Raw genomic sequence first — 45,192 nt, forward strand, 5'->3', positions numbered from 1 at the left:
AGGATACCCTCCCTCGAAGTGGAGGTAAGGTATCCTGTTTATAAGATTTGGACTTTTTCAGTGGCCTCCCAATTAAGGGTAGCCGTTTTCTCGTTTTGGTGACACTGAGAACATGTTCACCAAATAAAGCGATTATACGGCATCTTCCTCTCATTTCACTATCCACATATTTTCTCAAATTTTGCACAAAATAGTTAAAATGAACAGGTTGAATAAAGGGAAACTGGGGGGAGGGACTGACAATTGCTTGAGAAAGGAAAAATCTCCGCGTTTCAAATGGCCTTCTTGATGTTCCCGACCACTGTCTCGACAGGGGTTCTGCTCGTTCCGAGCATCTCGGAACGATTGGCGGGCCGCGATATGTGGATGACTCCGCTGATCGGTTCGATCGCCGGTTATCTCATTGTTTACGTAGCCATTACATTACATAAACTTTACCCTCAAAAAACATTGGTGGAATACAGCGTGCAAATCGTCGGCCTTATACCGGGTAAAATTATCGGGGCGGCCGTCTTGCTGTTTTTTCTGCATATGAATGCCGTCATAGTAAGGCAATACGGCGAATTTCTCGTCGGAAACTTTTTGCCTCAAACGCCCCTGTTGGTGGTGATGGCCAGTATGCTGCTGGTCTGCTCCTATACGATACGCGGGGGTATCGAAGCAATGGCCAGATCCTCCCAGCTCATCGCGCCGTTGGTGCTGGTGCTGATTACAATGCTGTCTCTGCTGCTTTTGCCCGATATGGATTTCCACAAGATGCTGCCTGTCCTGGAAAATGGAATCGTTCCCGTTCTTAAAGGCTCGATTGTTCTGCAAAGCTGGAATAGCGCATTTTTCCTGATCACGTTTGTGCTCCCTTCGTTGAAGGATCCGGAAAAAGCGATGAAATGGGGAATGATCTCGGTATTCTCTGTCATGCTGACTTTACTTCTAGCCTCGTTCGTATGCCTGTTCATGTTTGGAGATAGGACTTCCGAAATGCTTTATCCGTTGATGTCGGCAGCCCGTTATATCAGCTTCGCGGACTTTTTCGAGCATTTGGAAGCCATTGTCATGGCCATATGGGTAATGGGGAACTTTATTCAAATGATCGTGTTTTATTACGGGGTCGTACTCGGTACCGCCCAGCTGCTCAATCTCAAGGATTTTCGGCCTCTCGTTATCCCGGTCAATTTTTTGATTTTGCTCTTGGGTCTCTGGATTTCACCCAATTTGGCTGTATTATCCAAATATCTAGGAACTCTGATTCCTTTCGAAACTTTTTTCATGCGGTTCCTTATTCCAGTGCTCCTGCTCTTCATCGCTTGGATACGACGGAGTAACCGGCGTCAAGGCGGCGCCGAAAGCAGAATGTCAGGAGGGGCAAAAGATGATCCTCACGAATAAATCCGTCTCTCGTCCGCTTTCCGGGAGCTTAAACGAAAACATGAAATACCTTCAGTCTCTTTATGAGGACTGCCCGGATATCATCTTCCGGGAATGGTTCATTTTCGGAACGACGGCCGGTGTACTCATTTACAATGACGGTCTTGCCAACATCGAAGAAATCCATGAAAACGTTCTTGCTCCGCTTATGGAAGAGCTGGATTCCCATCAAACGGACAATCCGGTTGAGACGATGAAGCAAAAAACCCGTGTCGCCCAAATGCAGGAGATACAAGATTTTTGGGATATCATCGAGAGTGTTTCAACCGGGCAGCCCGTCGTTCTGATCGATGGACAAAACAAGGGTCTCTCCCTCGGCTTGGGAAAATGGGAAAAGCGCGGCATGGAAGAGCCGCAGGCTGAAAGCGTAATCCGAGGGTCACGGGAAGGCTTTCTGGAAAGCTTGTCGGATAATACCGCCATGCTTCGCAGAAGAATCAAGAGTCCGTCATTAAAATTCAAGCCTTTCACAATCGGCCGCTTAACCCGGACCCAGGTATGGGTGGCTTATGTAGAAGGCATTGCGAATCCGGATTTGGTCAGGGAAGCTGCCGACCGACTGCGCAGAATCGAAACGGACGATATGCTGGAAAGCGGGAATATCGAAGAGCTGATCAAGGATGACCCTTATTCCCCGTTCCCCCTGCTTCAATCGACGGAACGTCCCGATGTCGTTTCTTCCGCTATACTGGAAGGACGCATCGCGATTTTGACAGAGGGAACTCCCTTTGTGCTGATCGCTCCCACCACCCTTCCTTCCTTGCTGCAGTCGCCTGAAGATTATTATCAAACCTTTATGTTCGGCACGGCCATCCGCTGGCTTCGTTATTTATTCATGAGCATTGCCCTGCTGGGACCATCCGCTTATATTGCCGTCGCTTCCTTTCATCAAGAAATGATACCTTCGGCACTCTTCGTGACCATTGCCAGATCGCGTGAGGATATCCCGTTTCCCGTCGTTGTCGAAGGCCTTATTATGGAGCTCATTTTCGAAGCGATAAGAGAGGCCGGTACAAGGCTGCCCAAACAGACCGGCGCGGCGGTCAGCATCGTGGGCGCTCTCGTCATTGGCGAGGCCGCAACCTCCGCAGGCATCGTATCGTTCCCGATGGTCATGATCGTGGCGCTCTCCGGGATCGCTTCTTTTATGGTGCCGACCTACACCACGGGAATTGCGATTCGAATGCTCCGGTTCCCGATGATGATTCTTTCGGGATTTTTGGGATTGCTCGGTCTAATCCTTGGCATCCTTATGACCTTCGCGCATCTGTGCAAGCTGCGGTCTTTCGGGGTCCCTTATCTGACTCCCGTTGCCCCGATGATTCCGGGCGATCTGAAAGACGTTGCGATCAAGGCTCCTTACTGGATGCACGATGAACATTCTGATACGAAGGAGAATACGTCGAATATGCGTCATGAAGCCGGACACATCGATAAAAGGAGGGAAGATCGATGATTATTCCGTTTCCGTGCCGAAATCTGTTTCTCCTTTCGGTTTGCTGCTGCTTCCTGGTATTGCTTACCGGCTGCTGGGATCGGACCGAGATTAACGATTTGGCGCTCGTTACGGCGGCCGGATTCGACCTGAAGGGTGATAACGATGTTGAATTGTCTATTCAAATATTCATTCCCAAAGGCGGTGGCCAAGGTCAAGTATTGGGAGGCGGCGGCCAAGGGGGCGGCGGCCAGACGATGGTGAAATCGATGACCGGAAAAACCATTTCGGATGCGATGTCGCGGCTCCAGGAGCAGCTTTCCCGCCAAATATTTTGGGGTCACTGCGATGTGTTCATCATCGGGATGAGACAGGCCCGGGACGGAATACCCGACGTCATCGACTTTATCCCGAGAGCTCCGGAGCCCCGGGAACGATCTTATGTTTTTGTCAGCAGCGGAGCCGCGAAAGAGGATTTAAAGGTTATTAACCCGATCGAACGGAGTTCGGCGGAAGCTCTTCGGGAATTGGCCAAGTCGCAGGTGCAAATGAGCATGACCGTGAAGGAGCTTTTGGAATTGTTAGCCAATAAAGATCAGTCCGTTCCCCTCCCCATTATCGAAATACTGAAGTCCGAGGAGGGAGACAAGAAAATGCAGATGAATTCATTAATTAAAGGAACGGCGATTTTTAAAAACGGAAGGTTGGTTGGAAGGGTCAATGACCGGGTGACAAGGGGTGTCTTATGGATACGAAACAAAATAACAAGAGGCGTTTTGACCATTAAACCCAAAGAGTCAAAAGGATTGGCATCCATCAGATTGATTAGGAGCAGAACGAAACTGCAGCCTCTTATCAAGGACGGGAAATGGAGCTTGACGGTCGATGTCGCTATGGAAGGGGAGGTCATTCAAACCACAACAAAGCTGAAAGTCGGGAAAGTACCCGTGATTGCGGAGCTGGAAAAGCAGCTGGCCTCTGATATCAAGTGGTATATCACAACGGCCCTCGAGCAAATCAAAGAGGGAATGAATGCCGACGTATTCGGATTTGACGAAGCTTTTCACCGGAAGTATCCCTCGGAATGGAAAAAAGTGAAAGGACGTTGGGATGAAAAATTGCCGGAGGTGGAAATTAATACGAATATAAAGACGAGCATAGTACGGCCGGGTATGACCAGTTAAAGGTCAACAGAAACGAGGTGAGTCATAATGAAATGGGGAGATTGGGGATTACTAACGTTCCTGATGATCATATTCGCCCTTTATGAGTGGTCCAAAATGGATAAAGGCTTGAAGAAGGAAAGGGCAGCCTATGCTGTGCTGAACGTCACGGTATGGATGCTGTCTCTGCTGCTCGTTCTCTTCCCCAAACTTCCCGGACCCACCCAGCTGGTGGAAGCCGTTCTTAAACCGTTATCCAAGATTCTGGAAACCAAATAAGAGCCACTTTTGGGGGCTTGACCACCTTGAGAACATAAGGCTTTAAGGGGGGGGGTGATAATTACGTATATTTTCAAGAAGAACCGTAGATAATATGGGTTAATTTACAAACTGCAAATTATAATGAAAGGAGACTTAGTAGATGGAGAACGCCTCAGAATCTTGTGAATTGCCTATAAGTGATCAATTAAACAACAATATTAACACTGTTCGAGCTTTATATACAGATTGTTACGATCTTGTTTTACGCTCCGTTAAAGCCATGGGGCATTTAGATGTTTGTTTAATTTATCTGTCAGGCATCTCAAATACAGAAGCCATGAATGAACACGTGCTGACGCCATTAATGACTCGTACGGAAGTCCCTATTGAGTTTTCAATCGTGGATTTATCACAATACCTCCACGTTTCAGAAACAAAGGAGTTATTTACAATGGTCCAGGTTGTTGAGAGTATCTCCAATGGAAATCCGGTACTGTTTCTTGATACACATTCCGTTGCGATTTCTATGAGTTTAGCAGACTTTGAAAAACGACCAATTCAAGAACCCGAGTCGGAACCTATTATCAGGGGACCGCGTGAAGGATTTACGGAAGTATTAGAAACGAATACTTCCATGTTGCGCAGGCGCATCAAAAGTCCCGACTTTAAATTGAAAGCTATGACAATTGGCAAATACTCGGAAACCAAAGTGATTGTTGCGTATGTTAAAGGTCTCGCTAGTGAAGGTTTGATCAAGGAAGTCATCAGCCGTTTGGAGAAAATCGATATTGATGGGATTGTAGCGAGTTATTCTATTATGGAACTGATACAGGACAACAAGTATTCCTTGTTTCCCCAGTTTCTTGAAACGGAGCGGCCGGATAACGTTGCTGCAAACTTGATGGAAGGTCGAGTATGCATTTTAGCCGAGAATACTCCAGTGCAGACTATCGTACCTACCACCTTTTTTGCCCTGCTTTCATCTCCCGAAGACTACTATTTGAATTGGGTTTTCAGTTCACTCATTCGGTTGTTAAGATTATCAGCGATCATTATTTCGTTGTTATTGCCTTCTACCTACATCGCCATTCTTAGCTATCATCAGCAAATGTTACCAACTGCTTTAATGATATCAATTGCTTCTTCCCGTGAACTAGTACCTTTTCCTCCGCTGGTTGAAGTACTGATAATGGAATTCATGTTCGAGCTATTACGTGAGGCTGGGGTAAGGCTACCGAAACAATTTGGTTCCTCCGTTAGCATTGTCGGGGCTTTGGTTATTGGGCAATCAGCAGTATCGGCCGGATTAATATCCGCTCCGATGGTTATGATCGTTGCTCTCACAGGTATCTCGAATTTTGCTGTGCCTCATTACAGCTTTTCAATCTCGTTTCGCGTATTACGCTTTGTTATTATTCTGTGTTCCGGATTTTTGGGGATGCTTGGGATTGTTTATTGTATTATCTTTTTATTAACTCATCTGTGCGCACTTCGCAGTTTTGGAGTCACTTATTTTTCTCCTTTTGATACTCACCAGATGCAACAATGGAAGGATATGCTGCTGCGTGCTCCACTCTGGAAAATGAAAACGCGGCCTCATTTAAACGGGGAGGAGCTTAATCGCAACAAGCAGCCGAACACAAAAGAACAGAAAAATAAATGAACAGATGATGAGGTGTAAATATGCTGGAAAAAGGAAAGATATCAGGCTTACAAATGACATGTATTTTTTACGGTTCCGTAGTGTCCACCTATTGGCTCACAATGCCATCCACAACCGACAAAATTGTAGGACGGGATTCATGGATGACACCGATCTTTTCCTGTTTAATCAGTTATTTAATTGTTTACGTGGTTTATAAGTTAAGCATGCTATATCCCGGTCAAACGCCGATTGAATATATCCCTAGGATAATAGGAAAGTGGCCTGGAAAAATCGTTGGTCTTAGTTTTTTATTGTACTTACTCCATGTCGTATCCGTTACTACCCATGAATTTGTCGATTTAATCAACGCCAAATATTTACCCTTCACTCCTTTCATTATTATTTTGTTGCCTTTAATATTGCTATCCGGTTATATGGTCAGACAAGGAGTCGAAGTTCTCGGCAGATTTTCCTTTATCACTATTTTTTATTGGATTTTTGTATTTATACTTTATGTGTTTCTCACTATTCCTGATATGGATATACATAATCTTTTCCCCGTTATGGAACACGGGTTTACTCCGCAAATAAAAGGGGTTTTACTTAATCACGGTTGGAGTGCGCAAGCCGTTTTTTTATCATTTATGATCCCCTTTTTAAATAAAGGATCCAAAAAATTATTGTGGGGTATAGGAGCCGTCAGCTTTGTAGCTTTTGACTTGGTAGCCGCAATTATTGTCCCAAAGATGATTTACGGTACAATCATGCCTGACATAGCCTACCCGGTTCTTGCGGCTGGGGAGATTATAAAGATTGCTGATTTTTTAGAGCATATTGATTTACTGATTATGGCTGATTGGATCATCTTATATTTTGTGAAAATGTCCTTCTATATTTACATCCTTTCATTAGGAACTGCACAATTGACTAAGCTTCCTGCTTACCGTCCGATTGTATTTCCTATATGCATATTAATTAGCGCTATCAGCCTATTCTCAATAGGGAAATTTAGTGATACCAAGCGTTTTTTAGAATTCGTTTATCCGTATTATGCCATCCTTCCAAATGAAATAATTCCGATATTGCTCTTAATCATTGCATGGGTTCGTACAAAGGGTAAGCGAGGGGAAAACAACTTACCATGAGGAAGCATTGGAAAATAGCAAAACTCTTCGTTGCATTGATTTCGACTTTGTGTTTATGCGGTTGCTGGGATCGTCAGGATATTAACGACAAATCGTTTGTGATTGGGGTCGGCATCGATGGTCACAAGGAAAACATTGAATTGACCGTCGAACTCATTTCTCCGGTGAAACCAGCGGAATCCCTTGGTAGTGCTGGAGGCGGTAAATCGAAGAGTATTGTCTATTCCTCTGTAGGCACGGATCTTTCAGATTGCATGTCAAAATTGCAAGGTAAAATATCGAGGAAACTATTCTGGCAACATAATGGAGTAATTCTTATCGGTAAGAATTTTGCCGAGACAGATATTAAAGCAAGCGTTGATTATTTTGCTCGTAACACAGAATCCCGACTAAGACCAATGGTCGTACTTGCCCAAGGGAAAGCTGGAGATTTCTTTACTAGTCCCACTGAATTGGAAAACACCAGCTCGGAAAAGATTCGTGAACTGCTTACCATTCAGGGTTACAGAAAATATATCTTGAGCTATTTGCTGCAACGAATAAAAGGCGATTCAGATTCATTCGTTTTGCCCATGATCAAACAAACGAAACAAATTACCAAACCGAAAAATTCGATACAACTTAATGGACTAGGTATAATTCAGAATAATCGGTTGATTGGGAGATTGAACCTTGCTGATTCCAGTAATCTTCTTCATTTATTCAATCAGACTCACTTTAACAATCCGTTGATTACACACCTTGAGAAAGAAGGCAGCATTACAATTCAGGTGATGCATTTGAACACAAAAATCCAACCTCGGATCAAGAAAAATCGATGGCAGGCTACAGTGGAGATCGCCTATCAATGTGATATCAAGGAAAATACAACCCGCGAATCTTACGATGAACCCGCGACTGTCTTAATACTAGAGGAAGAAATGAAATTGGAAATGAAACAAAGATTCGAGCGATTGATCAATTCATGGAAGAAAAGGGGGGTCGATATTTTTGGTTTTGCAGAAACGTTTCATAGGGGGTATCCAAAGGAATGGAACCGAATCAAACAGGACTGGAAGGATATTTTCCCAACAGTGGTAGTGGACGTTCAGATAAAATTTGATATCAATCGACCAGGAAATATCTATTGATCAAGGTCGGCGAGGAGGACGAAATGGCGGGTTATGAACTGATAGTGGTTATAATCACACTTTGTTTTTTCACTTTGCTGAGCTGGAAGGAAATAAATAAAAAAAGAAAAGAAAAGGCTGTTATTTTGTTCCTTTTCTTTTTCACTTTAGGTTTATCAATCTTATCATTTATTACAAAAATTCCCGGTCCTACTTATTGGGTTGAATGGATAATAACTGGACATAAACCAAAGTGAAATATAATTGAATCCTAATATATGCTTTACCCGGCATATTTTTGGATTAATACCTGAGTATCCATTTCATTCAATAAATTCTCCGCATAAAGGTGGGTTACCACTTATCGTCCCTTGTGTGATTCGTATAATTATTAAATTTCGCCCTCATCGCGATGGTTGGCAACAATTTGTGCCGCGATATTAAAGACGCCAACACGCTCTTCTTAGGTAACGATCAATCTCGGACAAGGGGGCTTATTCAAGTATAGATTCCCATAGTGATGTTTAATTCTGGTATTATTTAGTATATATTATTGGTAAAAAGATATGAATTGGAATTGTGAATGGTATTTAATAAATAATTTACACAAGGATAATTTCTATTTTACATTAGCTTGATAGAATGAGTTCAACAAGCTTATACCGAGAAGCTAATACCGAGTAAACAAATCTATGGAACTCGGTAAATATATCTTAAATTAATTTAGAATTACTTGGGTACGAGTAAACGAGAAAACCCAAGCATAGTCAGAAGTCCTTTGTATTAAATGTACATACTTATTTTGATTGAGTATGTGCATTTTCGGACTTGGCTATGCTTGGGTTTTATTTTTTGAGAAAGGCGGGGTCCAAATGACAACTATTAACAGTTGGTTAGAAACAAATCCTGTTATTGCAGCTGTAAGAGATGTCAAGCTAATCGAGAAGGCAGTAAGAAGCCCTGTTAAAGTGATTTTTTTAATGACAGGAGATATTTTTACGATCAATCATTGTGTAGAAACAGCACAAGCTCGCGAAAAGATTATATTTCTTCATGTAGATCTAATCAAGGGGATAGCAAGCGATAAGGAAGGAGTCAAATATCTGGCCGAAAAAGTGAAACCAGATGGAATTGTATCGACAAAAAGCCATTTAATTCAGTCAGCAAAAAAAGAAGGACTTTTAGCCGTTAAACACCTGTTCTTACTAGATAGCCATGCTTTTGAAACTGGCATCGGTAATGTTTTAGAACTGAATCCGGACGCTATAGAATTGATGCCCGGATTGATGCCTCGAATAATTAGAGAAACGAGTAAAGCCGTTGCATGTCCCGTCATAGCAGCAGGACTCATCAAGTCTAGTAAGGAAGCGCAAGAAGCACTAAACGCTGGAGCTAAAGCCGTTGCGGTCGGTGCACCAGAACTTTGGACATTAAATTTAACAAGTAACAAAAAAGGATAGTGTGAAATTCCTCATGAAATGGAACATGGAACGTTATACCACTTATATTTTTGATTTGGATGGATGTATTTATTCGGGGAATCGTGTTTATCCCGGTGCCAGAAAAGTTCTTACTACCTTGATAGAGACAGGAAGGCATGTCTTTTTTCTTAGCAATAATTCTACGGAAGCGTCACAAACCATTCGTAATAAATTGATCGATATGGATTTACCAGTTGAAAATATACCCATTCTAGTGGCAACTGAACTCATTGGTCCGTATTTAGCAGAAAAATATGGTGCAGCACGAGTTTATTCCATTGGGTCAATGGAATTGGAAAAATCACTGAGAAGATCAGGGCATCAGGTGCTTCCTCTTGGATGCGGGGAACAATGCGATTTTGTTGTCGTGGGACGCGACACATCCTTTACTTATCAAAAATTATATGACTGTGTACGCTGCCTTACAAATGGGGCGAGGCTGATAGCTGCCAATCTCGATTTTTACCATCCGGGTGAGGACGGGGTCAGGGTACCGGAAACCGGTTCACTCATCGCTGCCATTCAAGCGGTTACTGGCATCAATCATGTGGAGTCAGTTGGAAAACCTTTCTCTTACCCTTTTATCGAAATCATTCAACAAAAAGATCTCAATCCGGAAAATTGTTTGATGGTTGGTGATAACCCATATACGGATGTGAAGGGAGGATATTCTGCTGGTATGCATACAGCTTGGATTTCCCATGGAAATTCGTTCCCAATTGAACTTGGTTTTCAACCGAATCTTACGTTGAGCTGCATTGGAGAATTTTTGGAGGTATTTGACTGAAAATTGGGATTATTTCGAAATTATAAACAACCAGATGAAAGAGGAGAAACTCAAATGAATACTTTGTCTCGCAAATGGCTGTCCTTAATGCTTATTGTTAGCACGATATTGGCTTTGTTTACTGGTTGTGCCGCCAAAACAAGTGAAGCGAATAATAGTAAATCGAATGAACAAGCGGTGGAGAATAAACAAGAAGCAGTGGAAGCGACGAAGATCGAAAAATTGAGGATAGGACTTATTCCGGCAGAAAGTAATGAAGAAATTATCACACAGTTTAAGCCGACACTCGATTACCTTGCGAAAGAATTGGATGTTGAAATCGAACCGTTTGTAGCCATGGACTACACAGCTGTTGTTGAAGCGATGAGAAGCGGACATGTTGATGCTGCCTTTCTAGGACCATTCGCTTACATTTTGGCTGCCGACAAGGCCAATGCAGAAGCGTTTGCCGTAGGTGTGCGTGAGGATGGAAATTCAAGCTATAATACTCTGTTTTTGACCCATAAGGATACCGGCATTAAAACTTTAAACGATCTCAAAGGAAAAAACATCTCGTTTGTCGATCCTGCATCAGCATCCGGCAATCTATTCCCGCGTGCTTATCTTATGAAAAATAATATTGACCCTAATAAGGATTTTAAAAGTGCGACTTATGCAGGAGGACATGACGCTGCCATCTTGGCCGCCAAGAATAAGAAGGTGGACGCGGCGGTAAGCAACGATATCACATTTGAAAAAATGGTGAAAGAAGGCCTTGTTACTAAAGAGGAAATGGTTATCATCTCCAAAACCGACCCTATTCCCGGGCCTCCGATTGCCGTTAGGAAAGATTTGGACGCTGATTTTAAAGAGAAATTGAAACAGGCGTTCTTGAAGATGCATGAGAAATCGCCTCAAGCTTTGGGGGGATATGGGAAAATTATTCGATATGATGAAGCCACCGATACCGATTACAATGTGGTTCGGGAAACAGCAAAATTACTCAACCTAGACCCTGCTCAAGTCAAATAATAAGCAGCTATGATCTTTCATAAAAAATTTGCAACGGGGAGAGATTGATCTCCCTGTTGTCCATAAAGGTGATCAAATGATCCAAATGACGGATGTATCCAAGAATTTTGGTCAAGAAAAAGTATTGAATCAGATAAACCTTACTATTTCTGACAATGAACTTGTGGTTCTATTAGGACCAAGCGGTGCTGGGAAATCTACACTGTTACGCTGTATTAATGGTTTGGAAAGAGTAAGCGCAGGTAGTGTCAGTGTGGACGGAAAGCAAGTGACTACAAATAAAAAAGAATTGCGTCTTCTTCGCAAAAATATAGGAATGATTTTTCAACAATTTCATTTGGTCAAACGAATGTCTGTGCTCGATAACGTATTATGCGGTCGGTTGGCCTACACTGGAACATTATCTTCTATTTTCAAGCGGTTTGAACGACGAGATTATGAACTAACCCTTCATTATCTCGAAAAAGTGGGATTAGTAGACAAAAGGAATGCTCGTGCTGATGAACTAAGTGGCGGGCAGCAGCAACGTGTTGCCATTGCTAGATCACTGGTACAGGAACCAAAATTGCTGCTTGCTGATGAACCGGTAGCTAGCCTTGATCCAAAAACAGCAAACTCCATTCTGGAGCTGCTATCACTCATAAAAAACGAAGAAAAATTAACGGTTGTGATTACCTTACACCAGATGGACCTTGCTAAAAAATATGGAAAACGAATTGTGGGTTTAAACAATGGACAAATTGTTGCAGATATGGCGGCAGATCTTATTTCCATTGACGAATTGTATCAACTTTATGAAGATCAAGCTCTGATATCACAAAAACAATTTTCGATGTCTGATCAAGAAAAGGTGGCTATCCATGCTTGATGCACAGCAACGGAAATTAGTAGTCGAGGATATGAAACCTAGATGGTTTGATTTGAGAAAACAGTGGAAATTCTGGATTATTTTATTCAGTCTCTCCTTGGTATATGTATGGAGTGGGAAAGGAACCGGGATCAGTCTGCCCGCATTGATCGAGGGAATTCCTCATATGAAGGATTTTTTATCCCGTGCTCTTCCGCCTGATTTATCTATCTTAGGCAGACTCATTGCCCCGACTATTGAAACCATTCAAATTGCTTTGATCGGAACTACTTTGGCTGTTATATTATCTATCCTCTTGGGAATCGGCGCTGCTCGTAACATGTCACCGCACCCGGTCATTTATTCTATATGCCGAATGATTCTTAACTTTTTACGCGCTACATCTGAACTGATCTTTGCATTGATTTTTGTTTCTGCTGTGGGATTAGGACCTTTTCCGGGTGTTCTTGCGATTGGCCTTCACTCCGCAGGCATGCTGGGCAAATTTTATGCCGAAGCTATCGAAAATGTAAGTAAAGGTGAAATAGAAGCCCTTCAGGCCGCAGGAGCTAACAAATGGCAGGTTTTACGATTCGCGGTTTGGCCCCAGATTTTGCCCGATTTTGTAACGGTTAATTTATATCGATGGGAATACAATATCCGTTCGGCAACCGTATTAGGTCTCGTAGGCGCTGGAGGAATCGGTTTTGAATTGATGACCACGATGCGCTTATTCCGTTATGAAGAAACAGCCACAGTGATATTAATCATTCTTGTTACAGTCACTTTAATTGATAGTATATCCACTCGTATTCGAAGAAAAGTAATGTAGGATTTTAATAGCTAAAGCTGTGTGGTTGAATGAGTAATGCTTCCAATTCGATTCAACGGGGGTTGCATAATGAGGATAACGAAACTAGTAGGCTGGATGTTATTGATTATGTGCCTTGGCTTAGCGATATCGCCCGTTCAAGCCTGGGCTCACACGGATAACAGCGAAGGCTTTTCCAGAATAACGGCGGATTCAGGCAAGCTGCATTATGAGCTTTTATTGGATTATTTCGAATTCGGACGCGTAGTGGATTTGGAGGTTCCTCCAAACGCATCTCAAACGGTAATGAGCGGAAAAGTCGAGGCTAGCCGACGGCAGATCCAAGATTATGTCAATTCGAATCTTCACGTCTATATCGACGGGATACGGGTAGCAGGCCAAGTGGTACAAACCAGTGTTGAACAAAAGCTGAATCGTTATTATGCCCGTATGGTTCTGGATTTTCCAATCGATGAGGGTGCCCAAGCTTTGGAAATTCATTACGGTCTTTTCTTTGAAGATAACGACCCGATGCACCGGAATATTGCAACCTACGAATGGAAAGAGAAAGAAGGGCAGGTTGTATTTAATAGCGGCGAACAGGATTTCCACAGCGGGAAAAGCTCCTTATTCAATCAGGTCCTGCGTTTTATTGAACTCGGCTTCCACCATATTATGATCGGATATGACCATATACTGTTTGTCATAGCGCTGGTTTTGGGCTCTCGTAAAATAAAGGATGTCTTCAAGATTATTACGGTGTTTACCTTGGCACACAGTGTGACGCTGGGGCTTACCGCCTTCCATCTTGTATCAATACCTCCCGAAATTGTAGAGCCGTTAATTGCCTTAAGCATTGCCTTTGTCGCCCTGGAAAGCGTGATGGGGCTGAATTCAAAGCTCAGAATTTTGGTTGTTTTCGCCTTTGGACTTATCCATGGCATCGGTTTTGCAGGTGCATTGGAATTAACCAGCGCATGGACCTGGAGCGCGCTGTTGTCGCTTGCGTCCTTTAATATCGGAGTGGAATGCGGACAAGCCCTGATTATTTTCCTGCTGTTTCCGCTGCTGATCTTCGTCCGCAGATTCCAATGGTCCGGATGGCTGCAGGGTTCGGCTACCGCCGGAATTCTCGGTTTCGGTTTATGGTGGTACTTCGAACGTATGCTGGGCTAAATCTATAATTTTTGGAAGGGGTGATGCGACTGAAAAAAAGGATCATCTGTTACCGGCTATAAGATGAGATCAAACAAAACGAAGGAAGCAGGAGGAATTTCACAATGAAATTATTGAAGAAAACTTTCGAGAGCAATAAGAAACAATTTCGGACCATTGCCGTCGTTACCATGACCGGATTGGCTTTGGCGGTTATGATCAAACCGGTTCTCGCGGAAAATACAAATGCTGTAGTCAGCGGAATCGTTTTTGTGGATAAAAACGGAAACGGCAAGCAAGACACGAATGAGATAGGCCTTAAAGGAATCAGCGTTTCCGATGGAAGAACGATCGTCCATACGGATGACAACGGAAAATATACATTTACGGTGGATACAGAAAGACGCTTGACGGACATCGTATTCGTCACGACGCCGAGCGGATACAGCGTAACTTCGAATGAGTATAAGGTACCGCAATTTTATCAAACTTTGGGCAATCTCCAACCGGGCGAGCAGCGCGAACAAAATTTCGCCCTGTTGAAGACTCCGGAATCGGCCAAGGAGAACTTTACCTTTGCCGGCGTGGCGGATGTCCATGTGCAAGCGGGATCTACGAACAACCGGGAGCGTTTTACAGGTCAGCTGGCGGAGATTAACCGGTTAACCGCAGAGCCTTCCTTTATCGTTGTTAGTGGAGACTTAACGAATCAGGCTACCGACGCGGAATATGCCGATTATATGGCAAGTACGGCGACTTCCAAGGTACCGGTTTACCCAGCAGTGGGCAATCACGACTTTAAATCCGGTGCAAACTACGCAGAGCGGATTGACCGTTACCGCAGTTATTTGGGACCGGAATGGTATTCGTATGATTACGGCAACAAGCATTTTATCACGCTGGAAAATACGAATGGCATGAGCGAGCCAGATCAATTGGAATGGTTAAAAGCGGATCTGGAGCAAAATGCTAAAAGAAAAGAAGTAGTTGTCATTGTTCATAAGCCTTTAAATACACCGCAGACCCCAACCCCGGCGGATAACACCAAACAATATATCGACCTGCTGAGCCAATATAATACGCGTATGGTGCTTATGGGTCATACCCACGTGAACGATGTCGACACGGATACGATCCCTACGGCGAAGCACGTGACCACCAACTCCAGCGCTTATACAATCGACCAGACGCCAAACGGCTTCCGGGTGATCAACTTTAAAGGCAATAATGTAGAGAATCCTTTTAAAATGTATGGTGTCGAGGAGAGCCTGACGATCGTCAATCCGGCTCCGGGAAGTGAAGTTCCGCAAGGCTCCGTGCAACTTCAGATCAATGCTTACAATACGTCGAGCAGCGTGATTTCCGCCCAATACCGGATCGACGGCGGGGCATGGAAGAAGCTTTCCCAAAGCAATGAAATGACCTGGACCGACAAGTGGGATTCCAGAAAAACGAAGCTCGGACAGCATACCGTTGAGGTCCGCGTTAACGACGACGGCAACAAAACATGGTCCAAAAGCAGCACCTTCAATGTAGTGAAAGCGTCTCAAGCGGTTGTGCCTCAAGGTGGAGCGAACTGGCCGATGTTCCACGGTAACGCCCAACACACGGGTAAAGCTTTGGATGAACTTTCCCCCAATCTGAAATTGGCGTGGAGCCATTTGACCCCAGGAACGATTCTGACCTCTTCTCCTGCTATTGTTGATGGCAGCGTTTATGTCGGAACTAGAGACGAGAACGGTTCAAAGAATAACAGCGTCATTGCTGTTGATTTAAAAACCGGAAAAGAAAAATGGATATTCAAGACCAATGCGCAAGTACAAGCTTCTCCTGCCGTTGTTGATGGCATTGTATACGCTTCTTCAATTCGCGGTAGCTTGTATGCAATCGATTCGAGAACGGGCAAACAGCTTTGGGTAAAAACGGTAGGCAAAGGTGAAGTTCAACAAGCTTGGATGTACTATTCTCCTACGGTAGCTGATGGAACGGTTTACCAGGCTTACAGCACCGGTAACGGCGGCCAGCTCATGGCGCTGAACGCACGCACGGGTGAAGTGCTCTGGACGAGCAAGCTAGCCGGAGGCTGGATTACCGAATCATCCCCTGTCGTGGAAGCGGGCAAAGTGTATGTAGGTGCCGACGGCGGTTATATTATCGCACTTGACGCCAAAACGGGCCTAGAATTGTGGCGTAAGAAACCAGCAGGCGGCTGGATGCATTCGATGCCTGCAGTAGCGGACGGCATGGTTTATATGGGTTACGGTGGCGGCTTGCTGGTTGCCCTCGACGCGCAAACCGGCGATGAGAAATGGCGTTATACCAGCGAGAACAGCGATTCGGCAACCTATATTGCCGGCAAAACGACCGGTTCCTCCCCAGCTGTAACGGACGGAATCGTCTACATGGGCTTCCCTGACGGATACGTTGCGGCGCTTGACGCCAAAACGGGTACGAAGGTTTGGAGCACCCTGACCAAAGGTGGCATCATTTCCTCGGCTGCAGTCACTGGAAACTCGGTGTACATCGGTTCCAACGACGGCTTCCTGCATGCATTTGACAAAACAACAGGACTAACTCAGTGGTCCTATGAAATCGGTGCGTGGGTGGCTTCTTCTCCGGCAATCTCCGGAAATACGCTGGTCATCGGAGCTTTTGATGGTAACCTTTACGGCTTCACGGAAACAAACAAGTAAAATCTCATTTCTTTAACGAGCAGGGCCTTTGGATCCCGTTTATCATTGCGTGGGAAGAAGGCCTTGTTTTTTATGCAGGAGACAGCGATTTCCTTGGAACACAGATCTTTAATCGCTGATACGTACAGCCACGTATCTTCAATAGCTAACTGCGTGATGTCTGTTACCCACTTTTGGTTCGGGGCTTCAACGTTGAAATCGCGTTTCAATAGATTCTCAGCCACATGAGGGTCTGAGCCATCTCCTTGCGGCTTTGATTTGCTTTTACGACGGATGATCGATTTCAAGCCCATTTCCTGCCGCTTTTAACCGTTTAAGAAAATGTTAGTAGCCACTGTGGGACAATTGCAGAAACTGGCACAATTGGCTTACGGTGTATTTACGTTGGTCGACGAGCCTCCTGATCTGAATCATGAATTAATGTTTAAATGCTTGAACCCTTTAATCGCCATAAAAAAATACACCCCAGAAATTCATCGGAATAACCAAGGGGTTTTTCCAATTTCTATTCTAAGGGGTGCACTTCACCTGGCATCCAGAGGTTTTTTATGCTTCAACATGATCTGAAGCAGAAATCCACAACGGGAAATGCTCCCGCCAGCCATGACGGCCAGGCGGAGATGTTCATAATCGAACTGGGGGTTACAAGGGACCTATTCAATATGTTTATACGTTGACAATCGATGACCGCCTGTAATATCTAAGCGGATTTATGAAATAAGACCTTGATAATGGGAGCACATCGGGATTCAAGGTTGGCTCTCTTTCTATTTTATTGATTGCACAAACTAAAAAAACATCCGATGAATGATATGAATATACTTAATATTAAAAGTGTATTGATTGTATATTTTACCGATGTTAGTATAAGTAACATATGATGACGGGAATAACGTGTGTTTTTAGAGAGGAAGTCCTGTCTATGCTGAATCATATGAATCGCCAGGCTTGAAAAGTTTTTGCCGATCGAACCTAAGGAGGATTACTTATGCAGCTAATGAATCGAATTTATCAAGTGTGTGGACAGCCCTACGGCATTCATCCTAATGCATACGCGGTTTTGGGGGATAATGCTGTCGTTCTCATCGATTCGGGCACGAATTCGTCCGAACTGCAGATGATCCAGCAGAATTTGTCTTTATGGGGATTATCCGATTACCCCGTCAGCCAACTTTTACTGACCCATTCTCATTTCGACCACAGCGGAAATGCGCATGCCTTCAGTGCAAAAGGAGCTGAAATTACAGCCGGCTTCGTGGATGCCGAGGGGATCGAACTCGCTGACGAAAGAACAATCCCCTATTGTTACGAAGACACATTCGTCCCCTGCCAAGTCAATCGAAAAGTGAAGGATAATGATGTAATCCGGGTTGCCGGATTGGAATTTGAGGTTCTGCATGTCCCGGGCCACTCAACGGGGTCGGTGGCATATAAGTTAATCATGGATGGAAAAACAGTTTTGTTCACAGGGGATACTATAATGGCCGGACTCAACGGAGAAGCCAAATTAGGAGCTTCCATTGCCGTTGACTACAATCCTGAGCTTTACCTGAACTCGCTTAAACGATTGGCCTCTGTTAATGCGGATGCCGTTCTGGCTGGACATTTTCAGCCCTGTTTGCATAATGCATCCTGGTTGCTCAAAAGCGGTTATCGCACAGGTCTCATCGAGCTTCGAAACCCATACGCCTCGAACGCTTCGAGCTAATGTTAAATTGATTGGCACTTTCTAGTATATGTAGTCGCTCGGCAAGACATTGGTGAAGTAGTTCAATCAAGAAGGACGGTAAAGGGATATAACGCCATTTCCGTCCCTTGCCCAAGATAGCCAGTTGGCCGGATTGAGTCTGGAAATCCGTCATTGGCCGGGTTGACTTCGATCCGCTCGAATTCAATCATGACCTTGAAGAACAGGCTGATCGCCGAAAGAGATCGATTTCGCGCACGATCACCAGATCCGGCTTTCCGGCCTCGGGTAAGATGGGCCATTTCGTCGATCTTCCGCAGTGTGCCGTTAGGCTTATCCGGGTTATTGCTTAAAAATGTCCGAACATCATCGTGCATGTAACTGGTCTGGGTATCCTGCGAATAGCCGCGGTCTTTAAGCCAAATCAGAAATATCTCCAGCTCCTCCTCATGCAACTCCTCAACGTTCATTGATGTTACCCCTGCCCAATGACACAGCCGTTCGTGCTGCTTTCACCGATATTATCAAAAGATGATAGCCATTAAAACGTCAAACTACTAATATCCCATATTTTCGCAGAATGAGTGGAAAATCGTTAATCGAGGATCAGCCGCAATTGTGAATGGTAGTCATGTGAGTTTGCGACTTCGCGTAGAATTCAATCGAATCGGTTTGTGAAATAAGTTATTGACGTCCGTAAATTGTGTTTGTATCATGTAAGAATACTTAACATATTTAATTAAATCTCATAAAAGATTCGATGGTGAAATGTTCTAATGCACTTATCAAATCTTGATTTATTTCTATCAATAGAAAGAAAACGATTACTTTATATTCCCTCTCAATATTTAACCCTTTATAATTGTCTCCTTAACATGTATATAACGTCATTATGTTATATAATTTTTTCCGAAATAAGGGGGTAATCATCTACATGTCTAATAAAATTAGAATTTTCAGACTTTAGTTTCCTCTCAATCTTTATGAAAAATCATCATGAAATGGAACATTTTTTCCCTGAAACGAGGAGATCGCATAAGGAGAAATAAAGGCCCTCCATTTGTGTCATGTTGGACGCGGCATCTCCAGGTTGTATAAGTATGACAGGTAGTACATACAACTGCAGCAGCCAATGCCCGCTCTGCCGTCCTCCAAATTGACATTTCTCTACAAACTAGCGAAACGAGTGAATTCATTTATCTGCCAGAGGACTTGTTCCGGTTTCAGGTAAGAAGCAGCCGCATCCAGAGACAATGTGAACTGGCTGCGCTGCCGGTTTATTATGGGCGGACACCCCGGCGTTAAACAGTCTGCCGGGGTGCTCGATCTGTACGTCCAGGCGATGGCCCTGGAATAATGATAACACCACAATTGTACTTGTGACCGTCGACGTGCTTTTTGTCAGCAACCAGCACCATCCCCGGCATCAGGCAGACAACAGCAAAGGAGACCGGCCTGCAAGAAGAACATATTTATATTTTCGCTACCCATACGCATTCCGGCCCGCTTACGACGGACCTGTTCGGCTAATCCGACGAAAGCGACTATGTATCGTGGATGGAGGAGCAAATTAGCGTAGTGATCGTGCAAGCCGTCCAGCAGACAAGCATGCTGCTTCCGTATATCGGAAGTCTTCGGTAGAGGCTGAGGATTCCGGCAAAACAAGGTGAAATTTTAGACACAGCTAAGCGATTTTTGGAAAAGCAAATGGTGATCCGGGCCAACAGAAGCAGTTGAAGGAGCTGCGCGAAGTCGAAGAGGAAAATCTGACCATTTACGCTGTAATCGTTTATGAATTGGAATTTCACATGCTTACTGGATAATTGACAAAATATTTGCTGTTAGTGAGCAGATTGGATAAAGCAAACTACGGCAACGGGGGTAGGATCATGAAATTTGATACGACTAGCATTATTTGTGTTTCTCGCTGCAACTATAAATACGAACCTCATGTTGAGAATCATTGCCATAATTTTCATCATATTCTCTATATTACGGATGGAAGCGGTTCTATGATCGTGGATGGCAAGCACAATAGTGTGATCGAAAATGATATTTTTCTATATCAACCGGGAGTTTATCATGAAATCATTTCGAATCTATCTGACCCGATGAAAGCGATCGAATTGAAGTTTATTACGCATGATCCCTCATTAATCAATGATCTCAAACAACTGCCGATCCGAGTGAGTAATGCAAGTACACATATTAAGAGAATGTTCAATAGTCTAGTGGAAGAAGCGTTAGGCAAAAAAATGTATTTCAAGGAAAGTATTACAGTGAAGACGATCGAACTGCTTCTGCAGCTTTTGCGTTCGTACAGTGTTTCCACTCACAGCCGCGGCGAACAGAACATCAAGCTTGTTTTCAAAGAGAACGAAATCCGCAATGAAATGGCAAATAATCTGCTGAAATATATTCATAAGCATTTTACACAAAAAATTACATTAGAAGATCTTTCCGTCGAGTTCAATATAAACAAAGAGTATCTGTGTCGGGTGTTCAGCAAAGTATTCGGCATTTCACCGATTCAATATGTCATTAATTTGCGGATTGAAAAAGCTAAAGAGCTGCTCACCGACTCCGAATTAAGCGTAACTGAAATTTCGGAGGTAGTTGGCTTTAACAGCATCCATTATTTGAGCAGATACTTCTCGAATAAAGAAGGAATTACACCTATCGATTTTCGGCAGCGTTCCAAAGATGACGTCAATATCGATATCGAAGAGAAATATAAAATAGTAAATTTCAGAATCTAAATATAAAGTCAATATCGTGTAAAAACACTTTAACTTTCTTCAAAGCCTTCCATATAAAAGAGGTGTAACTTAGAAGATAAGAGAGAAGTTGAACACTATTATGTGGAGGGGATTGCAAATGAAGAAGGTAGCACTTGTATCACTGATCTCAATCTTTATCGCTATCACTGTACTTTCCGGTTGTTCTTCAAACAACACTTCGGAAAATACGAGTAAGGTTGAAAACACTGCAACCAATGATGCATCCACGAACCAAACGAAAACGAATGATACCGCTGTGACAAATGAGACAACAACTGAACAGGGAGTTCCTGAGAAGTACGATCCACCGATTGAAATGACGACAGTCGGGGTCAATTACCCGACGGTCAAATTTTCAGAGGGAGAATCACGGACCGATAATGTATGGACAAGAGCTTATCTGGACAAATTCGGAATTAAACTGAATTATAAGTGGGTCGTAGATGACACGCAGCTTGAGCAAAAGACGAATTTGATGCTTTCAACAGGTGAAATTCCTGATTTCATGAACGTAACAGACATTCAATTCAAACAGCTATACGATGCCGGATTAATTGAGGATTTAACCGATGTTTATGAGAAGTATGCATCCGAAAGCGTGAAAAGAATGATGACAGCCGGCGGACCGATTGCTATGGATTCGGCAAAATTCAACGGCAGACTAATGGGTATTCCGTATACAATGTCCAACAAAGAAGTTGCTGATGTCATCTTTATTCGTCAGGATTGGATGGATAAACTTGGACTGCCTGCACCCAAATCCATGCAGGATGTGCTTGCAATATCTGAAGCGTTTACTACTAAAGATCCGGACGGAAACGGCAAAGCCGATACATTTGGTCTTGCTGCTGATAAAGGCATGACTATGCTTAACGGATTTATTAACGGATATCACGCTTATCGTGATTTGTGGATCAAAGATAGCACGGGCAACCTTGTATACAGCGACATTCAACCCGAGATGAGAGCGGCGCTGCAAGCGCTGCAAGGAATGTATAAATCGAAACAGCTCGATCAGGAGTTCAGTGTCAAAGAATTCGCAAAGGTTTCGGAATCACTTGCCGCCAGCAAAGTCGGGATTTTGTACTACCCGCCATATGGTGGATCCTATCCGCTTCAATCCGTAAGAGACAACAACCCGAGCTCCGATTGGACGGCATATCCGCTTCCGTCGATAGACTCTACTCCCGCAGCACCACAAGTTGGAGCGAGCACAAATGGCTACTGGGTTGTTAAGAAAGGGTATGAGCACCCTGAAGCAATCTTGAAAATAATGGATTTCTGGATCAAAACATTCTATGAGAACAAGTCCCGTGAAGTGATGGAGAAATATGTAACAACTCCTGATGGAAATACGCCGTGGCTCCTGTCGGCCATCTTCTCCTACGAGGGCTTCTTCAATGTAGATGTACAGCAGGACATTAAAGCGGTTATCGAAGGATCTAAGAAGTTCGATGATATAAATCCGATTGCCCAAGACACCTATACAAAGGTTATGAACTTCGTGGAGCGCAAGGATGAGAAGTTCTGGGGCTTTGATGAAGTATACGGGTTGCACGGTGCCAGAGCAATTACGAAGGAAGTCTACTTGGCGAACAACTTGTTTACAGAAAATCAATTCTATTCGACAGCAACGCAGACGATGGGTGTGAAAATGGCCACATTGCAAAAGATGAGAGACGTAGCGTTTACGAAAATTATTACAGGTGCGCCGATCGAAGAATTCGATCAATTTGTGGAAAGCTGGAATAAGAGCGGCGGGGAACAAATTACGAAAGAAGTAAACGATTGGTACAAATCTAAGTAGGAAAAGCGGGGATATACATGAATCGAATGAAGCGATTAATGCGGACACCTTATTTGCCATTACACCTGATGATAGTGCCCGGTCTGATCTTAGTACTTATCTATTGTTATGGCCCTATGATCGGAATTATTATCGCATTCGAGAAGTATATCCCTGTTAAAGGATTCTTTCATTCGGAATGGATTGGATTTGAAAATTTCAGATACATCTTCGATCTGCCAGACACAGTGACGGTACTCAAAAATACAGTCTATATTGCCTTCTTGAAAATCATTGCCGGACTGATAACGCCAATCGTTTTCTCACTCCTCCTTAATGAACTGCGCAAGGAATGGTTTAAGAAAGGGATCCAGACGTTGATTTATTTGCCTCACTTTCTGTCGTGGGTCATACTCGGCGGGGTACTGCTCGATATTCTTTCTCCTTCATCGGGGATCGTAAACGAACTGCTCGTCAAAATCGGAATTGAGCCCATCTTCTTTCTTGGCAGCAACGCGTGGTTTCCTTATGTGCTAGTCGCCTCCGATGTATGGAAAGAGTTCGGCTTCAGCACTATCATTTATTTGGCAGCTCTAACCTCCATTAATCCAACCTTATATGAAGCGGCGGTTGTTGACGGGGCAAATCGATGGAAGCAAACGTTATATGTTACTATTCCGGGGATCTTGCCGATCATCGTGCTGATGGCAACGTTAAGCCTGGGTAATATCCTGAATGCCGGATTTGAACAGGTATTTAATTTATATAGTCCACAAGTGTTTGAGAGCGGGGACATTATCGATACATTCGTTTACCGAATTGGATTGATTGATGGGCAATTCGGACCTGCTACTGCTATTGGATTGTTTAAATCGGTAGTCTCCTTCGTTTTCATATCTACTGCTTACTTGCTAGCGTACCGATTTGCTAACTATCGAATCTTTTAAAGCGGAAAAAGAGGGGAAGCAAAATGATTCATACTTCGTGGCGACTTAAATTGTTTATGGTGTGCAATTACTTGTTTCTAGCAGTTGCAGCGCTGTTGTGCCTTTTTCCGCTTATCCATGTACTGGCGATTTCATTCAGTTCTTCCTCGGCATCGTCCGCAGGGCTTGTTACCCTGTGGCCTGTCCGATTTACTACGAAATCCTATGAATATGTGTTAGCTAACAAAGAGTTTTTAACCGCATTAGTCGTTTCTTTCAAGCGATTGTTTCTCGGTACTTTCATTAATATGCTCCTTACAATATTGATCGCGTATCCGTTATCGAAAGAATCAAGCCGATTCAAAGGACGAACAGTCTATGTATGGATATTCGTCATCACGATGCTTTTTAGCGGCGGATTGATCCCCCTCTATTTCATGATTAAATTAACAGGTATTTCTAATTCGTTGTGGGCATTAATACTACCTTCTGCGGTTCCGGTATTCAATATTATCATTCTGCTCAATTTCTTCCGGGGTTTGCCAAAGGAGCTTGAAGAAGCGTCTTTAATCGACGGAGCAGGGCATGTGGCAACGCTCTTTAAAATTTTCGTGCCGTTATCGTTGCCTGCGATTGCAACACTTACTTTATTCTCCATGGTCTATCACTGGAACTCCTGGTTTGATGGACTGATCTTTATGGATGAGGTCGAGAAGTATCCGCTCCAAAGTTATTTGCAGACGGTCATTATTCAACGGGATTTCGCGTCAATTACGGTTCAGGATCTCGAGCTGCTGCAGCTCATTTCCGATCGATCGATTAAAGCTGCACAAATATTTATTGGTGCATTGCCAATTTTGATCGCATATCCGTTTTTACAAAGGTTTTTTGTTAAAGGCGTCGTGTTAGGGAGTGTGAAACAGTAGATTGGGGGATGCGTAATGTTCAAAAAAAGCATGTTTTTCATTTTGTCAGCCTTTCTGCTTTTATCGTCGTTTGGGTTTACAACGAATTTCTCTTCAGCACAAGCCGTCGATGCGAAAGGTCAATGGAAGTCATGGAGAAATGATACAGGCAATTCAGGCTACCAGCCCGATCCTGGCAAATTGGATACCGCTAGTGAAGTTGACAAGGTCTTCATTAAAGGTGCGGTCGATAAAGCGCCTGTGTTTGCCGATGTCAACAACGATGGAATAAATGAAATCGTTATGGTTGACGCAGGTAGAGTCGCTGCTGTGGATATGGACGGACACGATGTCTGGATGTCCGATGTTATCCTTGCCAAAAGCGTCTATACCGTGGACGATTTGAATAGTGACGGCAGCTTGGATGTTCTAGTATTCGGAGATAAAAAAATGGTTGTTTTGTCTGCAGCAAGTGGAGCCTTGCTATATACGGCGGCGCTTGACGAGCAGCTCAATGAACCTCGTTTTAAACTCGGCGATTTCGATAAAGACGGGAACAAGGAGGCCGCAGTATGGAACTATAAAAAACCGTTTATCTACATTTATAAGTTTTCAACAGCGGCCGACGGCTCCTTCTTCGGCGAATTAGTGAATAAAATTGTAGACACCCGTTCGGAAAACGAGGGCAATATAGCCGCTTTTTACCCGGGCATCGCTTTTGGCAATATGGATGGCGACAATTATGATGAGCTTGCCATTATCAGGCATGCGGGTATCGATCTTTATGATGGCAAAATGATAGGAACAAAAAAGGAATCGGCAGCAATCTTGCATGATCCGCTTACCTTTACAACCGTTACAGCAGAAAGCGAGTATCCGGGTGGAGGTTATCCGGCAACCAATCTGATCGACGGCAATTTAGCCTCCTATTACATAAGCGAGCCTAAATCAGGCGCCGGGATTACTACGGGCACCGGCTGGGTCGAGCTGAGCTTTGCCAGCCCGAAGAACGTAAGCAAAGTGTCCGCTTACTCTTTGCAAGGCTGTGGTTTCAATGTGCAAACCTGGGATCCGCTCGAAGGCTGGGTAACGCGTGCTTCCTTTTCCTCATCCGATTCTCATTATAGTCAGGACGGCGAATTCAGAACCGATATCGATTTCGGCTCCTATGTCCTTACCGATAAAATCAGAATTAATGTAACGTCAAGCACTTATGGAAACGGTACTGACAGCTATCAGGTTCAGTTTACCGAGGTAAAGGCCTACGGTGAAGATATCCTTTCAGCAATAACTCCGACCAAGGTTGCTCGTGATCAGATTAAATCGATTTCCGCAGATTCCAACAATCCAGGATATACGCCGGAAATGTTGATCAACGACAATACATCCGATTACTGGATCAGCGAACAAAAAGCCGAGGCTGCGCCAGGCAATAAAGGTGAGGCTGTCATCCAGATTGATTTGACAAAGAAGAAAACGCTGCAAGGTGTAAAGTTTTATAACTTGATAGTTCCTTATGTAAATGTTGAAACCTGGAATAATCAAAAAGAGCAATGGGAAGCTCAAAGGACGGTTGACGGAGAGTCATCTGCAGCCATAAATGTGCTTACTTTCGCCAAACCGGTTGAAACCAATAAGATCAGAATCAGCATCAAGAAGAGCAGTTTCGGAAATGGTAACGATTTATTTCATGTGCAGCTGTCGGAAATTGAACTGTTTGAATTGACGACTTCCATTACGGTTGACTCCGTTACGGCGGAAAGCGAATATCCAGGCGGAGGTTACCCGGCCTCGAATTTGATCGATGGTGATACAAGCTCGTACTTCATAAGCGCACCAAAGGATGAACCGACAGGAAGCGCCTGGATTGATTTTAACTTGCCGGCCGGCACGGTAATCGGCAGCATCGTTGTTCATGCGCTTTCTGCTCCGAATGTAGAAGTGCAGGTGATGCAAAACGGCGAATGGCAAACAAGAACCAGCATGGACTTGACTCAAGGCCCAAGTCCGGCAACGATCGACCTGAGCAGCCAGCCTATCGTGACGGATAAGCTGAGACTTTATATCAGCGGCTCGAATTTCGGGGCTCCGGGTGCGCATCAAGTTCAGCTTACTGAGGTTCAGTTATTCAAACCTGCAGGTAAAGTTGATGAAGGCATAACTCCCGAATATAAAGTCGACTGGATGCCGCCAGGTGCGGAATCCGGAAGAAACTACGGTTACTTCACACTCACTAATATTGATAATGATCCTTACGATGAGGCCATCATTGTTGCCGACGGGGTATCCTACCACATTGGAGTCGTTGACAATAACGCAAACGGCTTATCGTTGATTTGGGATCGTTACTTTGGATATGCGGGTCAGCCTTCAAAGGTGGATGGGTTGCTGCGTGTCATGAAAGTGGTCAACGACCCGGTAGTGGATGTCAACAACGACGGCAAACCAGAGATCGTTTACGGTATGTTTGAGTCGGTAACCGAATCCTCTTCCGGAAATTGGACCATTCACGTAATCGATGCATCCAATCCCGATAGTCCTGGCAACATTACGCTTCCCGGTTATTATTTGTGGGGCATTGAGGATGTAAATGGCGATTCCAAATATGAATTGCTGGTAACGAAGGAGAATGAAGGAAGACCTTCGGGACAATCGCCGATTGAAGTATTGGCCTTAAACAGCAGCGGAGCGTACGAGTCTATTTTGCAGCTGGCCGATAGTTCATTCGTATTGGCAAGCAAGCCTGCTGAAAATCATATCAGCGCAGCTTCGGGCTCCGGACTAAATAGGCCAATGGTTTATGATTTTAACGGCGACGGCAAAAATGATCTATTGGTTTACTCCGGGGGCAAATACAAAGCACTTAGCTTTAATGGCACCGCATATGAGGAAGCGGCCGTTTACGATTCAAGTCACGGTGCCCCTGTCGCCTATACGAAAGATAATAACGGAGATGCCGTATTGCTAATGGACAACGGCACTGGCGTAATGACGGCTTTGCGAAAAGACGGCAGCGTCATGTGGGAGAGAGCGAGCGGTGGTCCTCTTGATGTCGTACCAGTCGTCGCCGATATCGACCAAGACGGGATCAATGAGATGATCGTACCGACAGGCAGCGAAATTGTTGCCTATAAAATGGGTCAGAACGGCGCCTCATTCATGTGGAGAGCGGCCGGAATCGGCAAATCGACTCCAAGTGCCAGTAAATCGTTGGTCATCGCGGATATGAACGGCGATCAGAAGCAGGAAATTATCGTGGCAGGCTCATCGGGCGGCAAGCCTGAAATTAAAGTTATTGACGACAGTGGTCATGTTGCCTGGTCTTATGTATTCACGAAAGATGTTCATGGTAAAGATCTGGGCTTCACGGCCGGCGCCATCCTGGATTGGCTCGCGGCGGACTTTAACGGCGACGGCGTCAAGGATATCTATGTTGCCCTTCAGAACACCTATCCTACCGGCCGTTCCGCCATTATTGACGGAGTGTCTAAACAATTGATCTATGTAACGGAGCCGACAGTTTCCGTTACGTATGCCAATCATCCCGAATACCACTATGAAAGAGCGATGGTGCCAAGCCCGGGCAACGCTGCAGCTTACGATGCGGACGGCGACGGGGCGGAAGAAATCTATTTCATCGCGCTCGAAACCTATGTGAAATTGGACTACGATCAAGCATCGAAGAACACTCGCCTTGATTACTACATTGCTCAAGATGTCGCTCAAAACAGCATCATTTATTATGCCACACCGATCATTACCGATGTCGATAAGGATGCGGTATCTGCCGGTCCAGAGCACATCATATCCGGCGGCTTCAACAGCTTTTCAGTATTCAGCAACGAACTGCCTGTTGCAGGACAGCCTTTGGTACATCCGAATAAATTGTGGCACATTGTGATGCCGGTAACCGAATACAACGATGACGACACGCCCAAAAATTTTGGTGACAGCGATATTATGAGAAGAAATCAGGGAGTGGCCGATGTCGACGGTGACGGCATTAAAGAAATTGCGCTCCAATATTCGACTGATGACGACAGGGGCGACGACAAGTATAGAGGTATCCTATATTGCTATGACGCGACGAATGGCAATGTAAAGTGGACCTATGACTTGAAGGCTGAGTTTGGTGGTAAGAACGTCATTACCCGCGATATCGTTTCCGCTGATATTGACAGTGACGGCTTGTCTGAGTTTATTTTAACGACAAACACAGGCTGGGTAATGGCGGTCAATGGAGGAAGCGATTCCGAATTGGCGGCTAACAATCAGTCGAGAATTCAATGGAAAGTGAATCTAGGCGCATCACTGGGCAACCCGGTTATTGCCGATGCAGATAACGACGGATTTGCCGATGTCCTTGTTCCTGCCGAGGATGGGTATATCCACGTAATAGGCAAACAAGTGGTAAGATCGATCGACTCCGTCTCTGCAAATCTGACATCCCAACAGCCCAACACCATGCAATTGGTTGTGGTGACGGTGGATACAAAGGGCATGGCGAATAACACTCCCGTATCTGTAGAGCTAGTCACCAATGAGGGCGTGTCTCTAGCACCTGCGGTGTCGGCAGCCGGAGTGATTAACAGCAATCATGCTGCTATACCGTTCATTGTTCCAAGCAGCATAACTGCCGGTAACTACTTTTTTAAAGTAAGCGCACAATCAATCACCAACAGTTCTACGGGCTATTCAATATCTGCTTCGGCTCCTGTGACGACTAAAGCGGTAAGCTTCTTTAATGGGGTGGCAACAACCTATTCTCTTGCCGATTTGATTGCCAATGGGACGATCGCGACAGACGGAATCTTGTTTATTCCTTCTAGTTTCAGCTACCAGCTCAAAAATGCCAAGGTGGATTATTCCGCGGCTCAAGGGATCTATATCGGAGCGGATATTAGAACGAAAGCTTCTAATGCCGACATTATATTACGTTCTTCCAAAGGCCCGGTTGTCGTCGATAACGCAGCGTTCACCGCAACGACGGGAAGCAATAATATAACCATGCTTGCCGGTACGTACATTTCGGCAAAAGGAACGCACTTTACGACCAAGAATAGCGGGGATACGAGTTTAACGGCAAATGAAACCATTGATTTATCAAATGCGGAAATCAATACAGGCGATATTCATTTATCGGCACGTGATGGTGCGTCCAGCATCCTCACAACTAACGCTAATTTTCACGGAGACACACCAAGTATAACAGCGACGACGATTCAGCCATGACGTGCCTAAAGTGCCGATTGAGAGAGGAGTGAAGTGAGATTAAGAAATTATTATTTCTTAAAGAAGACAGCATGACTCCGCTGCAAATGTGGATCAAGTCGGCGGACTTTTGGGATGTTCCCTACGAAATCGTTGATGTCGACACGATGCAGCAGCTCGACTTGAATCAATATGAGCTAGTGGCGGCTATCGATCTGAAGGTGCTCACATCTAGCAGTCAGGTAAAGCTGGATCACTATGTTCGCGGCGGAGGGAAGCTGCTTGCTTCCGGAAACTTGCACAGCAGTCTAGCTAGTTACTTAGGCAGTATCCAGGTGATAGAAGTAAAGCGCGGTGATACGCACAGATGTATGCGCATTTCCGACGAAACGACGTTAGGAAATTGGAATACGGGAGAAATTCTGTTCTTCACCAATACGTACCAAAGTTCAGGTAAGGACTATGTGATCGATAACATCGCTGAGCTGCAGGCTCAGCGGTGTTGCGAATCTTGTGAAGTGACCGTCGTCGATGTGGATTTAGAGCAATGGGGCAAGTGGCGGGAGACGACGGAGCCCTCGCTTATTACCAAGGATGTTGGTGCCGGGAAAATCGTCTATACTCCGCTCTGTCTGGGAGAGATGGAGTGGGTCGTACAGCCGCGTGTGCCGACATTTACGGAGTTCCCGTATGTGGTCAGAAATAACGGGATCATGCTGCTGATCAGAGACATTTTTGCCCTTACAACGGGATCGGACCGTTTTGAATGCAGACCGCTTTGGCAGGACGGGGCAAAATGCGTTGTTGTTCTATCTGGTGATGTACACGACTACGCCCAAATTCCTGGTCGAGCAGACCGGGAATACCGGGATATGATCGATAATATGAACATTCTCAGAGAATATGGTCTGGACGGTAAAGCAACCTGGTTTATTACCGGTGATGTCGCCCGAAAATTTCCAGAAGAAGTGCGCGAAGCGGCGGACCGCAACTACGAAATATGTCCTCACACGCATCAGGATACGTGTTACAGCAATGAAGGCTGGGATTATTACACCCAGAAGGACGATATATCACGCTGCATCGACAGCTTCAAAACCACGATTCCTAACATTCACGATTATGCCAAAGGATTTCGGACGCATGGCTACAATAGCAACTATGATACAAGGCTTGCATTAGAGAACCTGGGCTACGACTATATTGCTGACCTCCAGGGCTGGGAATTAAGCGGAACCTATAATCGGAATCAACCCGATCATGTCATCACTTATGTATCTCTGCCGCAATATGCGACGGACTATCGCGGCAGAAAGCTGAATTTGCTGGAAATTCCGGATACCGTGGCAAACGATCATTTTGTTTATCGGATTGAGAAGATGACACCTGATCAGGCGCTTGCGTTTTATAAAGAAGGCTTCGATCGGATGTATAGATTAGGAGGGATGTTCCAGACTTGTCTGCATCCCTACATATCTATCAAAGAGGATCCGGAGAGGGAACGCGTTTACAGGGGACTGATCGAGCATATGGTTTCCCATGAAAATGTCGTATTTTTGTTGATGAAGGATTTATGCGGTTGGTGGAAAGAAAGAGAAGTACTGAACTCATAAAATCGTAAAGGTGGCCATTCATCCATGAAGACTGGAAATGAAAAGCTTAAAGACGCAAAATACGGTTCTGCATCACAAATAGTTTCGAGCGTAGGGTTGCCTTCTGTGTTTCCCCGCGAAATGGGACCGAACACGATGAAATATTTGCAGGAAGTGGTCGATTCCGGACTGTCATCGGACATGAATTCACGTTTTGAGAAAATTTTGGCCGAAGCGCACGGGCGTAAATATTGCATGCTGACTCCCGGCTGTACCAACGCGCTATTTGCACTATTTACCGCGCTTGATTTCCAGCCAGGCGACGAAATTATCGTCAGTCCTATTGCAGACTACGGTGATCTATGCGGCTTACTGTTTGAAAATTATATTCCTGTTTTTTGCGATACAGAGCCAGGTACAGGGTTAATATCGGCACGAACTATCGAATCGTGTATTACTGAGCGAACGAAAGCAATTCTCGCAGTCAACTTTTTCGGCTTGCCGTGCGATTTCGATCCGATCATGGAGCTTGCAAAAAAGCATAACATTCTCGTTATTGAAGATGTGTGCCAGAGTATTCTGGCCACGTATAACGGCCGTCTTTCCGGCTCACTCGCGGATATTGCCGTATTCTCCTTCGACCCGGAGAAAACGCTTGGAGGCGATACGGGCGGTGCGATCGTCATGGATGATGAAGACCTTTACAATACAATCGTGAATCGTGCACAGGCTAGAGGGGCAAAGGATTTTCCTGGCTTCGGCAGAAAGCATCTTTATAGAGGCATTGCGATGCGGGCACCGCAATGTACGGCTGCTACGTGTATGGCAAACTGGGAGATACTTCCTCCTCAAGTGGAAAATCGCCGAAAAATGGCGCGCCTATTGGATGAAAAAATAACCGGCATCGAAGGTGTAATTCCGTATCATGTACCCGAGCATAAAGAGCATAGCTACTGGATGTACGGATTTAGCGTCGATCCTGATAAGTTTACAATCACGCCAGCGGACTTGGCCAATGAGCTGAACAAGGCTGGAATTCCATGCGGACAAGGGAAGTATTATGTGCTGCCTGCAGGTGTTCCTTTCTTGGCGGAAAATGTGGAAAATATGGTTTATCCGTATAATATGCCGGTCGCGTCGCGCAAAATCGATTACGATGCAAACAACGTATGTCCTGAGGCCGTGAACTTTATGGATAACTGGATCAGATGGCTGTGGACGGAGAAATACACCGTGCAGCATGTGGAATTAATGGAGACGATTATACGAGAAGTGTGCGGAAGGTATAGTAAGCAGTCTTAGAAAGGGTGGGGAATCTCTTGAAAGATAAAGCTAGAATCATCGTCACTTCGCTGCCGATCAATGACGGTATCCGTTTTCTTCCCGAATTGGCGCAGCAAGCGGTAGAGAAGGAGCTCGCGGAAATCCAGGGCAGGGATATCGATCTCGTCTTGTTTCCGCAGTATACGGCCATCGAAGAGGAGCATAATGCAGGTCAAGCGGGTATCGTTCAGCTTTTGCACCATTTTGCACAAAAGAATCGCTGCTATGTCGTCTACAACGTCCTACGAAAATCGGGTGAGCGGCAAAGCTGCGTTTCCGTAATCACGGACCGTGACGGCAAAGTTGTCGGTGAATATATCAAAACACACAGAATCGAAGGATTGGATCTTGATCTGTTGCTTGGCAGCGAAACCCCGGTGTTTGAGCTTGATTTCGGCAAGGTGGCGCTGCTTGCGGGTACAGATCTGTATTTTCCGGAGGTTGCGGAAATCTACTCGGTCAAAGGCGCGGAGCTGCTGCTCTGTTCGCTCGGACCATCGATCCTGCGTGATGATACAGAAATCCAGCGGCTGTTGAAAGGAAGATCGGTCGCTGATTATGTGTATGTCGCCGCTTCGAGCTATTCGAGCGAAGAAACATTGTACATGGCGAGCAATGTAGAGCTTTACCATGGAGCAAATCGTGAGATCGATATTTCCGGCAGCTTGAGCGAGTCTTTTAATGCTTTTGGATTAGGTAAACATACCGGAAGAGCCATTGTGTATGACATGCGTGGAGAAATTATTGCCGGAACAGGAAGGGAGAGCGGGCATGCCGAAGGCCAGCTGGACTTGCATAGAAAACGAAATCTGATCCAATACAATTTTGGAACCGGGGGCATCCTGTTCCACCAGAATGAGCGGGGTATATTTGAAGCGCTCGGTCGTCCGTACAATCAGGAGCAAGCCCGTCAGTTCGTATCTAAGCCGGTTGTCTCTCTCGTACACATTCCGTATAAGGATACGTTCCAAAACACGGCGGAAGATTGGTATAAACCGATCTTGGAAAAAATCAAGCTGGCGGCGGGACGGGGATCAGACCTCGTTGTCTGCTCAGAATATTCGCGAGGCGATGACGGCAGGCCTCAAACGGAAGGGCTGGACGAACTTTTGCAGGGATGTTCCCTCATTTCCCGCGACTATGGCTGTTATATCGCCATAAATGAAGGAATCGACGGTATGAATACGTCCCTTCTGTTCGGCAGAGACGGAGCTATTATTCATAAATATGTAAAAGTGAATCCGCTGAACATGATGTATCAAAAAATGCTCCCTGCCGGAGAAGTGATCGAACCGGTTGAGCTGGATTTCGGCAAGGTCGGGTTTATGATCTGTGCGGATTCGTATTGCCAGGAAATCCCTCGTGTTCATGCACTTAAGGGCGCTGATATGATTATTTTGCAAACACAAAGCTGGGGCTACGACGCGAATGCGATAAATGAAGGTGTTGCTAGAGCTTGGGCAATCGAGAACCATATGACGATTCTCACCAATGGTTTTCCAACATCGCAGGTTACTCATCGCAGCAATGTCATTGATCCGACTGGAGAGACCGTATTTGCTTCCGATTATGCCAAGGAAGACATATACACAGTGGCCATCGACCTCGAAGTGGTGAGAAACAGACCAAGCTTCAAGCTTGTTGACAGCAAAGTGACGAGAGAATCTGATCTCAGGGAGCGGCTCATGCAGGCGAGAAGACCGGAACTGTACGCGCCGCTTGCGACAGGACGGCTCTAATATGAAAAGACTGCGAATTGGATTAATTGATCTGGATACGTCGCATCCGGGCAACTGGCTGCCCATTATACGAGAGCTCGGCCATGAAGTTGTCGGTGTTTTTGACGGCGGCACGGTATTTCCGAATGGGTACGCGGAACAGTTTGCTTTGGAGAAAGGGATTTCTAATGTATATCAAACTGTTGCAGAGATGGTCGAGGACGTCGATGTCGCAATCGTCCATAGCTGCAATTGGGATTTGCACATTGATCGGGCGGCGCCGTTTATTGCCGCAGGAAAAGGAGTGTTGATCGACAAGCCATTAGCCGGAAATCCACGTCATTTGCGTACCCTGCTGGAATGGGAACGACAAGGCGCGCGTATTACCGGAGGTTCGTCATTACGATTTTGCCAGGAGACAGTTCAGTGGAAGATGAACCATACGGCGAGCGGAATTTCGTACGTTACGGCCGGCTGTGGCGTAGATGAATTTAATTATGGTATTCATGCCTATGCGATGCTTGCCGGCATTATGGGGCCAGGCATCGAAGGTGTACGCCATCTTGGTGAAAGCGGTCAGCGTCATGTAGAAATAGTGTGGCGCGACGGCAGGCGAGGGTTAGTAGCTGTTGGTGCAGTAGAAGGGTCGTTGCCATTCTATGCTACTGTTGTGACTGGACAGGACGTTAGTCATTTCCAGGCTGACAGCCGATATCTATACCGGGCGTTGCTTGAGGCATCGCTTCCTTATCTCGCTGGAGCTGATGCGGCAGCCGTTCCACTTGAGGAGCTTGTGGAGGCGGAGTATGCCGCGATCGCCGCAGCTGTATCTAAAAGGCAGGGCGGCACGTACGTACGGCTCGCGGAGCTTGCAGAGGATGAGGCCGGGTACGATGGAAGCGCATTTAGCAGCGGGTATCGCAAGCTAAGACTGGGGATCGTGTAACAGGAGGAGAAGGGCTTCATGAAGGAGACCGACATTCGTGTTGTTGACATTCGAGCGGAGTTTACAGAAGAAACGCTTCGATTTCCGCTTACCTTGAGCTCAGGAGAGATTACCGACATCACTTATGCGGGCGTTCGGATTATGGTGGAAAATCGCAAAGGCTCGTCCGCTGAAGGCTTCGGTGGCATTCTGCTGTCGGATCTATGGGCATTCCCGGAGCCGTCCGTGGATCATATGACGAAGGATCAACTGATGAGGCGTTTCGTTTTGCGGTGGAGAGAGTTGCTGCTTGCTGAATGCCAGTATGCCGATGCGGTACAGCTTGCCCATCGTGTTGAAGCGGGTATGCCCGATTTGTTGCGGGAAATACGCAATGAATTCGGACTGCAGGTGGACGTGCCTAGACTTGCCGGTCTTGTCGCATGGTCGCCATTCGACGCCGCGCTTCATGACGGCTGGGCAAAAGCTGCTGGTCGCAGCGCTTATGCTATGTACACACAGGAATTCCTTAATGATGATCTCGGCCATTATCTAGGGCCTGAATACAGCGGCAGCTATCCCGGAGACTTCCTTCAAGCGCCTAAAGCGAGCTTGTGGGTGCAGCACGTCGTCGGAGTCAAGGATCCGCTTACTCCAGGGGAAGTATCCAGCGATATGGTCAGAGATGAACTGCCTGTCGCTCTTACCGATTGGATTCACCGCGACCGCATCCGCTGGCTTAAGCTAAAAATTAAAGGCGCAGACATAGCTGACGATTTGGAGCGAATTCTTGAAGTGTACCGGGTTTCTACGGAAACGGCGGAAGCTTGCTGGTTCAAGGAGCCGATCGTCTATGCAGTTGATCCAAACGAAGGGTTTACCAGCCCGGAGCCGTTAGTCGAGCTCCTTCGTAAGCTGCGCGAACGATCGCCACTGACTTATAAGGCACTGCAGTATATCGAGCAGCCGACGCCGAGGCAATTATTCGGGGATCCGAATTCGCTGCGCGATATTTCAAACCTAAAGCCGCTGCTTGCAGATGAAAGCCTCGATGATCTCGCTGCGCTCTCGCAGCTAAAGCGGAATGGTTGGAACGGGGTCGCGCTGAAGACATGCAAAGGCCACACTCATGCGCTTTTAACCTATTGCTGGGCGAAGCGAAATAATCTCTATATCACCGTGCAAGATTTAACGAATATAGGCATTTCACTTGTTCATTCTGTCGGACTGAGCAGTCGCTTAAAGCTTGCGTGGGATTGCTCTGAAACAAACAGCCGTCAATATTTGCCGTTTAGCCAGCCGATGGTGCAGGAGAAGTACCCTGAGCTGTTCATCAGCCGCGATGGACAGCTTATCGTGTCCGATTTGCGGGGACCGGGTTTGTATTAAACAAGTTTATCAATAGTGGGAGGTCCGGGCCATGTACCCGAATGGAGCCAGGTTTGCTGTACAGTTAAGTTTTGATTTAGAGACGGTGACCAACTTCCCTTACTGGACAAGTTTTTGGAATCACCGTAAGGGCGCTATCGATCAGGCAACCAAGGTGTATGTAGAGCAAATTATTAATGCCAAGTGTGAGAAGTACGGGGCCAAGGCGCATTATTTTCTTGTGGGTAGCATGTTTGAAGACCCGGATATTGATTATCTCAAGAAGACGGTTGCTGCAGGCCATGCGGTAGGCAACCATACTTATACGCACGTAAGCATTAAAGCGCAGGAAATCTCAGAGCTTGCTGGCGTCTTTACGAGTGCTCCATGGCGTGGGGCCGGTCGCAGCGCACAGGACGCCGTGAGGCAAGAAATACAAATGACAACAGCAGCCATCAAAAACTGTTTAGGGGTGGAGCCGAAGGGGTTCCGCTCCCCAGGCGGGTTTCAAAACGGCTTACAGGATACCGAATATGTACAGAAGATGCTGCAAGAGGAAGGGTTCTGGTGGGTTTCAACCCATTATAACGACGGATTGTTTGCAGATCATTATCGTGCCGGTTCGGTTGATTCGGTATATAAAGTAGATGTCAGTACAATGATTAGTGCTTTTAACAAGAGTGAGCAAATTCTGCAGCCTTATCAATATGAGTGCGGCTTGCTTGAGCTTCCATTGGCAGGCATAACGGATGTTGTTGCTTGGCGGGGGTATGGCACAGACTTAGGAGATTGGTTGCGAATGCTATCCGCAGGCGTAGATTACGCTCATGAGCATGGCCTTATTTTTAACTTGACGACTCATCCGGCCGTCCTTGCTTCGATTGATCCATTCGGTCAAACGATCGATGTCATTATGCGCAGGGCAATGGAGAAAGAGGGGGGCGTATGGCTCCCTGATTTAGAAGAGGTCGCTCTTCATTTGAAAAACAGCGGAAGCAATCGCAAGCCTGTCAATTTAGAAAATGGTTCACAAAGCGGATCAGGCATTCCAATCGGGAAAACGTATAGCTAATGCAAGAGCCTGGGGGGCCGCTGTCCGATACGGATACGGTCACCGGGTCTTTTGTTCTGAAAAGGGGGGATCGTTATGTCGGTTTACGAGGATAAAAACTGCTATTACTGCAGGCTAAGTGCAGGGCCGGACGAGAGTGAGCACTTTATTCGGTTTTGGACGTCACTAGATTCGGTTGTTTATTTGCATCGAGATCAAAGCTTGCCCGGCCGGGTCGTTGTGGCGTCTGTAGTTCATGCAGAAGATCTCTCCGAACTGACCTCCGATCAATATACAGCTTTCTTCGATACGGTTAGGCGCATAAGTCAGGTGATTAGCTCTGCATTCCCGCTAACGGAGAAGATCAATCTGTACTTGTGTGGTAACAATGGGCAGTTTCGACATCCCCATATGCATGTGCTACCGCGTTTCACTGGTGACCGCAGCTGGCCTGATTTCATCTCCGACTTCCAGCAGCCTTATTGGCCGACTGGCGACCCGCGTTATGAAGAGGTTATTTCCGCACTGCACCAACGATTGATGATGGAGCTCTAAATTGGCACCTATTCAACGAAGTTGACAAACTGCAAATGATTCAACGCCTGTTAAGCAATTTCTGGAGAAGGCTTGTGATAGCACGATTGATTAACCGGATAGTTGAAGATGGAGGAGGATTTAGCTTTGAGCAGAAAAGCTGTGCTAGCTACGATTTCTTTGCCTATTGATGAGAGGTCTGTACAACCAGGTGTCAACATCGAAAGAGCTCTTAAGCTGATAGATGAATTATCTCCATGGAAGCCCGACTTGGTGGTGCTGCCGGAGGAAATTGATGTTTTATTCGGTATCCCCTATGAGGAATCTCGTAAAATGGGAGAAACGGTTCCGGGAGGCCCTATCCAGCAAAAATTTAAAGAGGCGGCGGTAAAGTGCAACACGAATCTGGTGCTCTCCATCCGGGAACGGGAAGGGAAGCACGTATACAATACAAGCATTGTTATCGACAGGCAGGGACGCTACATAGGCAAATACAGAAAAACGCATCTTGCCCCGTCTGAGGAAGTCGATGTTAGCCCTGGAGACAGCTATCCCGTATTTGAATTGGATTTCGGCACGATCGGAATAACCGTTTGTATGGAATTGCATTATCCGGAAATATGGACAATCTTAGCGCTGCAGGGAGCGGATGTCATCGTTCATCCTACCGCAGCCATTGACTATACAGGCAGTCTGAATGAATCTTTAATTAATGCGCGGGCCATCGACAATCAGATTTATGTCGTTACGAGTCACTACGTGAAAATGCCCTATTTAGCTGGTAATCCTATGGGCCATTCCCGGATTGTAGACCCTTATGGCAGAACCCGGGCCGATACAGGGCACAGGCCGGGGGTCGCCGTTGCAGCGGTGGACTTGGATGAATCGTATGAATACTGGGCGACAGGTGAAACCAAGAAGAAGTATCCAACCCTCAAGGAGTGCTTTCTAGGGATGAGGCGTCCGGAAACCTACGGCATTCTTGCTCGTCCCGACAGTGAAAACAAATGGAAAATTAAAGCTCCTGTATTGTACAACAATGGAGAGTGAGAATATAAGATGAAGGATGCCGCACGAGGAACAGGGTATGGGGAGTGGCGCAACTACCGGAATACGCCGGATAATTTAGGATTTCAAGCTGCTCCCGGTGATATTAAGCAGCCTGGTGTTTCAGCCCGAATCTTTGTTCATGGAGAGCTGAATGCGAATATACTTTATGCGGACATTAACGGAGACGGCGTCCCAGAATTGCTATTAATCGATTCTGGCCGTATTTGTGCCATTGATTGCAGTGGGGAAACGATTTGGAAATCAACGTTTGTAATGGCTTCTAGTATTTTTAGAGCCGATGACCTAGACGGAGATGGAAAGGCTGAGATTTTTGCTGTAGGCGACAAATCTATGATCATACTGGATGCTCAGAATGGAGACGTCCTGCACATCGGATATGTAGACAGCGATATTTTCTCATCGCGATGCTCGATAGCCGACTTTGATGGGGACGGCCGAATGGAGCTCGCATTTTGCGTACACAAAAAGCCGTATATTTATATCTATCAATTCGGACGGGACGAGAGGAATGCGTTCACCTGCGAATTAATTGAAAAAATCCTCGATAAACGGACCGAAGATGAAGGGAACATTGCGGCCTTTTATCCGAGCACTGTAGTTTGCGACATCGATGGCGACGGCTATAAGGAACTCTGTGTTTTACGGCATGCCGGACTTGATGTATATGATATGAGGGCGATTTTGAGCCTAACCTCCCTAACATCTGAAGAAGTGCGGCAACAGGTCAAACAACCGGTTCAAAGTGTGGAGTGGTGGCCGGAGGGCGCATCTTCCGGCAGAAATTACGGCTATTTTACGATGACAGATTTGGATGGAAGCGGGTATGCGGACGCGGTTATCGTGGCTAATGTCGTTTCATTGCACACCGGTGTTGTCAATAACGATAAAGGTCAGCTGAAATTTGCCTGGGATGAGTACTATGGATACAGCGGACAGCCGAATGAAAAAAACGGGCTTTATTATGTAATGCGCTCTGTCGATGACCCCGTTTGCGATATAAACGGCGACGGCTTAATGGAAATATGCCAGAATCTGTTTGAGTATGAAGAGGAAAGTGGTGTAGGAACATGGAGCATATGCATTAAAAATAGTTCAAACGGTAAAACGGAGCATTTAATTTCAGACTATTATTTGCACGGAATTGTAGACGTACTCGGGAACCAGACTAAACAATTGCTAGTTACTAAAGAAAATGCGGAGAAGCCGCAAGGAAAAAGCCCGATCGAGATTTTATATTTGGCCGAAAACGGTCAGTTCGAAAGCATGTTCAGCATGCAAGCCGCGGAATTTGTGTTTAATACGATTGCTGCTTCGGAGGAGCATATCAGCCCGACAGGAATGGGTGTTTATTCCAGAAGCTTTGCCTTTGATTGTGACCATGATGGTCAGCAGGAGCTGATGATCAAGCACCATGATCAATATGAGTGTATCAAATTTAGAGACGCAAAAAACTATGATGTGATGATGAGCTTCGACGCTGAGCTCGGATCACCATTCGGCTTTATGCACGACAGCAAGGGTGAACTCATTTTGCTCTTGAAAGGAAAAAACGGTATTTTGCGTGCGATTGATCAGGGTGGCAGTCCGCTGTGGGAGTATATCTCTGGCGGGGATCCTAACTTAGTACCCGCAGTTGCAGATATAGATCAAGATGGGATAAATGAAATTATCATTTGCGCAAACAACATGGTGATATGTTATAGAATGATTCAAGGCGAGCCAAGAAAACTTTGGTCTGTTCCGGGTTACGGCAAGCTATGCGGAAAAGCAAGGGCAATGAGTGCTGCAATCTGCGATATGGATGGGGATGGATATTTAGAGATCGTTGTCGCCCATGACAAAGAGGGACTGCCGGGTATTCGTGTGCTTGATTACAGTGGGAGAGAAAAGTGGTCCTACTACTTCAAGCATGATCGGGATGGGAAAGTGATCAATTTTACTGCCGGTGCGATCAAAGACATAGCCATTGCTGATTTTAATGGGGATGGCGTACCGGATATTTTTTGCGCCTTGCAAAATGTGTATCCGACAGGTCGTTCGGCGATTATAGACGGCTCGACGAAGAAGCTGGTTTATATGACGAAAGAGCTTGAAACGGTGACCAATGCGGAACATGGAATCACCAATAAAAGAGCGTTGCTTCCAGCGCCAATTGGCAGTTCCGCCGCAGTCTATGATGTGGATGGCGACGGGTGCGACGAAATAATGTTCGTTGCGCTTGAAACTTACGTTAAACTCAAATACGACAAGGAGAACGGCGCAAGTTTATTTACCCATGTCGCACAGGTGAGTCCGCAGCTTTGTAAAATTTATTACTCGGTGCCGATTATCGCTAATGTCGGAGAAGGTAAAGAGCCCTATCATATCATTTGTTCCGGCTTTAACAGTTTCTCGGTATTTACGAATGAGCTGCCGCCAAAGAATCCGATGGAAAAGCCGAAAATGCTCTGGAACAAAATCATGCCTGTATCCGAGTATGATGAGGACGGTAAGCCAAAAAATATTTTTGACCAGGATATACAGGGTAGGATGCAGGGTATCGGCGATGTGGACGGCGATGGTAATTTGGAAGTGTGCATTCAATATACGACCGGAGATTGGGATCAATACAAAGGATATATCTATTGCTACGATGCCGATTCCGGAGATACGAAATGGCGATATGATTTGAAGCCGGAATTTGGTGAAAATGTATGTGCAAGAGATATCATTACGTGCGATATTGACGGTGACGGACTACCTGAATTCATCATTTCTACTAACACCGGCTATATCGCTGCGCTAAGTGGTAAGGATGATTTAGTGCTCCAAGAGAAAAGGAAAAGCCGGGTAACCTGGAAAATGTTTGTGGGAGCGGGTTCGGGCATTCCTATTGCTGCTGACATCGATGGTGACGGGAAGACTGAACTTCTGGTCGCTGTGGAAGATGGTTATATCTATATCATCGGAAACGACGATTAACTTCGAAGTAGCTATGCTTATGGATAGCGTCTATTGAGTGAAGGAAGGTCCAGAAGAGAACGCCTAAGTATCAAACTATTGCTGGAAATCGCTAAAGCAGTAAAAGCCGAGAAGCCGATCAATCTGACGATGGGTTCCGTGAATGTCATCTGGCAAGGGGATGCCAATGAAATTGCCATCCGCTCCTTGCTCGCTTGTGAGGCACCTGTCAACTTCTTGAACGTTACAGGGCCGGAGACGATATCGATTCGTTGGGCAGCGGAGGAATTCGGCAAGCGTATCGGGGTTGAACCCGTATTCGAAGGGGTGGAAGCCGACCATTGGGCCGTTTGGACGATTAAAGCGGTGGAGTTGCTCGAAGAAATCAAACGTACCCGGACGCAAGAGGGAATATCACTGGAATGGCTAACGTGTAACGTTGAAGTGACAGACACGAATGCGGCATTTCTCGATCCCGCTCACGGATTCACCGGTTGCATCCCTGGAATTCACGAAGTTCTGAGGCGGCAAGGCTTGCTTAAAGGGATCTGGTGCCTGAATCCACACGAAGAGCTATCCGAAGGTCAGATGGAAGAAATCGATAGAGTATACCAGTCTTATCCACATCTAAACGATGACGAGTTCGTTAAGAAGCATCTGTCAGAATGGCTTGCGTAGGCGGTGGATATATGCGATTTGGCAAAGACGTTGACGGGAAAACAAATCATGAGGCAGTTGGTCCCAAGAATAGAAAGAAGCCTCAAACGAGCTTAAAGGAGAAGGATGATGACAGAGAAAGTACTTAGTGAACTACTGCCTGCCGCAAAAGCGATTGAACGCGAGCTGATCGAGCTGCGCCGCAAGCTCCATCAAAATCCCGAGCTCAGCCTCGAGGAAACTGAAACCGCTTCAACGGTAGCTATTTTACTCGAGCGTCTCGGACTTCAAGTTCGAAGGGACGTTGGAGGGCATGGCATTGTTGCCGATCTGATAGGGAGAAGGCCTGGACCCCGGATCGCCCTTCGGGCGGATATGGATGCGCTTCCGATTCAGGAGGAAACCGAATTGCCATTCGCTTCTATTATACCCGGCAAAATGCACGCATGCGGGCATGATGCTCACACGTCCATTTTGTATGGTGCAGCCAAGCTGTTGACGGATCGGAAAGAGCAACTGGCCGGCAGCGTCCGATTCATTTTTCAATCGGCGGAAGAAATTAATGCCGGAGCGAAAGCGATGATCGATGAGGGCGTTCTGAAAGGTGTGGACGAAATTTATGGATTACACAATCTCCCAACGCTTTCCACCGGCAAGGCGGCTACACGGTATGGTAGCTTGATGGGCTCGGTTGATCAGTTTGAACTGACCGTCTCAGGAAAGGGTGGTCACGGCGCTATACCCGATCAATGTGTCGATCCTGTATTAGCAGCTTCAGCGATTATCTTGTCGCTTCAATCGGCGGTCAGCCGGGAAGTTTCTCCCTTTGACCCGGTAGTCGTTACCGTCGGAAGCATCCATGGAGGAACCTCGTATAACATAATCCCCAACCGGGTGGTGTTGTCTGGTACTGTCAGAACATTCTCCCATAACGTCCAAGAGGAAATGCCTTTCCGGTTGCAGCGGATAATCAGCCGAACAGCCGAAGCCTACCGCTGCACAGTGGAGCTTCAGTATAAGAAGCAAGTGCCGGTGCTAGTTAATCACGATTCCCACACGCGGAATGTTGAAGAGGTTGTGGACCTTCTACTAGGTAGGGAAAACAGGGCTGAAGCGAATCCCGTGTTGGCCGGAGAAGATTTTTCCATGTATCTTCAGCATGTGCCCGGATGCTTTTTCTGGCTGGGCTCTGGACCGGAAATCGGGGCTGAACGAGCTTACGGGCTGCATCATCCGAAGTTTACCATCGAGGAACACTGTCTGCCGCTAGGCGCAGCTTTGCTCACTGCGATTTCGCTGCATCGGCTGTCAAAACATTATGAGACTTTTGCATAAAGGGAATCGAGATTCGTTGAATGAACTATTCTTTATCCATTGTTAAAAGGAGTATGTAAAAAAGCATTAAGCAGCGACCGATTCTCGGTATTTCACGGGTGAGCGGTCGTTTAGTTTTTCTGAAACCGTTTATGGCTGTAAATGCAATATACTCCTGTATTGCTTGATTTAACTCCTGTTCCGCCAGATCAGCTTTCTCATTCAGCGCAAAAACTTGTTGCAGTGAATTTGCTTACTCAACAAACAATTCATTGGTCAATATCATGCAAATAATGTTTAAGATCAACCAAAGATCGTAGTGAACAGTTTTTGTAAGATGTTCATATACCAATAAAATTCATGATGAGAGACGGTATTAATTATGGACAATAGTATAGAGATTCAGGAAGTACTATCAGAATACGGTTATCGTCCA

33 protein-coding genes and 1 pseudogene are annotated in these 45,192 nt (G+C 45.7%); 32 read left to right on the plus strand and 2 right to left on the minus strand.

The genetic code is table 11. The features are described from left to right. Nucleotides 1-243: 243 nt before the first annotated feature. The 15 genes from ACFPYJ_RS29740 to ACFPYJ_RS29810 all read left to right on the plus strand — a co-directional run bounded on the left by ACFPYJ_RS29740 (nt 244) and on the right by ACFPYJ_RS29810 (nt 16,968). Nucleotides 244-1,386, plus strand: coding sequence for a GerAB/ArcD/ProY family transporter (locus ACFPYJ_RS29740; RefSeq protein ID WP_379191880.1), 1,143 nt, complete (start codon nt 244-246; stop codon nt 1,384-1,386). Further along, on the plus strand, nt 1,370-2,881 hold the full coding sequence (locus ACFPYJ_RS29745) for a spore germination protein (protein ID WP_379191881.1): 1,512 nt from the start codon (nt 1,370-1,372) through the stop codon (nt 2,879-2,881). Before ACFPYJ_RS29740 ends, ACFPYJ_RS29745 begins: the two co-directional genes overlap by 17 nt. Beyond that, nucleotides 2,878-4,044, plus strand: a complete 1,167-nt coding sequence (locus ACFPYJ_RS29750) for a Ger(x)C family spore germination protein (protein ID WP_379191882.1) — start codon at nt 2,878-2,880, stop codon at nt 4,042-4,044. Before ACFPYJ_RS29745 ends, ACFPYJ_RS29750 begins: the two co-directional genes overlap by 4 nt. Before the next feature lie 27 nt (nt 4,045-4,071). Beyond that, complete coding sequence (locus tag ACFPYJ_RS29755) at nt 4,072-4,302, plus strand: hypothetical protein (RefSeq protein WP_379191883.1); 231 nt, start codon at nt 4,072-4,074, stop codon at nt 4,300-4,302. 142 nt (nt 4,303-4,444) lie between these two features. Beyond that, on the plus strand, nt 4,445-5,947 hold the full coding sequence (locus ACFPYJ_RS29760; RefSeq protein WP_379191884.1) for a spore germination protein: 1,503 nt from the start codon (nt 4,445-4,447) through the stop codon (nt 5,945-5,947). A 20-nt stretch (nt 5,948-5,967) separates the two neighbouring features. Further along, nucleotides 5,968-7,074, plus strand: coding sequence for a GerAB/ArcD/ProY family transporter (locus tag ACFPYJ_RS29765; RefSeq protein ID WP_379191885.1), 1,107 nt, complete (start codon nt 5,968-5,970; stop codon nt 7,072-7,074). After that, nucleotides 7,071-8,204 carry a Ger(x)C family spore germination protein gene (locus tag ACFPYJ_RS29770; RefSeq protein ID WP_379191886.1) on the plus strand — a complete coding sequence of 378 codons (1,134 nt, stop codon included), beginning with the start codon at nt 7,071-7,073 and terminating at the stop codon, nt 8,202-8,204. Before ACFPYJ_RS29765 ends, ACFPYJ_RS29770 begins: the two co-directional genes overlap by 4 nt. Nucleotides 8,205-8,227: 23 nt before the next feature. After that, nucleotides 8,228-8,440: a hypothetical protein gene (locus ACFPYJ_RS29775; RefSeq protein ID WP_379191887.1), complete on the plus strand. Its 213-nt coding sequence runs from the start codon at nt 8,228-8,230 to the stop codon at nt 8,438-8,440. Between the two features lie 615 nt (nt 8,441-9,055). Beyond that, nucleotides 9,056-9,643 carry a glycerol-3-phosphate responsive antiterminator gene (locus ACFPYJ_RS29780; RefSeq protein ID WP_379191888.1) on the plus strand — a complete coding sequence of 196 codons (588 nt, stop codon included), beginning with the start codon at nt 9,056-9,058 and terminating at the stop codon, nt 9,641-9,643. 13 nt (nt 9,644-9,656) lie between these two features. Further along, nucleotides 9,657-10,451, plus strand: a complete 795-nt coding sequence (locus ACFPYJ_RS29785; protein WP_379191889.1) for an HAD-IIA family hydrolase — start codon at nt 9,657-9,659, stop codon at nt 10,449-10,451. 54 nt (nt 10,452-10,505) lie between these two features. Continuing rightward, nucleotides 10,506-11,462, plus strand: coding sequence for a phosphonate ABC transporter substrate-binding protein (phnD, locus tag ACFPYJ_RS29790; RefSeq protein ID WP_379191890.1), 957 nt, complete (start codon nt 10,506-10,508; stop codon nt 11,460-11,462). 85 nt (nt 11,463-11,547) lie between these two features. After that, entirely contained in the window at nt 11,548-12,330 is a 783-nt protein-coding gene (gene phnC / locus ACFPYJ_RS29795; RefSeq protein ID WP_379191891.1) for a phosphonate ABC transporter ATP-binding protein, read from the plus strand. Beyond that, nucleotides 12,323-13,141: a phosphonate ABC transporter, permease protein PhnE gene (phnE, locus tag ACFPYJ_RS29800; RefSeq protein ID WP_379191892.1), complete on the plus strand. Its 819-nt coding sequence runs from the start codon at nt 12,323-12,325 to the stop codon at nt 13,139-13,141. Before phnC ends, phnE begins: the two co-directional genes overlap by 8 nt. 69 nt (nt 13,142-13,210) lie before the next feature. After that, entirely contained in the window at nt 13,211-14,296 is a 1,086-nt protein-coding gene (locus tag ACFPYJ_RS29805; protein ID WP_379191893.1) for a HupE/UreJ family protein, read from the plus strand. Between the two features lie 104 nt (nt 14,297-14,400). Continuing rightward, a complete protein-coding gene (locus ACFPYJ_RS29810) occupies nt 14,401-16,968 on the plus strand; it encodes an outer membrane protein assembly factor BamB family protein (protein WP_379191894.1) in 2,568 nt (855 codons plus the stop codon). Here ACFPYJ_RS29810 and ACFPYJ_RS29815 read toward each other — a convergent pair. After that, nucleotides 16,941-17,255 carry a hypothetical protein gene (locus ACFPYJ_RS29815; protein WP_379191895.1) on the minus strand — a complete coding sequence of 105 codons (315 nt, stop codon included), beginning with the start codon at nt 17,253-17,255 and terminating at the stop codon, nt 16,941-16,943. The genes ACFPYJ_RS29810 and ACFPYJ_RS29815 overlap by 28 nt on opposite strands. Nucleotides 17,256-17,956: 701 nt before the next feature. On the opposite strand from ACFPYJ_RS29815, the gene ACFPYJ_RS29820 reads away from it, so the two are divergent. Then, nucleotides 17,957-18,676 carry an MBL fold metallo-hydrolase gene (locus ACFPYJ_RS29820; RefSeq protein WP_379191896.1) on the plus strand — a complete coding sequence of 240 codons (720 nt, stop codon included), beginning with the start codon at nt 17,957-17,959 and terminating at the stop codon, nt 18,674-18,676. A 62-nt stretch (nt 18,677-18,738) separates the two neighbouring features. Here the strand turns inward: ACFPYJ_RS29820 and ACFPYJ_RS29825 are convergent, their stop codons facing one another. Then, the gene (locus ACFPYJ_RS29825; protein WP_379191897.1) at nt 18,739-19,125 is read right to left on the minus strand and encodes a site-specific integrase; all 387 of its coding nucleotides are present in this window, start codon (nt 19,123-19,125) and stop codon (nt 18,739-18,741) included. 1,419 nt (nt 19,126-20,544) lie between these two features. Between ACFPYJ_RS29825 and ACFPYJ_RS29830 the strand changes: the two genes are divergently transcribed. The 16 genes and pseudogenes from ACFPYJ_RS29830 (at nt 20,545) to ACFPYJ_RS29905 (ending at nt 44,777) form a co-directional block, all read left to right on the plus strand. Continuing rightward, nucleotides 20,545-21,414 (plus strand): AraC family transcriptional regulator, encoded by an 870-nt coding sequence (locus ACFPYJ_RS29830; protein ID WP_379191898.1) that lies wholly within the window; start codon nt 20,545-20,547, stop codon nt 21,412-21,414. 118 nt (nt 21,415-21,532) lie between these two features. Continuing rightward, the gene (locus tag ACFPYJ_RS29835; RefSeq protein ID WP_379191899.1) at nt 21,533-23,242 is read left to right on the plus strand and encodes an extracellular solute-binding protein; all 1,710 of its coding nucleotides are present in this window, start codon (nt 21,533-21,535) and stop codon (nt 23,240-23,242) included. Nucleotides 23,243-23,259: 17 nt separating this feature from the next. Next, nucleotides 23,260-24,168 carry an ABC transporter permease gene (locus ACFPYJ_RS29840; RefSeq protein WP_379191900.1) on the plus strand — a complete coding sequence of 303 codons (909 nt, stop codon included), beginning with the start codon at nt 23,260-23,262 and terminating at the stop codon, nt 24,166-24,168. A 23-nt stretch (nt 24,169-24,191) separates the two neighbouring features. Beyond that, a complete protein-coding gene (locus ACFPYJ_RS29845) occupies nt 24,192-25,073 on the plus strand; it encodes a carbohydrate ABC transporter permease (protein WP_379191901.1) in 882 nt (293 codons plus the stop codon). Between the two features lie 15 nt (nt 25,074-25,088). Beyond that, nucleotides 25,089-30,284 carry a discoidin domain-containing protein gene (locus ACFPYJ_RS29850; RefSeq protein ID WP_379191902.1) on the plus strand — a complete coding sequence of 1,732 codons (5,196 nt, stop codon included), beginning with the start codon at nt 25,089-25,091 and terminating at the stop codon, nt 30,282-30,284. A gap of 71 nt (nt 30,285-30,355) precedes the next feature. Continuing rightward, complete coding sequence (locus ACFPYJ_RS29855) at nt 30,356-31,876, plus strand: polysaccharide deacetylase family protein (RefSeq protein WP_379191903.1); 1,521 nt, start codon at nt 30,356-30,358, stop codon at nt 31,874-31,876. A gap of 24 nt (nt 31,877-31,900) precedes the next feature. Beyond that, nucleotides 31,901-33,157, plus strand: a complete 1,257-nt coding sequence (locus tag ACFPYJ_RS29860) for a DegT/DnrJ/EryC1/StrS family aminotransferase (protein ID WP_379191904.1) — start codon at nt 31,901-31,903, stop codon at nt 33,155-33,157. Between the two features lie 17 nt (nt 33,158-33,174). Beyond that, nucleotides 33,175-34,917 (plus strand): carbon-nitrogen hydrolase family protein, encoded by a 1,743-nt coding sequence (locus tag ACFPYJ_RS29865; protein WP_379191905.1) that lies wholly within the window; start codon nt 33,175-33,177, stop codon nt 34,915-34,917. Nucleotide 34,918: 1 nt separating this feature from the next. Continuing rightward, the gene (locus ACFPYJ_RS29870) at nt 34,919-35,842 is read left to right on the plus strand and encodes a Gfo/Idh/MocA family oxidoreductase (RefSeq protein ID WP_379191906.1); all 924 of its coding nucleotides are present in this window, start codon (nt 34,919-34,921) and stop codon (nt 35,840-35,842) included. Nucleotides 35,843-35,860: 18 nt separating this feature from the next. Continuing rightward, on the plus strand, nt 35,861-37,210 hold the full coding sequence (locus ACFPYJ_RS29875; protein ID WP_379191907.1) for an enolase C-terminal domain-like protein: 1,350 nt from the start codon (nt 35,861-35,863) through the stop codon (nt 37,208-37,210). 31 nt (nt 37,211-37,241) lie between these two features. Then, nucleotides 37,242-38,261: a polysaccharide deacetylase family protein gene (locus tag ACFPYJ_RS29880; protein WP_379191908.1), complete on the plus strand. Its 1,020-nt coding sequence runs from the start codon at nt 37,242-37,244 to the stop codon at nt 38,259-38,261. Nucleotides 38,262-38,336: 75 nt separating this feature from the next. Beyond that, the gene (locus ACFPYJ_RS29885) at nt 38,337-38,795 is read left to right on the plus strand and encodes an HIT family protein (RefSeq protein ID WP_379191909.1); all 459 of its coding nucleotides are present in this window, start codon (nt 38,337-38,339) and stop codon (nt 38,793-38,795) included. A gap of 126 nt (nt 38,796-38,921) precedes the next feature. Then, complete coding sequence (locus ACFPYJ_RS29890; RefSeq protein WP_379191910.1) at nt 38,922-39,824, plus strand: carbon-nitrogen hydrolase family protein; 903 nt, start codon at nt 38,922-38,924, stop codon at nt 39,822-39,824. Nucleotides 39,825-39,833: 9 nt separating this feature from the next. After that, nucleotides 39,834-42,806, plus strand: coding sequence for an FG-GAP repeat domain-containing protein (locus ACFPYJ_RS29895; protein WP_379191911.1), 2,973 nt, complete (start codon nt 39,834-39,836; stop codon nt 42,804-42,806). Between the two features lie 312 nt (nt 42,807-43,118). Then, nucleotides 43,119-43,463, plus strand: a pseudogene (locus ACFPYJ_RS29900) (dihydrodipicolinate synthase family protein); the annotation flags it as partial. Nucleotides 43,464-43,571: 108 nt separating this feature from the next. Next, nucleotides 43,572-44,777 (plus strand): M20 metallopeptidase family protein, encoded by a 1,206-nt coding sequence (locus ACFPYJ_RS29905; RefSeq protein WP_379191912.1) that lies wholly within the window; start codon nt 43,572-43,574, stop codon nt 44,775-44,777. Nucleotides 44,778-45,192 lie beyond the last annotated feature (415 nt).

Source organism: Paenibacillus solisilvae, assembly GCF_042656405.1.
GTDB lineage: Bacteria > Bacillota > Bacilli > Paenibacillales > Paenibacillaceae > Paenibacillus_Z > Paenibacillus_Z solisilvae.

Bases quoted from the DNA above. Each gene is read 5' to 3' on its own strand.
- ACFPYJ_RS29755 (WP_379191883.1), top strand. From the start codon at position 4,072: ATGAAATGGGGAGATTGGGGATTACTAACGTTCCTGATGATCATATTC.
- ACFPYJ_RS29785 (WP_379191889.1), top strand. From the start codon at position 9,657: ATGAAATGGAACATGGAACGTTATACCACTTATATTTTTGATTTGGAT.
- ACFPYJ_RS29750 (WP_379191882.1), top strand. From the start codon at position 2,878: ATGATTATTCCGTTTCCGTGCCGAAATCTGTTTCTCCTTTCGGTTTGC.
- ACFPYJ_RS29810 (WP_379191894.1), top strand. From the start codon at position 14,401: ATGAAATTATTGAAGAAAACTTTCGAGAGCAATAAGAAACAATTTCGG.
- ACFPYJ_RS29765 (WP_379191885.1), top strand. From the start codon at position 5,968: ATGCTGGAAAAAGGAAAGATATCAGGCTTACAAATGACATGTATTTTT.
- ACFPYJ_RS29745 (WP_379191881.1), top strand. From the start codon at position 1,370: ATGATCCTCACGAATAAATCCGTCTCTCGTCCGCTTTCCGGGAGCTTA.
- ACFPYJ_RS29850 (WP_379191902.1), top strand. From the start codon at position 25,089: ATGTTCAAAAAAAGCATGTTTTTCATTTTGTCAGCCTTTCTGCTTTTA.
- ACFPYJ_RS29835 (WP_379191899.1), top strand. From the start codon at position 21,533: ATGAAGAAGGTAGCACTTGTATCACTGATCTCAATCTTTATCGCTATC.
- phnC (WP_379191891.1), top strand. From the start codon at position 11,548: ATGACGGATGTATCCAAGAATTTTGGTCAAGAAAAAGTATTGAATCAG.
- ACFPYJ_RS29845 (WP_379191901.1), top strand. From the start codon at position 24,192: ATGATTCATACTTCGTGGCGACTTAAATTGTTTATGGTGTGCAATTAC.
- ACFPYJ_RS29870 (WP_379191906.1), top strand. From the start codon at position 34,919: ATGAAAAGACTGCGAATTGGATTAATTGATCTGGATACGTCGCATCCG.
- ACFPYJ_RS29760 (WP_379191884.1), top strand. From the start codon at position 4,445: ATGGAGAACGCCTCAGAATCTTGTGAATTGCCTATAAGTGATCAATTA.
- ACFPYJ_RS29840 (WP_379191900.1), top strand. From the start codon at position 23,260: ATGAATCGAATGAAGCGATTAATGCGGACACCTTATTTGCCATTACAC.
- ACFPYJ_RS29880 (WP_379191908.1), top strand. From the start codon at position 37,242: ATGTACCCGAATGGAGCCAGGTTTGCTGTACAGTTAAGTTTTGATTTA.
- ACFPYJ_RS29780 (WP_379191888.1), top strand. From the start codon at position 9,056: ATGACAACTATTAACAGTTGGTTAGAAACAAATCCTGTTATTGCAGCT.
- ACFPYJ_RS29770 (WP_379191886.1), top strand. From the start codon at position 7,071: ATGAGGAAGCATTGGAAAATAGCAAAACTCTTCGTTGCATTGATTTCG.
- ACFPYJ_RS29855 (WP_379191903.1), top strand. From the start codon at position 30,356: ATGACTCCGCTGCAAATGTGGATCAAGTCGGCGGACTTTTGGGATGTT.
- ACFPYJ_RS29825 (WP_379191897.1), bottom strand. From the start codon at position 19,125: ATGAACGTTGAGGAGTTGCATGAGGAGGAGCTGGAGATATTTCTGATT.
- ACFPYJ_RS29905 (WP_379191912.1), top strand. From the start codon at position 43,572: ATGACAGAGAAAGTACTTAGTGAACTACTGCCTGCCGCAAAAGCGATT.
- ACFPYJ_RS29805 (WP_379191893.1), top strand. From the start codon at position 13,211: ATGAGGATAACGAAACTAGTAGGCTGGATGTTATTGATTATGTGCCTT.
- ACFPYJ_RS29895 (WP_379191911.1), top strand. From the start codon at position 39,834: ATGAAGGATGCCGCACGAGGAACAGGGTATGGGGAGTGGCGCAACTAC.
- ACFPYJ_RS29775 (WP_379191887.1), top strand. From the start codon at position 8,228: ATGGCGGGTTATGAACTGATAGTGGTTATAATCACACTTTGTTTTTTC.
- ACFPYJ_RS29820 (WP_379191896.1), top strand. From the start codon at position 17,957: ATGCAGCTAATGAATCGAATTTATCAAGTGTGTGGACAGCCCTACGGC.
- ACFPYJ_RS29875 (WP_379191907.1), top strand. From the start codon at position 35,861: ATGAAGGAGACCGACATTCGTGTTGTTGACATTCGAGCGGAGTTTACA.
- ACFPYJ_RS29860 (WP_379191904.1), top strand. From the start codon at position 31,901: ATGAAGACTGGAAATGAAAAGCTTAAAGACGCAAAATACGGTTCTGCA.
- phnE (WP_379191892.1), top strand. From the start codon at position 12,323: ATGCTTGATGCACAGCAACGGAAATTAGTAGTCGAGGATATGAAACCT.
- phnD (WP_379191890.1), top strand. From the start codon at position 10,506: ATGAATACTTTGTCTCGCAAATGGCTGTCCTTAATGCTTATTGTTAGC.
- ACFPYJ_RS29885 (WP_379191909.1), top strand. From the start codon at position 38,337: ATGTCGGTTTACGAGGATAAAAACTGCTATTACTGCAGGCTAAGTGCA.
- ACFPYJ_RS29830 (WP_379191898.1), top strand. From the start codon at position 20,545: ATGAAATTTGATACGACTAGCATTATTTGTGTTTCTCGCTGCAACTAT.